Source organism: Microbacterium sp. NPDC056044, assembly GCF_042267145.1.
Taxonomy (GTDB): domain Bacteria; phylum Actinomycetota; class Actinomycetes; order Actinomycetales; family Microbacteriaceae; genus Microbacterium.
This window is the reverse complement of the sequence record NZ_JBHJWZ010000005.1, coordinates 458492-514238: the sequence shown is the minus strand read 5'-3', so window position 1 is coordinate 514238 and position 55747 is coordinate 458492. Positions and strand designations below refer to the sequence as shown.

General features: G+C 70.6%; 55 protein-coding genes and 2 riboswitches (2 of these 57 cut by a window edge). Of the genes, 21 read left to right on the top strand and 34 right to left on the bottom strand.

Annotated features, from left to right (window positions below):
* Positions 1–1334: the 5' portion of an ABC transporter ATP-binding protein gene (locus ACFC1I_RS17165; protein WP_376012035.1), read on the bottom strand. The gene continues 445 nt to the left of window position 1, outside the view; 1334 of the gene's 1779 nt are visible here — the first part of the coding sequence; its start codon is at positions 1332–1334; its stop codon lies beyond the left edge, outside the window.
* A gap of 38 nt (positions 1335–1372) precedes the next feature.
* On the opposite strand from ACFC1I_RS17165, the gene ACFC1I_RS17160 reads away from it, so the two are divergent.
* The gene (locus ACFC1I_RS17160) at positions 1373–1978 is read left to right on the top strand and encodes a PH domain-containing protein (protein WP_376012033.1); all 606 of its coding nucleotides are present in this window, start codon (positions 1373–1375) and stop codon (positions 1976–1978) included.
* 14 nt (positions 1979–1992) lie between these two features.
* On the opposite strand, the gene ACFC1I_RS17155 is transcribed toward ACFC1I_RS17160, so the two are convergent.
* The 3 genes from ACFC1I_RS17155 to ACFC1I_RS17145 form a co-directional block, all read right to left on the bottom strand.
* Positions 1993–3147 (bottom strand): ABC transporter permease, encoded by a 1155-nt coding sequence (locus ACFC1I_RS17155; protein WP_376012031.1) that lies wholly within the window; start codon positions 3145–3147, stop codon positions 1993–1995.
* On the bottom strand, positions 3147–4682 hold the full coding sequence (locus ACFC1I_RS17150) for an ABC transporter permease (RefSeq protein ID WP_376012029.1): 1536 nt from the start codon (positions 4680–4682) through the stop codon (positions 3147–3149). The genes ACFC1I_RS17155 and ACFC1I_RS17150 overlap by 1 nt, the downstream gene beginning before the upstream one ends.
* A gap of 164 nt (positions 4683–4846) precedes the next feature.
* Positions 4847–6622 (bottom strand): ABC transporter family substrate-binding protein, encoded by a 1776-nt coding sequence (locus ACFC1I_RS17145; protein ID WP_376012027.1) that lies wholly within the window; start codon positions 6620–6622, stop codon positions 4847–4849.
* A gap of 162 nt (positions 6623–6784) precedes the next feature.
* On the opposite strand from ACFC1I_RS17145, the gene ACFC1I_RS17140 reads away from it, so the two are divergent.
* Complete coding sequence (locus tag ACFC1I_RS17140) at positions 6785–7648, top strand: CPBP family intramembrane glutamic endopeptidase (protein ID WP_376012025.1); 864 nt, start codon at positions 6785–6787, stop codon at positions 7646–7648.
* A gap of 622 nt (positions 7649–8270) precedes the next feature.
* Positions 8271–9056 (top strand): hypothetical protein, encoded by a 786-nt coding sequence (locus ACFC1I_RS17135; protein WP_376012023.1) that lies wholly within the window; start codon positions 8271–8273, stop codon positions 9054–9056.
* A 217-nt stretch (positions 9057–9273) separates the two neighbouring features.
* Here ACFC1I_RS17135 and gcvP read toward each other — a convergent pair whose 3' ends face one another.
* From gcvP to ACFC1I_RS17090, 9 genes are all read right to left on the bottom strand, one after another.
* Positions 9274–12165 (bottom strand): aminomethyl-transferring glycine dehydrogenase, encoded by a 2892-nt coding sequence (gcvP, locus tag ACFC1I_RS17130; RefSeq protein ID WP_376012021.1) that lies wholly within the window; start codon positions 12163–12165, stop codon positions 9274–9276.
* Positions 12162–12545, bottom strand: a complete 384-nt coding sequence (gene gcvH, locus ACFC1I_RS17125; RefSeq protein ID WP_376012018.1) for a glycine cleavage system protein GcvH — start codon at positions 12543–12545, stop codon at positions 12162–12164. The genes gcvP and gcvH overlap by 4 nt, the downstream gene beginning before the upstream one ends.
* Positions 12542–13735, bottom strand: coding sequence for a glycine cleavage system aminomethyltransferase GcvT (locus ACFC1I_RS17120; protein WP_376012015.1), 1194 nt, complete (start codon positions 13733–13735; stop codon positions 12542–12544). Before ACFC1I_RS17120 ends, gcvH begins: the two co-directional genes overlap by 4 nt.
* 46 nt (positions 13736–13781) lie before the next feature.
* Positions 13782–13875, bottom strand: a riboswitch (glycine riboswitch).
* A riboswitch (glycine riboswitch) is annotated at positions 13876–13972 on the bottom strand.
* A gap of 43 nt (positions 13973–14015) precedes the next feature.
* On the bottom strand, positions 14016–15188 hold the full coding sequence (locus ACFC1I_RS17115) for a MarP family serine protease (RefSeq protein ID WP_376012012.1): 1173 nt from the start codon (positions 15186–15188) through the stop codon (positions 14016–14018).
* Positions 15189–15301: 113 nt separating this feature from the next.
* Positions 15302–16168, bottom strand: a complete 867-nt coding sequence (locus ACFC1I_RS17110; protein WP_376012009.1) for an ABC transporter ATP-binding protein — start codon at positions 16166–16168, stop codon at positions 15302–15304.
* Positions 16165–17058, bottom strand: coding sequence for an ABC transporter ATP-binding protein (locus ACFC1I_RS17105; protein WP_376012006.1), 894 nt, complete (start codon positions 17056–17058; stop codon positions 16165–16167). The genes ACFC1I_RS17110 and ACFC1I_RS17105 overlap by 4 nt, the downstream gene beginning before the upstream one ends.
* Positions 17055–18083, bottom strand: coding sequence for an ABC transporter permease (locus ACFC1I_RS17100; RefSeq protein WP_376012123.1), 1029 nt, complete (start codon positions 18081–18083; stop codon positions 17055–17057). The genes ACFC1I_RS17105 and ACFC1I_RS17100 overlap by 4 nt, the downstream gene beginning before the upstream one ends.
* 52 nt (positions 18084–18135) lie before the next feature.
* Positions 18136–19131: an ABC transporter permease gene (locus ACFC1I_RS17095; RefSeq protein ID WP_376012003.1), complete on the bottom strand. Its 996-nt coding sequence runs from the start codon at positions 19129–19131 to the stop codon at positions 18136–18138.
* A 43-nt stretch (positions 19132–19174) separates the two neighbouring features.
* Positions 19175–20848: an ABC transporter substrate-binding protein gene (locus ACFC1I_RS17090; protein WP_376012000.1), complete on the bottom strand. Its 1674-nt coding sequence runs from the start codon at positions 20846–20848 to the stop codon at positions 19175–19177.
* A gap of 262 nt (positions 20849–21110) precedes the next feature.
* On the opposite strand from ACFC1I_RS17090, the gene ACFC1I_RS17085 reads away from it, so the two are divergent.
* The 6 genes from ACFC1I_RS17085 to ACFC1I_RS17060 all read left to right on the top strand — a co-directional run bounded on the left by ACFC1I_RS17085 (position 21111) and on the right by ACFC1I_RS17060 (position 28056).
* Positions 21111–21830, top strand: a complete 720-nt coding sequence (locus ACFC1I_RS17085; RefSeq protein ID WP_376011998.1) for an NUDIX domain-containing protein — start codon at positions 21111–21113, stop codon at positions 21828–21830.
* Between the two features lie 24 nt (positions 21831–21854).
* On the top strand, positions 21855–23207 hold the full coding sequence (gene nadA, locus ACFC1I_RS17080) for a quinolinate synthase NadA (protein WP_376011995.1): 1353 nt from the start codon (positions 21855–21857) through the stop codon (positions 23205–23207).
* Positions 23204–24901 (top strand): L-aspartate oxidase, encoded by a 1698-nt coding sequence (gene nadB, locus ACFC1I_RS17075; RefSeq protein WP_376011993.1) that lies wholly within the window; start codon positions 23204–23206, stop codon positions 24899–24901. Before nadA ends, nadB begins: the two co-directional genes overlap by 4 nt.
* Positions 24901–25758, top strand: coding sequence for a carboxylating nicotinate-nucleotide diphosphorylase (gene nadC / locus ACFC1I_RS17070; protein ID WP_376011990.1), 858 nt, complete (start codon positions 24901–24903; stop codon positions 25756–25758). The genes nadB and nadC overlap by 1 nt, the downstream gene beginning before the upstream one ends.
* Before the next feature lie 22 nt (positions 25759–25780).
* Positions 25781–26923, top strand: coding sequence for a cysteine desulfurase family protein (locus ACFC1I_RS17065; RefSeq protein WP_376012120.1), 1143 nt, complete (start codon positions 25781–25783; stop codon positions 26921–26923).
* Between the two features lie 179 nt (positions 26924–27102).
* Entirely contained in the window at positions 27103–28056 is a 954-nt protein-coding gene (locus ACFC1I_RS17060) for a glycosyltransferase family 2 protein (protein ID WP_376011988.1), read from the top strand.
* A gap of 26 nt (positions 28057–28082) precedes the next feature.
* Here ACFC1I_RS17060 and ACFC1I_RS17055 read toward each other — a convergent pair whose 3' ends face one another.
* Complete coding sequence (locus ACFC1I_RS17055) at positions 28083–30089, bottom strand: ABC transporter ATP-binding protein (RefSeq protein WP_376012117.1); 2007 nt, start codon at positions 30087–30089, stop codon at positions 28083–28085.
* 47 nt (positions 30090–30136) lie between these two features.
* On the opposite strand from ACFC1I_RS17055, the gene ACFC1I_RS17050 reads away from it, so the two are divergent.
* The 3 genes from ACFC1I_RS17050 to ACFC1I_RS17040 all read left to right on the top strand — a co-directional run bounded on the left by ACFC1I_RS17050 (position 30137) and on the right by ACFC1I_RS17040 (position 32706).
* Positions 30137–30346: a hypothetical protein gene (locus tag ACFC1I_RS17050; RefSeq protein WP_376011985.1), complete on the top strand. Its 210-nt coding sequence runs from the start codon at positions 30137–30139 to the stop codon at positions 30344–30346.
* Positions 30347–30480: 134 nt separating this feature from the next.
* Positions 30481–32013 carry a DHA2 family efflux MFS transporter permease subunit gene (locus ACFC1I_RS17045; protein WP_376011983.1) on the top strand — a complete coding sequence of 511 codons (1533 nt, stop codon included), beginning with the start codon at positions 30481–30483 and terminating at the stop codon, positions 32011–32013.
* A gap of 90 nt (positions 32014–32103) precedes the next feature.
* Positions 32104–32706: a carboxymuconolactone decarboxylase family protein gene (locus ACFC1I_RS17040; protein ID WP_376011980.1), complete on the top strand. Its 603-nt coding sequence runs from the start codon at positions 32104–32106 to the stop codon at positions 32704–32706.
* On the opposite strand, the gene ACFC1I_RS17035 is transcribed toward ACFC1I_RS17040, so the two are convergent.
* From ACFC1I_RS17035 to ACFC1I_RS17010, 6 genes are all read right to left on the bottom strand, one after another.
* Complete coding sequence (locus tag ACFC1I_RS17035; RefSeq protein WP_376011977.1) at positions 32693–33196, bottom strand: hypothetical protein; 504 nt, start codon at positions 33194–33196, stop codon at positions 32693–32695. The two genes, ACFC1I_RS17040 and ACFC1I_RS17035, sit on opposite strands and share 14 nt — an antisense overlap.
* A 34-nt stretch (positions 33197–33230) precedes the next feature.
* Complete coding sequence (locus ACFC1I_RS17030; protein WP_376011975.1) at positions 33231–33353, bottom strand: hypothetical protein; 123 nt, start codon at positions 33351–33353, stop codon at positions 33231–33233.
* Positions 33354–33414: 61 nt separating this feature from the next.
* Positions 33415–34254, bottom strand: a complete 840-nt coding sequence (locus ACFC1I_RS17025) for a DNA-formamidopyrimidine glycosylase family protein (protein ID WP_376011972.1) — start codon at positions 34252–34254, stop codon at positions 33415–33417.
* 55 nt (positions 34255–34309) lie between these two features.
* Positions 34310–34600, bottom strand: a complete 291-nt coding sequence (locus tag ACFC1I_RS17020; protein WP_376011969.1) for a hypothetical protein — start codon at positions 34598–34600, stop codon at positions 34310–34312.
* Between the two features lie 80 nt (positions 34601–34680).
* The gene (locus ACFC1I_RS17015; protein WP_376011967.1) at positions 34681–35646 is read right to left on the bottom strand and encodes a TIGR03885 family FMN-dependent LLM class oxidoreductase; all 966 of its coding nucleotides are present in this window, start codon (positions 35644–35646) and stop codon (positions 34681–34683) included.
* Between the two features lie 105 nt (positions 35647–35751).
* On the bottom strand, positions 35752–36120 hold the full coding sequence (locus ACFC1I_RS17010; protein WP_376011964.1) for a hypothetical protein: 369 nt from the start codon (positions 36118–36120) through the stop codon (positions 35752–35754).
* 194 nt (positions 36121–36314) lie between these two features.
* On the opposite strand from ACFC1I_RS17010, the gene ACFC1I_RS17005 reads away from it, so the two are divergent.
* Positions 36315–36794: a MarR family winged helix-turn-helix transcriptional regulator gene (locus tag ACFC1I_RS17005; protein ID WP_376011961.1), complete on the top strand. Its 480-nt coding sequence runs from the start codon at positions 36315–36317 to the stop codon at positions 36792–36794.
* Positions 36795–36800: 6 nt separating this feature from the next.
* Here the strand turns inward: ACFC1I_RS17005 and ACFC1I_RS17000 are convergent, their stop codons facing one another.
* Entirely contained in the window at positions 36801–37052 is a 252-nt protein-coding gene (locus tag ACFC1I_RS17000) for a hypothetical protein (RefSeq protein WP_376011958.1), read from the bottom strand.
* 144 nt (positions 37053–37196) lie between these two features.
* Between ACFC1I_RS17000 and ACFC1I_RS16995 the strand changes: the two genes are divergently transcribed.
* On the top strand, positions 37197–37946 hold the full coding sequence (locus ACFC1I_RS16995) for an EI24 domain-containing protein (protein ID WP_376011955.1): 750 nt from the start codon (positions 37197–37199) through the stop codon (positions 37944–37946).
* A gap of 28 nt (positions 37947–37974) precedes the next feature.
* Here ACFC1I_RS16995 and ACFC1I_RS16990 read toward each other — a convergent pair whose 3' ends face one another.
* A complete protein-coding gene (locus tag ACFC1I_RS16990; RefSeq protein ID WP_376011952.1) occupies positions 37975–39159 on the bottom strand; it encodes an aminotransferase class I/II-fold pyridoxal phosphate-dependent enzyme in 1185 nt (394 codons plus the stop codon).
* 153 nt (positions 39160–39312) lie between these two features.
* Here ACFC1I_RS16990 and ACFC1I_RS16985 point away from each other — a divergent pair, with 153 nt between their 5' ends.
* Positions 39313–40086, top strand: a complete 774-nt coding sequence (locus ACFC1I_RS16985; protein ID WP_376011950.1) for a patatin-like phospholipase family protein — start codon at positions 39313–39315, stop codon at positions 40084–40086.
* 18 nt (positions 40087–40104) lie between these two features.
* Here the strand turns inward: ACFC1I_RS16985 and ACFC1I_RS16980 are convergent, their stop codons facing one another.
* Positions 40105–40905, bottom strand: coding sequence for a DUF1206 domain-containing protein (locus ACFC1I_RS16980; protein ID WP_376011947.1), 801 nt, complete (start codon positions 40903–40905; stop codon positions 40105–40107).
* 64 nt (positions 40906–40969) lie between these two features.
* Positions 40970–41674, bottom strand: a complete 705-nt coding sequence (locus tag ACFC1I_RS16975) for a phosphatase PAP2 family protein (protein WP_376011944.1) — start codon at positions 41672–41674, stop codon at positions 40970–40972.
* A gap of 116 nt (positions 41675–41790) precedes the next feature.
* Here ACFC1I_RS16975 and ACFC1I_RS16970 point away from each other — a divergent pair, with 116 nt between their 5' ends.
* Entirely contained in the window at positions 41791–43167 is a 1377-nt protein-coding gene (locus ACFC1I_RS16970) for an NAD(P)-binding protein (protein ID WP_376011941.1), read from the top strand.
* A 22-nt stretch (positions 43168–43189) separates the two neighbouring features.
* On the opposite strand, the gene ACFC1I_RS16965 is transcribed toward ACFC1I_RS16970, so the two are convergent.
* Complete coding sequence (locus tag ACFC1I_RS16965) at positions 43190–43756, bottom strand: alpha/beta fold hydrolase (protein ID WP_376011938.1); 567 nt, start codon at positions 43754–43756, stop codon at positions 43190–43192.
* Between the two features lie 25 nt (positions 43757–43781).
* Complete coding sequence (gene ychF / locus ACFC1I_RS16960; protein ID WP_376011935.1) at positions 43782–44855, bottom strand: redox-regulated ATPase YchF; 1074 nt, start codon at positions 44853–44855, stop codon at positions 43782–43784.
* 59 nt (positions 44856–44914) lie between these two features.
* Here ychF and ACFC1I_RS16955 point away from each other — a divergent pair, with 59 nt between their 5' ends.
* Positions 44915–45571: an SAM-dependent methyltransferase gene (locus ACFC1I_RS16955; protein WP_376011932.1), complete on the top strand. Its 657-nt coding sequence runs from the start codon at positions 44915–44917 to the stop codon at positions 45569–45571.
* Positions 45572–45584: 13 nt separating this feature from the next.
* On the opposite strand, the gene ACFC1I_RS16950 is transcribed toward ACFC1I_RS16955, so the two are convergent.
* On the bottom strand, positions 45585–46343 hold the full coding sequence (locus ACFC1I_RS16950) for a class I SAM-dependent methyltransferase (protein WP_376011929.1): 759 nt from the start codon (positions 46341–46343) through the stop codon (positions 45585–45587).
* A gap of 76 nt (positions 46344–46419) precedes the next feature.
* On the opposite strand from ACFC1I_RS16950, the gene ACFC1I_RS16945 reads away from it, so the two are divergent.
* Together ACFC1I_RS16945 and ACFC1I_RS16940 are read left to right on the top strand one after the other, a co-directional pair.
* Complete coding sequence (locus ACFC1I_RS16945) at positions 46420–47022, top strand: 3'-5' exonuclease (protein WP_376011926.1); 603 nt, start codon at positions 46420–46422, stop codon at positions 47020–47022.
* Positions 47023–47113: 91 nt separating this feature from the next.
* Complete coding sequence (locus tag ACFC1I_RS16940) at positions 47114–48457, top strand: DNA recombination protein RmuC (protein WP_376011923.1); 1344 nt, start codon at positions 47114–47116, stop codon at positions 48455–48457.
* Between the two features lie 3 nt (positions 48458–48460).
* On the opposite strand, the gene ACFC1I_RS16935 is transcribed toward ACFC1I_RS16940, so the two are convergent.
* Together ACFC1I_RS16935 and glpX are read right to left on the bottom strand one after the other, a co-directional pair.
* Positions 48461–48673 carry a UDP-N-acetylmuramyl pentapeptide phosphotransferase gene (locus tag ACFC1I_RS16935; RefSeq protein WP_082496936.1) on the bottom strand — a complete coding sequence of 71 codons (213 nt, stop codon included), beginning with the start codon at positions 48671–48673 and terminating at the stop codon, positions 48461–48463.
* 144 nt (positions 48674–48817) lie between these two features.
* Positions 48818–49807, bottom strand: coding sequence for a class II fructose-bisphosphatase (glpX, locus tag ACFC1I_RS16930; RefSeq protein ID WP_376011921.1), 990 nt, complete (start codon positions 49805–49807; stop codon positions 48818–48820).
* A gap of 191 nt (positions 49808–49998) precedes the next feature.
* On the opposite strand from glpX, the gene fbaA reads away from it, so the two are divergent.
* Positions 49999–51030, top strand: a complete 1032-nt coding sequence (gene fbaA, locus ACFC1I_RS16925) for a class II fructose-bisphosphate aldolase (RefSeq protein ID WP_376011918.1) — start codon at positions 49999–50001, stop codon at positions 51028–51030.
* A 161-nt stretch (positions 51031–51191) separates the two neighbouring features.
* Positions 51192–52658, top strand: a complete 1467-nt coding sequence (locus tag ACFC1I_RS16920; protein WP_376011915.1) for a DUF222 domain-containing protein — start codon at positions 51192–51194, stop codon at positions 52656–52658.
* A gap of 171 nt (positions 52659–52829) precedes the next feature.
* Here the strand turns inward: ACFC1I_RS16920 and ACFC1I_RS16915 are convergent, their stop codons facing one another.
* From ACFC1I_RS16915 to ACFC1I_RS16895, 5 genes are all read right to left on the bottom strand, one after another.
* Positions 52830–53381: an MOSC domain-containing protein gene (locus ACFC1I_RS16915; protein ID WP_376011912.1), complete on the bottom strand. Its 552-nt coding sequence runs from the start codon at positions 53379–53381 to the stop codon at positions 52830–52832.
* Between the two features lie 44 nt (positions 53382–53425).
* On the bottom strand, positions 53426–54139 hold the full coding sequence (locus ACFC1I_RS16910; protein WP_376011909.1) for a hypothetical protein: 714 nt from the start codon (positions 54137–54139) through the stop codon (positions 53426–53428).
* Positions 54136–54675, bottom strand: a complete 540-nt coding sequence (locus ACFC1I_RS16905) for a sigma-70 family RNA polymerase sigma factor (protein WP_376011906.1) — start codon at positions 54673–54675, stop codon at positions 54136–54138. Before ACFC1I_RS16905 ends, ACFC1I_RS16910 begins: the two co-directional genes overlap by 4 nt.
* A 137-nt stretch (positions 54676–54812) precedes the next feature.
* Positions 54813–55388, bottom strand: a complete 576-nt coding sequence (locus ACFC1I_RS16900) for a DUF6264 family protein (protein ID WP_376011903.1) — start codon at positions 55386–55388, stop codon at positions 54813–54815.
* On the bottom strand, positions 55385–55747 hold the 3' portion of the coding sequence (locus ACFC1I_RS16895; RefSeq protein WP_376012115.1) for a 4-hydroxy-3-methylbut-2-enyl diphosphate reductase. Its footprint extends 678 nt past the window's final position; only the last 363 of its 1041 coding nucleotides appear in the window; its start codon lies off the right edge, out of view; it ends in the stop codon at positions 55385–55387. The genes ACFC1I_RS16900 and ACFC1I_RS16895 overlap by 4 nt, the downstream gene beginning before the upstream one ends.

Below are 55747 nucleotides of genomic sequence, written 5' to 3'. Positions count from 1 at the left end.
TCCTGCACCTTCACGTCCAGGTCGCGGCCCTTGGCGATGCCCGCGAGGAGCATCGGCTCGCCGATCGACTGGCCGATCGGAAGGCGCGGGTTGAGCGACGACGACGGGTCCTGGAAGACGATGCCGACGTCCTTGTGCACCTTGTGCAGGAGGCGGCGGTCGGCCTTCGAGATGTCGTAGCCGACGACCTCGGCCTTGCCGTCCGCGATCGGCAGCAGGCCGATGGCGGCGCGGCCGACCGTCGTCTTGCCCGACCCCGACTCGCCCACCAGTCCCGTGACCTCGCCCGGGTAGATGGTGAAGTTCGCGTGCTCGACGGCGCGGAAGGCGGGGACGCGCCCCTTCTTGGGGTAGTCGATCGCGACGTCCGTGAAGTCGAGCACCGGGGCGCCCAGACCCTTGCGGCGCTCCTCGTCCTCGCGGGCGGCGACGTCCGCGAGGCGGATCACCGATGTGTCGCCGGCGAGGGCCGCCGTCGTGTCGATCGTCTCGCCCTGTGCGTCGCCGATGCGCGGCACCGCCGCGAGCAGCTGCTGCGTGTACGGGTGCGTCGGCCGGTTGAAGACGTCGTCGACGCTGCCGCGCTCGACGATCTCGCCCTTGCGCATCACCACGATGTCGTCGGCGATGTCCGCCACCACGCCCATGTCGTGCGTGATGATCAGGATCGCCGAGTCGAGGCGGTGACGGAGGTCGCGCATGAGGTCGAGGATCTCGGCCTGCACCGTCACGTCGAGGGCCGTCGTCGGCTCGTCGGCGATGAGCAGCTGCGGGTCGCACGAGATCGACTGCGCGATCATGGCGCGCTGACGCTGGCCGCCCGACAGCTGGTGCGGGTACGAGTTGAACGCCTTCAGCGGGTCGGGCAGCTCCACGAGGTCGAGCAACTCGAGCGCACGCACGCGTGCCGTGCTCGGCGTCATGCCCTGGTGGATGCGCAGCGTCTCGATGATCTGGAAGCCGACCGTGAACACGGGGTTCAGCGCCGTCATCGGCTCCTGGAAGATCACCGCGATCTCGCGGCCGCGGACGCGCCGCAGGTCGTCCTTGCGGAGCCCGAGGATCTCGCGACCGCCGAGCTTGACGCTGCCGGTGACACGCGCGTTCGACGGCAGCAGCCCGAGCATGGCCATCGAGCTGGCGCTCTTGCCGGAGCCCGACTCGCCCACGATCGCGAGGGCCTTGCCCGACTCGACCGAGTAGTTCAGCTTCTTCGCCGCGGGCACCCAGAAGTTGTCGACGGCGAAGTCCACGGACAGGCCGCTCACTTCGAGCAGCGGGGTGCCGGTTCCGGTCGCGGGGCCGGTCGCCGGGGTTTCGGGAGACGCGTTCATTTCATGGTCCTTGTGGGATCGGAAGAGAGAATGAGGAGGTGACCGACCTGCCGATCCGCATCGACTCCCGCTTCAACCGCATTGCTGCCGTCATCGTCTGGAGTCTTGCGGCGCTCGCAGTGATCAGCGCCGTATGGAGTGCGGACCTGCGCCTGGCGTGGGTCTACGCCGGCGCGCCGCTGGCGGCCCTGCTCGGATGGGGAGCCCTGTGGCGTCCGTGCGTCGTCGTGTCGGAGCGCGGTGTGCGCGTCCAGAACGTCAGCCACGACGTCGACGTGCCGTGGGAGGCCCTGGTGCACGTCGAGACGGCGCGCGCCCTGACGCTCCACACGCCGTCCGGCGCCTTCACCGCGTGGTCCGCGCCGGCGCCCGGCATCTTCACCACCATGATGGGCAACGCGAAGGCCCGCCGCGAGTCGCGCGCCGCCGGCAGCGACGCGCGCCCCAGCGACCGCATGGGCACGGACTCCGGCAACGCCGCGCTCGTCATCCGCGAGACGTGGCGCAGCCGGCTGGACGAAGGCCAGGTGGAGCTCGGCGTGGCCGACGATACCCCCGTGAAGCGCCACTGGCACGTGGCGTTCCTGGCGGCCTCGGGCCTGCTCGCGGTGGCGACGATCGCGCTGATCATCGCCACCGGCTGAGAGCCTGGCGCGCATCATCCGCGACGATCCGTGTCGGGCGCGATCTCCTCGTCGAGGACGTCCTCGGGGCGGTCGCTCGTGACACCCTCGACGATCGCGGCACCACCGGCGGTGACGAGAGCACCCTCCGGGACGTCGGCGGTGGTGCCGCCGACGAGGTACGCGTCCTCGGGGAGATCCTTGACCTTGCGGAACACGATGCGCTTCTGACGCGGGTCGAACGCGTCGCGCAGGCCGTCACCGACGAAGTTGACGAGCAGCGAGAGGATCACGATGAACGCCGCCGGCCACCAGAACAGCCACGGACGGGTCTGGAACGCCGACTCGTTCTGCGAGATCAAGAGGCCCAGTGAGACGTCCGGCGACTTCACGCCGTAGCCGAGGAACGACAGCGACGTCTCGAGGATGACGGCCGCGGCGATGAGCAGCGTCGTCGCGACGATGACCACGCCGATGGCGTTCGGGAGGATGTGCTTGAAGATGATGCGCGCGTCCGATGCGCCGGCGACACGTGCCGCCTCGACGAACTCGCGCTCGCGCAGCGTCAGGAACTCCGCGCGCACGAGACGCGCGATGCCGGTCCAGACGAAGAACCCGAGGAACAGCGCCAGCAGCAGCGGGCCGAGGTTGCCGACCGCCGAACCGACGACGGCGCCGATGACGATCACCGGGATCACGATGACGATGTCGGTCAGACGCATCAGCACCGAGTCGACCCAGCCGCGGTAGTAACCGGCCAGAGCACCGACCACGACGCCCAGGAAGGCGCCGATGATGCCGATGATGAACATGATGTAGGACGAGTTCACGAGACCGCGCATGGTCATCGCGAAATAGTCCTTGCCCACCGTGTTCTGGCCGAACGGGTGCTCGCCGAGCGAGAACGGCCAGAGCGTCAGCGTCGGCTTGCCGCCGTTGGTGATCGGCAGGAGCTCCTCATAGTTCCACTTCCACCAGCCGGGGATCGGGCCGATGCCCGTCGCCGAGATCGCGAAGCCGACGATGAGGATGAACAGGATCGCGCTGACCACCGCGGGGCGGTGCGACATGAAGCGCCGGAAGGTGAGTCGTCCCTGGCTGACGCCGCGCTCGTCGGCGGTCTGGACGTGAACCCCGCCGTCGGACGGCGCGGTGGGCGGCTCGAGGGCCGGATCGATGGGGATCGACATTACTTGACCCTCACTCTCGGGTCGATCGCCGAGTACGCGAGGTCGGCGAGGAAGTTGAACGTGATGGCGAACACAGCGATGACCACGAAGTACGCCATGACGGGGTTCGGGTCGGCGTGCGACAGACCCTGGTTGAAGAGTGCGCCCATACCGCTGAACGCGAAGATGCGCTCCGTGATGATCGCACCACCGATCAGGGCTCCGACGTCGGCCGCGATGATCGTGGTGATCGGGATCAGCGAGTTGCGGAACGCGTGGCGCACGACGACCGTCCGCTCGGGAAGGCCCTTCGCGCGCGCGGTGCGGATGTAGTCCTGGTTGAGCGTCTCGAGCATGCCGCCGCGCGCGTAGCGCGTGTAGGCGGCGAACGAGATCAGCATGAGGCTGATCGTCGGCAGCAGCAGGTGTGTGAAGGTGTCGATGCTCTGGATCCAGAAGTCACCCTGCAGGTTCGGCGTCTGCGAGCCGATGGTCGGGATCGGCCGGCCGTTCACCTTCGGGTTGTTGACGTACGAGTTCCAGTTCTGCATGTACTGGTCGACGATGATCACGCCCATGCCGAGCAGGCCGCTGAGGACGCCGATGCGGATCGCCTGACCCTTGTCGTACTCGCCCAGGAACCAGCCGGCGACCGCCCCGACGAGCGCGGCGGCGACGAAGAGCGCGAGCACACCCCAGCCGTTGAACGACTTGAGGAACGGCTGCAGCACGAAGTACGCCGCGATGAGCACGATCGCGGTGACCCCGGCGGTACGCCACGCATACCGTGCCCGGGCGCCCGCGATGATCAGCACCATGCCCGCGGCGAACGCCGCGATCAGCAGCGGCGTGAGGATCGGGCCCAGCGACGGGTTGAGGAACCACGCCGTCACGCTCATGCCGTAGAGCATCGCTCCGGTGGTCACGACGGACGCGGCGAAGACGACCAGGCGACGTTGCCTGTTCCCGCCGATGATCGCCTGCCAGAAGACGCCGGAGATGAGACTCAGCACGATGATCCACGGCCATGTGAACACCGGGCTGTCGAGCCAGTCGTTGAAGCCGAGGGCCACGAAGACCTTGAGGAGAACACCCATCACGAACGAGGGCAGCGAGTAGAAGAGGAAGCTGGCGAACGTGAACGAGTAGTCGATCGCGCTGTACTGACGCAGCGCCGAGATGATGCCGACGAGGATGCCGAGGACGATGGCGAGGATCGTCGAGGCGGTCACGAGCTGGAGCGTCGCGCCCATGGCGCGAGCGAGGACGACGGTGACTTCCTGGTTCTGGATCGTCACGCCGAGGTCGCACCCGCCGAACGGGATGACGCAGCGCGCGGCGCCGAGAAGCCAGTTGAACCAGCGGACGGGAATGGGCTGGTCGAGGTTCAGCCACGCGATGCGCTGTGCGATCAGCGCGTCGCGGTTCGGGCTGTTGGAGGCGTACAGGTCCTCGAGGGGATCTCTTGCCAGAGCCACGAGTGTGTACATCAGGAAGGATGCGGCGATGAGGATCAGGATCGAGACCCCGACGCGCCGCAGAACAAAGCTAAGCACTGGGCTGGCCCTTCATGCAGAAAAGGTAGCAGGCGGGCGACGGCGGCAGCAGAGGCCTGGCGTCGGGTCGCCGGCTGTTGTGTGGACGGGAAGACACACGCACGGGGCGCCGGGCTGTTAGCACCCGACGCCCCATGGCGTGGTGTTTCAGATCGTCACCGAAATTACTCGGCGACCGTCCACTCCCAGAAGTTCCAGAACACACCGGTCTGGTTGCCCATGAACGTGATGCCCTGGACACGGTCGGTGTGCGCCTCGAGGCCGGGGCCCTGGAAGAGCGGCAGACCGTAGGCGTCCTTGAACAGCTCGGTGTCGGCCTGGATCGTCAGCTCGTCGATCTTGTCGGTGTCGAGCGTCGTGGGGATCGTCTGGGCGATCTCGTCGACCGTGGCGTTCTTGTACTGGTTGAAGTTGCTGCCACCGAAGCTCGCGAAGATCTGCGGGATGGTGCCGTTGCCGACACCGGGCGAGATCCAGCCGAAGATGACGGCGTCGTAGATGTCCGAACCGAGCTGAGCGCTCCAGTCCTCACGGCCCACATCCTCGATCACGAAGCCTGCCTGCGAAGCCGAGGCCTGGATGGCCTCGAACGCCGCGACGCGGTTCGGGTTGTTGATGTTGTACATGAGGCGGACGGTCGGCGTCGCACCGGCGAGGAGCTCCTTGGCGCCCTCGATGTCGACGTCGGCGTACGCGTCCGAGCCGTTCTCCTTGACCGCGTCCGCGTAGGGCTTCTGCGCCGGGATGAACAGGTTCGAGTTGAGGACCTCGGCCTCGGGGTTGACCGGCTTGATCAGCGTGTCGACGAGCTGCTGACGCGGGATCGTCTTGAGGAACGCCTCACGCACGTTCTGCTCGGCGAACACGCCGGCGAACGTCAGGTCGAGGTGGTCGTAGTTCAGCGCGTCGCCCTGGAGGACCTCGACGCCGTCGATCGCCTGGAGAGCGGTGAGGGTGTCGCCGCTCGCCTGCGGAGCGATGATGTCGACCTCCTGGTTCTGGAGGGCGGTCACCTGCGCCTGCGAGTCGCCGATGAAGCGGATCACGAGCTCCGAGAACTGGGGCTTGAGGTCACCGGTGTACTTGTCGTTGAGCTTCAGCGTCATCGACTGCGTGGGCTCCCACGAGTCGATGATCCACGGGCCGCTGGAGAGGAACAGCGACGGGTCGCTGGGCAGCGACGTCATGTCGAAGCCGGTGTTCCAGAAGTCGGCCGCAGCCTTGAGGGTCTCGTTGACCGGGGCCGGGTTGGCGGCGTCGCCGCGCGGCATGGTCAGGATCGTGTCGATGAGCTCGGCCTGGTCGACGCCCGACTTCTCGGCGACGACGTGCACGGGCTGGTCGATGAGGCCCTGGATGTTCCAGTCGACGAAGGGCTGGTCGTACTCGAGGACGAGCGAGAGCTTGTCGTCGGCGACCTCGGAGATCTTCGAGTCCTTGATGCCCTCGGTGCTGGCGGCGGTGTCGAAGTAGCGCGTGCCGCTGACGACGTCACCCGACTCGGGGTCGGTGGTCGCGTCGTCGAAGACGCCGCCGTTGGCCGCCCAGCCGAAGATCAGGTCGTCGGTCGTGATGGGCTCGCCGTCCGACCACACGAGGCCGTCGTTGAGCGTGTACTTCACCTGGAGGGGGTCTTCGCTGACGACCTCCATCGTTCCGAACGACTCGTCGGGAACGACCTCGTACGTGTCGCTGACGGTGAAGAAGCCGGCACGCGTCAGGTAGTTAACCTTGCCGTTGATGTCGAGGTTTCCGTTGGAGCTCGTCGAGTTGGTGCTCGTGAACTCGTTCACCTCGGCAACGGTCACCGCGGTGTCGGTGGTGGTGGGCTCCTCCGTGGCCGGCGGGGTCGTCGAGCAACCGGCGAGGACCATTGCGGTCACGCCGACGCCCGCCGCGACTCCGAGTGCGCGCATGCGCCACGTCGTCTTGTCAGACACTTGTGTCTCCTCTGTGCAGGGTAATGCGCGCGAATCCGGCCTGAACCGGACCTGCGCGCGGATGGGAAAACGATAAGCACCGGTTGTGAGATGGTCAAAACGATCGGCGAAAACGTTACAGAGCCTTAACTCAATCGACGCGGAGTGTGACAATCTGACAAGATGACGCCGCCGAACCGGCCCACAGGCTTGAGGGTTTCCACTACTGTGTCTCCCCTCGCTCCGTACGACCGTCGACGTCTCACGTGGGAGGTCTGGATCGTCCTCGCGATCACGGTCGGGCAGTCTGCGCTGTACTCGGTGCTGTCGCTCGTACGCAAGCTCCTGGCACCCGTCCCGCTCGGCCAGCAGCAGACCCAGGTGAACCCCTCGCGCGACGCGCAGGCGATATGGGATGTCGTCTATCAGCTCCTCGCGGTCTTCTTCGCGCTCGCCCTCGTTGCGCTGGTCGTCTACCTGCTCTGGGAGCCGGGGAGCAACGCGCTGCGCCGCATCGGACTGGACTTCTCGAGGTTCGGCGGAGACCTCGGCCGAGGCATCCTTGTCGCCGCCGTCATCGGTGTTCCGGGTCTCGCCCTCTATGCCGCCGGCCGCGCGCTCGGTGTCACCGTCGCGGTGGTGGCCTCACCGCTCGACGCGGCGTGGTGGACGGTGCCGCTGCTGGTGCTGTCGGCGCTGCGCGCCGGGCTGACCGAAGAGGTCATCTTCATCGGCTACCTGTTCGATCGGCTCCGCCGGTTCGGATGGAACGACTGGGCCATCATCCTGACCTCCGCGGGCCTGCGCGGCGCCTACCACGCGTACCAGGGCCTCGGTGCGATCGTCGGCAACTTCGTGATGGGCGTGGTGTTCGGCTGGTGCTACCGGCGGTGGGGTCGCGTCATGCCGCTCGTGATCGCGCACACGGTGCTCGACATCGTCGCGTTCGTCGGGTATCCCCTGGCCGCCGCGCTGTGGCCCGGCGTCTTCGCCCCCATCCCGACGCCGACGCCGACCCCGACCCCGTCCCCGTCGCCCGCCGCCTGATCCCGGGTGTGGCCCGCGGCGAGATCCCGGTGTGGCCCGCGGCCTGACCCCGGATGTGGCCCGCGGCGCCGGCCGGTCCCCACCTCCCGCGCCAGCCCGGCCTGCCGGCGACCGGCTGCCTCCGCGCGCCGTCGGGCCGCAGCATCCGTCCCCCTCCGCCCCTGCGCCCGCCCGAGCTGACAGCACCGACCCCACTTTCGGCGAGAGTACAGCTGGTCGCCGAGGTGTTGGTTGCTTCCCTACCTCTCGTCCACCAGCATTACTCTCGCCGGAACTGGGGGCGCCGGTGACGCGCGGACCGAGGCGAGGACGGCTTGGCGGCCGCTCCTCCACAGCGGGCGGGGCGACGCGCAGTGTCCACAGAAGGTGGCGTCGGACCACCGGGGCTGCGGGCAGCGGAGCATGGTGGACGGTTGCCGCTGGCCACCTTCGCACGAACCATCAAGCCCAGCCCGTTGGCGCTGCTGCGCCATTCCGATGTGCCCCACCCCGAACGCGGCGTGGCCAAGGGCGAGCTGGTCAAGGTCCGGCATGGCGTCTATGCGGCCGCTGCGTTGTGGAAGTCGCTGGCTCCCTGGGACCGGTATCTCGTCAGGGTAGATGAGCGCGGCGGCGTGGACGCGTGCGCGCCGTCTTCTGCCTGGAGTCCGCGGCAGCGCTGCTCGGAATGCCGATCTTCGGCGATCCGATCGATGTTCATGTGCTCGTGCCGGCGGGACGCGCGTCGAGGCTCATCTCGGGCGTGCGCACGCACCGCTCGAGCGAAGACCGGACGATCGTTGCGACGGGCGGTGTCGCCATGACGGGCCCCGAGGACACCGCGGTCGATCTCGCCCGTCTGCGGCATCCGGCGATCGGCCTCGCGTCCGCGGATGCGGCCATGCGGCACCCAGCCGAGTCGACTGCCGAACGACTGTTGCTGATCAACGAGGCTCGTGTCAGCGGCCGCGGTCGAGACATCGCCCGCTGGCCCCTCGCCCGGGCGAGGCCCGAATCCGAGACCGCCATCGAGTCCGTCAGCCGGGCCGTGATCGAGTGGCTCGGCTTCCCCGCGCCGGAGCTGCAGGTCGCGGGACAGAAGGACCGGGCCGACTTCGTCTGGAAGCTCGCCCGGCTGGGCGGAGAGGCCGACGGCGACCTCAAGTACGACGGGCGATTCGGCGACGCGCGCGAGGTGCTGCGTCGCCAGACCCTCCGCGACAGGCGGCTGCGCACCCACCTCCGCGCGGTCGTTCACTGGGGATGGACCGACGCGACCACCGTCACGCCGTTGCGCGACATCCTGACGGGGTCCGGTCTGCGGCCGATCGCGCCCGAGCAGACCGCGCAGCTCCACTCGCTCCGCCGCCTGCTGGCGTCGCACGCACCGCACGTCGTCGGTGGCCCTTCGCCGACGCGCGGCCGCTGAGCTCGCGAGAGTACACCTGGTGGACGAGATGTTGGTTGGTTCCCTACCTCTCGTCCACCAGCTGTACTCTCGCGGACTTCGAGGGCGGGCGACGCGACCCGCGCGCGGGCGGGCGACGGGCCCCGGTGCGCGCGACGGGCCGCAGGCGTGCGCGGGCGGGCCACGAAGGAGCGACGGGATGCCGCGGGGCGCGGCATCCCGTCGGCTCAGAGGCGCGTCAGGCGAAGGCCTCGATGGGCGGGCAGGCGCACACGAGGTTGCGGTCACCGTAGGCCTGGTCGATGCGGCGGACCGGGGGCCAGTACTTCGTGCGGACCAGGGTGTGGACCGGGTACACGGCGGTCTCGCGCGAGTAGGGGTGGTCCCAGGAGTCCGCGACGACCGACTCCGCCGTGTGCGGGGCGTTCACGAGGGGGTTGTCGGCGGCGGGCCACTCCCCCGCGGCGACACGGTCGGCCTCGGCCTTGATCGCGATCATGGCCTCGATGAAGCGCTCGATCTCGGCGAGATCCTCGGACTCCGTCGGCTCGACCATGAGCGTGCCCGCGACGGGGAACGACATCGTCGGGGCGTGGAAGCCGTAGTCGATGAGGCGCTTGGCGACATCGTCGACCGTGACCCCCGTCGCCTCACGCAGCGGCCGCAGGTCGAGGATGCACTCGTGCGCGACGAGGCCCGCCTCCCCCGCGTAGAGGACCGGGTAGTGGTCGCGCAGGCGCACAGCGATGTAGTTCGCGGCGAGCACCGCCGCGGCCGTCGCATCGCGCAGCCCGGAAGCGCCCATCATGCGGACGTACGCCCACGAGATCGGGAGGATGCCGGCCGATCCGTGCGGTGCGGCCGAGATGGGTCCGCCGTCGAACACCCCGCCCGCGTGGTCGGCCCGCTGCGACAGCGGGTGCGACGGCAGGTACGGTGCGAGGTGCGCCTTGGCGGCCACCGGGCCGACGCCCGGGCCGCCGCCGCCGTGCGGGATGGCGAACGTCTTGTGCAGGTTGAGGTGCGAGACGTCGCCGCCGAGGTCGCCGAAGCGCGCGTAGCCGAGGAGCGCGTTCAGGTTCGCACCGTCGACGTACACCTGGCCGCCGGCGTCGTGCACGGCCTGCGTGATGTCGAGCACGTCGTGCTCGTACACGCCGTGGGTCGACGGGTACGTGATCATCAGCGCTGCGAGCGAGTCCGCATGCTCCGCGATCTTGGCGCGCAGGTCGTCGAGGTCGACGTTGCCGGCCTCGTCGCACGCGACGACGACGACGCGCATGCCCGCGAGCACCGCCGACGCCGCGTTCGTGCCGTGCGCCGACGACGGGATGAGGCACACGGTGCGCGCCGCATCTCCGTTCGCGCGGTGGTAGCCGCGGATCGCCATGAGGCCCGCGAGCTCGCCCTGCGAGCCGGCGTTCGGCTGCAGCGACACCGCGTCGTACCCGGTGACCTCGGCGAGCCACACCTCGAGCTGCTCGATCATCGCGAGGTAGCCGTGGACGTCGTCCTCGGGCGCGAACGGGTGCACCCGCGAGAACTCGGGCCACGAGACGGCGGCCATCTCGGTGGCGGCGTTGAGCTTCATGGTGCACGAGCCCAGCGGGATCATGCCGCGGTCCAGCGCGTAGTCGCGGTCCGACAGCTGCTTGAGGTAGCGCATCATCGCCGTCTCGGACCGGTGCGAGTTGAACACCGGGTGCGTGAGGAACTCCTCGACCCGGTGCAGCCCGGACGGCACGCCCGCGAGAGGCGCAGCATCCGTGAAGGGAAGCACCCGTTCGCCCTGCTCACCCGCACCGAGGAACTCGTTCTCGGGCAGGCCGAAGGCCCACGCGACCGCGGCGAGGTCGTCGGCGGTCGTCGTCTCGTCGACCGAGACCCCCACCGTCGCGTCGTCGGCCCAGAACAGCTGGAACCCCCGCGACCGCGCGCGCTCGATCACGCGACGCGAGGCGCCGGGGGTCGCGACGCGGATCGTGTCGAAGAACGAGTCCGACCGGAGCGACAGCCCGTACGACCGCAGGCGGTCGGCCAGCGCCGAGGCTTTGCGGGCGACGTCGGTCGCGATCGCGCGCAGCCCGTCCGGGCCGTGGTAGACCGCGTACATCGAGGCCATGACCGCGAGCAGCACCTGCGACGTGCAGATGTTCGAGGTGGCCTTCTCGCGACGGATGTGCTGCTCGCGCGTCTGCAGCGCGAGGCGGTAGGCGGGGTGGCCCGCGGCGTCCTGCGAGACGCCGACGAGGCGGCCAGGCAGCTGCCGCTCGAGTCCCTGGCGCACGGCCATGTACCCGGCGTGCGGACCGCCGAAGCCGAGCGGCACGCCGAAGCGCTGCGTCGTGCCCACCGCGACGTCTGCGCCGAACGAGCCCGGCGAGCGCAGCAGCGTGAGCGCGAGCAGGTCAGCGGCGACCACGACGAGCGCCCCGGCCACATGCGCGGCGTCCACGACACCGGACGGATCCCACACGTTGCCCGACGCGCCCGGGTACTGCACGAGCACGCCGAACAGCTCGTCGGGCAGCGTCGCGCCCCGGGCGAGGTCGAGCTCCACGAGCGAGATGCCGACGGCCGCCGCGCGGTGCGCCAGCAGCGCCTTCGTCTGCGGCAGCGCATCCGCGTCGACGACGAACACGTTCGACGAGACCTTCGACGCGCGCCGCGCCACCAGCATGCCCTCGACGACGGCGGTGGACTCGTCGAGCATCGAGGCGTTCGCCGTCGCGAGCCCGGTGAGGTCGGTCACCATCGTCTGGAAGTTGATGAGCGCCTCGAGCCGCCCCTGCGAGATCTCGGGCTGATACGGCGTGTACGCGGTGTACCACGAGGGGTTCTCGAGCACGTTGCGCGAGATCACCGACGGCGTGAGCGTGTCGTAGTAGCCGAGCCCGATCATCGGCCGCGCGGTGCGGTTCTGCGAGGCCAGCACGCGCAGCTCGGCGAGCGCCTCGGCCTCGGTCGCCGCGGGCGGGATGTCGCTCGTGGCACGGGGCCTGGCATGGATGGATGCCGGGACAGCCGCCTCGACGAGCGCATCGACGCTGTCGTAGCCCAGGGCGTCCAGCATCGTGCGCTGGGCCGCAGCATCCGTTCCGATATGACGGTCGGCGAACAGACCCGTCATTCGGCGCCGCCCGTGAGCGAGATGTACGCGTCGCGGTCGAGGAGATCGGCGACGGCCGCCGGGTCGACCGTGAGCTTGACGAGCCAGCCGGCGCCGAACGGGTCGGCGTTGACGAGGCCCGGGTCGTCGACGACGGCGTCGTTGACCTCGACGACCTCGCCGGTGAGCGGCGCGTAGAGCTCGCCGACGGACTTGGTGGACTCGATCTCGCCGACGACGGTCGCGGCCGTCACGGCGCTGCCGACGGCGGGCAGCTCGACGAACACGACGTCACCGAGCTTGTCGGCGGCGTACGAGGTGATGCCGACGGTCGCGACGTCGCCGTCGAGGGCGACCCACTCGTGCTCGGCGGTGTACTTGAGGGCGGTGAGATCTGTCATTTGTTCCTCCGGTAGAAGGGCAGGTCGGTCACGGTCGCGGGGATGCGGGTCCCCCGCACGTCGATGAAGAGCTCGGTTCCCGGTGCGGCGAGCGCGGGAGAGACGAACGCCATGGCGATGGGATGCTGCAGCGTCGGGCTGAGCGCGCCGCTCGTGATCTCTCCCACCGGGGTGTCGGCGTCGGCGCTGTCGAACACGGCGTATCCGGCGCGGCCGGCACGGCGGCCCTGGCCGGCGAGGCCCACCAGCACCGGGGCGTCGGAGGCGATCACCGCGCCGAGCCCCGCCTTGCCGACGAAGTCGTCCTTGTCGACCGCGACGACGCGGCCGAGGCCCGCCTGGGCGGGCACGATGTCGAGCGAGAGCTCGTGGCCGTACAGCGGCATGCCGGCCTCGAGGCGCAGCGTGTCGCGCGCGGCGAGGCCTGCGGGCACGAGGCCGAGCGGCTCGCCCGCCGCGAGAAGGGCGTCCCACAGTGGCGCGGCGACGCGGTTCGGCACGAGGAGCTCGAACCCGTCCTCCCCCGTGTAGCCGGTGCGGGCGACGAACAGCGGCTCGCCGTCGAAGGTGCCCGCCGACCATGCGTAGTAGCCGAGGTCGGCGAACGCGGGGGCCACGTCCGCGACGCCCGCGGTGACCTCGACGATCGCGCGGGCGGCGGGCCCCTGCACGGCGATCAGCGACAGCTGGTCGGTGACATCCTCCACCGTCGCCACGCCCGAGACGCCTTCGATGTGGAGGAAGCTCCCGACGCCCTCGCCCCGCTCGGCGAGGAAGGATGCCGCGACCGGCGCGCGCTGGGCACGCTCGGCGAACGCCGTGGCCACAGCATCCCGGTTCCCGGCATTCGCGATCACCAGGAAGCGGTCGTCGGCGAGGCGGTACACGATGACGTCGTCGACGATGCCGCCGGACTCCGACAGCACGAGCGAGTACTTCGCCTTGCCGACGCGCATCGGCGAGATCGCCCCGGCGAGCGCGTAGTCGAGGAAGTTCGCGGCGTCTGTTCCGGTCACGAGGAACTCGGCCATGTGCGAGATGTCGAAGAGACCGGCGCCGGTGCGCACGGCATGGTGCTCGGCGAGATCGGAGCTGTAGCGCACCGGCATGAGCCAGCCGCCGAAGTCGGTGAAGGAGGCGCCGAGCGCCTCGTGGCGGTCGTGCAGGGCAGTCGTGCGGAGTTCTGTCATGAGTTCTCCCGGTCGCGGACGGGCAGACGCCGGAAAGGCGCCTGTGAACTCCCCCTCTGTCATGGGCCTGAGAGCTTCGCCGGATGCGCAGCATCCGGCTTTCTCCTTCGGCGGACGCGAACGTCACTCTCCAGAGTCGGCCTGCCCGAACGGTACGCGTACCTGAGAGATTGGCGGGGAGGCTTGCTCCTTCGGTGCTCGGCGATCGCGCTGCCGAGGCTCTCCCGCCCGGGTGATGGGCCGTTATTGACTTGCGGAGCAAGCATAGCGGTCGGTGCCGTCAGCCGACGCAGGATCCCGTCGACACGGTGCTGGTGAGCGAGGGCGCCTGATCGGTGACCGGGGTGAGCTCGGCCATCGTCATCGCGTAGCCGACGTTCTCGTCGTCCTCCGCGCGCGCGAAGACGACGCCGGCGACCTCGCCGTCGCCGGTCAGCAGCGGTCCGCCTGAGTTGCCGGGGCGCACCACGGCCTCGAGCGAGTAGAGCTCGCGCGGATTCCACGAGCTGTCGTACACGTCGGGCACGTTGGCCGTGCCCACCGACTGCACGCTCGCCGGAACCATCGTGAACGGGCCGCCGTAGGGGTACCCCTGCACGACCGCCGCGGCGCCGGCCGCGAGCGTCGGCGAGAACGGCAGTGCGGCAGCGCCGAGGTCGTCGACCGCGATCACCGCGAGGTCGTCGATCGGGTCGAAGTACACGATGCGCCCCTCGCGCGCCGCGAGGCCCGGCAGCTCGACGATCGGGGTGTCGACGCCGGCGACCACGTGCGCGTTCGTGACCACCCGGTCCGGGGCCACGACGAAGCCGGTGCCCGACGATCCGCGCCCGCAGGCGTACGCGTTCCCCGAGACGCGGGCGACGGATGCTGCGGCCCGCTGCAGTTCGGGATCATCCAGCGCGACCGGCGGTGCGGGCTCGACGGTACCGGGCCCGAGCAGCAGGCCGAGGCCGGGCAGGCCGTCGTCGAGCACGGCGCCCCGCAGCTGCGCGAGGGCCGCGGCGATCGGATCGGGCGTCGCGGCCTCGATGCCCCGCAGGATCGCCGAGGACGCCACGGCCGACGAGATGACGGGGATGCCGGCGACCGCGATCGCCGGGGCGACGAGCGCGAGGGCGAGGATCGCCGCGACGACCGACGCGATGCCGCCGAGGAAGCGCTCGATGCCGCGGAGCTTCAGCCGGTCGGCGCCCGAGCGCAGCGCGGAGCCGATCGCCGCGCCGACCGCGGCGCCGGCGAACACGAGCCCGAGCGCCGTCACCAGTACGGCGGGGCCGCGCCAGACCGGCGACGGCACCCAGGCGCTCACCAGCGGGGTCAGCCAGAACGCCGCGAACGCGCCGGCCGCGAGCCCCGCGAGCGTGCCGATGCTGGCGAAGAAGCCCCGCTGCACCCCGGCGACGCACGCGGCGATCAGCAGCAGGATGACGATCACGTCGACGACGATCATCCCCACCCCTTCCGCCCGACGGGACCCGTCTCGTCAGGCTACGCATCGAGGCTGGGAGACGACCCCCATGGGCCGCCCGGGCGTGTCGGGACAGCCGGCGTGGCGGAAGCGGGTCAGCGGCGCTCGGCGGCGAGCTCCCGGCGGACCTCGTCCCGCAGCATCCCTTGATTCTCGGGATCCGGCGCTGCGCCCAGAAGCGTCCGCGTGTACTCGTGCTGCGGGTCGAGGATGACCGTGTCGGCGGGCCCCCGCTCGACGATGTCGCCGCGGTACATCACCAGGATCTCGTCGGAGAAGTGACGTGCCGTGGCCAGATCGTGCGTGATGTAGAGCACGCCGAGGTGGTCCTCGCGCTGGAGCTCTGCCAGCAGGTTCAGCACGCCGAGGCGGATCGAGACGTCGAGCATCGAGACCGGCTCGTCGGCGATGATGAACTGCGCGCCGGGAGCGAGCGCCCGGGCGATCGCGACACGCTGGCGCTGACCGCCTGAGAGCTCGTGCGGCCGGCGCTCGGCCATCGTGTCGCTCGGCGTGAGCCGCACGCGGTCGAGCAGCTCGAGCACGCGTCTGCGCACCTCGGCCTTGCCCATCCCGGGATTGTGGATGCGCAGCGGACGCTCGAGATGGTGCTCGATCGAGTGGAACGGGTTCAGCGACGCGAAGGGATCCTGGAAGACCATCTGCACGTCGCCGCGGTACGCCGCGACCTCGCGGCTGCGCCCGGTGGCGGGGATGCCGTCGAGCAGGATCTGCCCGCTCGTGGGCGTCTCGAGCCGCGCGAGCATCCGTGCGATGGTCGACTTGCCCGAGCCTGACTCCCCCACCAGCGCGATCGTGCGGCCCGCTTCGAGCGTGAACGACACGTCCTTCACCGCGTTGAGCGTCGAGAACTTCAGGCCGTTGCGCAGCCGGAACTCCTTGACCAGGTTCCGGGCCTCGAGCGTGCGTGGCCTGTCGACGCTGGGACTCTGGGCGCTCATGCAGCCCCTCCTTCGACGGAGATGGATGCTGCGCCCAGCGTCGCCGAGATCGGCTGGTGCCCGGTGCGCACGAAGTCGCCGCGGTCGCCGCGCAGGCTCGGGAAGCTCGACAGCAGCTTCTGGGTGTACTCGTGCTGCGGTCGCCGATAGATCTCGGTGGCGGTGCCGAGCTCGACGATCTCGCCCTGCAGCATGACCGCGATGCGGTCCGAGATCTCGATCAGCATCGGCAGGTCGTGCGTGATGAAGATCACCGCGAACCCGAGTTTCTCGCGCAGGCGCATGATCTCGCGGATGATGCCGCGCTGCACCACGACGTCGAGCGCGGTGGTCGGCTCGTCCATGATCATGACCTGCGGGTCGAGCGCGAGCGCCATCGCGATCATGACGCGCTGCCGCATGCCGCCCGATAGCTCGTGCGGGAAGCTCGAGAGGCGCTTCGGATCGACGCCGACGAGCTCGAGGAGCTCTTCGCTCCGCCGCTGCTTGTCGCGCTTGGACATCTCGGGGCGGTGCGTCGTGAACACGTCGAACAGCTGCGCACGGACGTTGATGACCGGGTTCAGCGAGTTCATGGCGCCCTGGAACACCATCGAGACCTTGTCCCAGCGGAAGCGACGGAGGTCTTCGTCGGCGAGGCCGACGATGTCGATGTCCTCCCCGGAGCGGTCGTGGAACACGATCTCGCCCGCCGTCATCAGCGCCGGCGGCTTGAGCAGCCGGTTGATGCCGTACGCGAGAGTCGACTTGCCGCACCCCGATTCGCCGGCGAGGCCGAGGATCTCGCCACGGTGGAGGGTCAGCGAGACGTCCCGCACCGCCTTCACGGGCGGGTCGACCTCGTACTCGATCGAGACGTTCCTCGCCGTGAGGACGGCGTCGGCGTTCATTCCTCTGCTCCGTTCGTGATGTGGGCGGAATCGACACCCCGGCCGGCGCGCCTGGCCTGCCGCACCCGCCGCGCGTTCTCGGGCGCGAGCCGCAGCTTCGGGTTGATGATCTCGTCGATCGAGAAGTTGATGAGCGACAGTCCCGCACCGAGCAGCGCGATCATGAGGCCCGGCGGGACGAACCACCACCAGGCGCCCGTGCCGAGCGCCTGGCCGCTCTGCGCCTCGTTGAGCATGGTGCCCCACGTGATGGAGCCGGTGGGCCCCAGTCCGAGGTACGACAGGCCCGCCTCGCCGAGGATCGCGAAGATGATGGCGAAGAGGAACTGCGCCGCGAGCAGCGGCAGGAGGTTCGGCAGGATCTCGACCCGGATGATGCGCGCGGTCTTCTCGCCGGCGACACGGCTGGCGGCGACGTAGTCGCGCGATCGGAGCGAGCGCGCCTGGGCGCGCAGCACCACCGCCGACCCCGCCCAGCCGGTGATGCCGAGTACGACCGCGACCATGAGCCAGCTGCGACCCGGCACGTAGGCCGCGATCACCATGACGAGCGGCAGGCCGGGGATCACGAGCATGATGTTCGTGAAGAGCGACAGGATCTCGTCCCACCAGCCGGCCTTGTAGCCGGCGATGATGCCGAACACGATCGAGAGCACCAGGGCGATGACGCCCGCCACGATGCCGACCATGAGCGAGCCCCGGGCACCCCAGGCGAGCTGGGCGAGCACGTCGTAGCCGAGCTTGGTCGTGCCGAGCAGATGCTCCGCGCTCGGCGGCGACAGCGCCGGGTTGTCGGAGTCGCGCGGATTCTGCGTGAACAGCGGCGCCAGGACGGCGAAGAGCACGATCCCGCCCACGATGATCAGGCCCAGAGCGAGCTTGAGCGACATCCGCGGAAGGAGCTGACGGAACCCGCGCCGCGCGGCGAGCGCCTCGTCCCGGGCTGCCTCGACCTCCGCATCGGCGGGCGGCGTCATGATCGCGCCGGGCGCGATGATGGCGGGGTCGATCGTGCGATCGGACATCGTCTCGGGAACGTCGTACTCGGTCAGCGACGGTTCGGTCACGTCGGCCCTCTCAGACATTGTGGCGCGCCCTCGGGTCGATGAATCCGTAGACGATGTCCATGATGAAGTTCGCCGCGAGCACCGCGATGGTGATGACGAGGAACACGCCCTGCATGAGCGCGTAGTCGCTGTTGCCGATGGCCTGGATCATCAGCTTGCCGATCCCGGGATAGGTGAACACCTGCTCCATCACGATGGAACCGGCGACGACGAACCCGAGCGCGATGCTGAATCCCGCGATCGACGGAATGGCCGCGTTGCGCGTCGCGTAGGTGCGGAGGATGCGCATCGGCCTGAGCCCCTTGGCCTCGGCCGTGACGATGTAGTCCTCCGACACGGTCGACACCATCATGTTGCGCATGCCGAGGAGCCAGCCGCCGACCGAGCTCAGCACGATCGTGAGCGCGGGGAGGAACCCGTGGTAGACGGCGCTGCCGATGAAGGCCCAGCTCCATTCCGGGCCGTCCGGGAACTCCCACACGTCGTAGCCGCCGAAGATCGGGAACCAGCCGAGCGCGACCGAGAAGATCGCGACGAGCACAAGGGCCAGCCAGAAGTAGGGAATGGACTGCAGCACCGTCGTGAACGGCACGAGATGGTCGACCCAGGTGCCGCGTCGCCACCCGACCCAGGCGCCGATGCCGACGCCCAGGACGAACGAGATGACGGTGGCGAGGCCGACCAGGATGACCGTCCACGGCAGCGCCGCGGCGATGAGGTCGGTGACAGGGGCCGGGTACTTCGTGATGGAGACGCCGAGGTCTCCCTGCAGCATCCGTCCCCAGTACGCGATGTACTGATCCCACATCGACGAGTCGTCCCCGCCGAGGAGGGCCTTGATGTTGCGGACCGTGGTCTCGCTGAGCTCGCCGCCGGCACGCTGCATCTTCGCGAGGAGGATGTCGGCGGGGTCGCCGGGCAGAAGCCTCGGCAGGAGGAAATTGAGGGAGATCGTCGCCCAGAGTGTCACCACATAGAACGCGATCCGCCGCGCGTAGAACTTCATCGCAGCCTGCTCCTCCGTGCCGCGGCTTCTGCCCGGTCGTGCATTACTTCACCGGCTCCAGGTGCTGGAGGATGTAGCCGGCCGCCACCGAGCCCCAGGCGGGCGGGAAGGCGTACAGGTCGTCCTCGGTCGGCCAGCCCGTGAAGTCCTTCGAGTTGTAGAACGTCTGGGTGGCGTTGATCACCAGCGGGATGTACGGCAGGTCGCGCACGATCTCGGCCTGCAGGGTGGCGTACGCCTCCTGCTTCGCGGCCTCGTCGTTCGTGGCGGCCGCCGCCGCGACCGCCTCGTTCACGATCGGGTTGTCGTAGCGGCTGAAGTTCCAGCGGCCCGCGGGGACCTCCTCGCCGACCTGCGAGGTCGACTCGCCGGCGAACCAGTCCTTGTAGATCTGGAACGGGTCGGCGACCGATGTGCCGATGACGCCGCCCATGATCAGCTGGTACTGGCCGGTCTGGCGCGCGTCCGAGAACTCCTGCCACTGCACGGTCGAGGCGTTGACCTTGATGCCGGCCTCGGCAGCCTGCTCGCTGATGAGCTTGGCGGCGTCGTTGTAATCGGTCCAGCCGTCGACCGAGATGAGGCTCAGCTCGATCGGCGTGCCGTCCTTGCCGTAGAAGCCGTCGCCGCCCTTGGTGTAGCCGGCTGCCTCGAGGATCTCACCGGCGGCCGAGACGTCGGGCGACTGCGGGCTGACCTCGTTGGCGGGGTCGGCGACCCACTTCTCGTCGCGCGGCAGCAGGGCGAAGGTCGGCGAGATGTCGCCGGTCAGGCCGACGAACGCCTTCTCCTTGATCGTGCCGCGGTCGATCGCGACGTTGAGCGCCTGGCGCACGGCCACGTCGGTCTGGGGCCCGGTGCAGCCGAGCTCCGCGTTCGCACAGGTGTAGAGCACGGTCGGGTCCTGCGGCGTGTTCAGCATGCTGATGACGCCGTTCGAGGTCACCGAGTCGGGGTTCGGCACGAACATGCCGGTCCAGTCCAGCTCACCGGCGGTGAGCAGGTCCTGCGCGGACTGGTTGGCGTCGATGCCGATGTACTGCACCTTCTTGATCGCGGGCACTCCCTCGTCGCGGAAGTTCTCGTTCGCGACGACCGTGTACGAGGCATCCGTCACCTTGTCGACGACGTAGGGTCCGGTGCCGACCGGCTCCTCGTCGGTGAAGGTCGTGTAGTCGTCGACCTCCGACCAGATGTGCTCGGGCAGCATCCACGTCGTGCCGAGGATCTGGAACTCGTTCGTGAACTGCGGCGTCTCGTAGGTGAGGACGAGCGTGGTGTCGTCCGGAGCCTCGGCCGAGATGAGGCCGTCGCGGTGGTTCGGCTCGTAGTTGAACGTGAACGCGGCGTCCTCGGCGGTGAAGTCCTCACCGTCGTTCCACTTCACGCCGTCCTTGAGCGTGACCGTGATGACGGTGCCGTCCTCGTTGTATTCGAAGCTCTCGCCGAGCATCGGCGCCGGAGCGTCGTCGGCGGTCTTGTTGTAGAAGAACAGCGGCTCGTAGATCGGGCCGAGCGCGGCGTGCAGGACGCTCGGCGCGAAGGGGTTGAAGTTGGCCTCGATGGGGGTCTGGCTACCGGCCCAGACCCGCAGCGTGCGGCCCTCGGAGTCGCCACTGTCGTCGCCGCCACCGGCGCAGCCCGACAGGCCGATACCGAGGATCGCGGCCCCGGCGACGGCGATGAGCGCCGCTCGGCGCTTCGCATTTCGAATCATCGTTGGTTCTTTCTCTCTCGTGCGGCATTGCAGGGAGGGTGGTGCGCGGGCACCGGCGCATTCATTAAGTACTGAGTCCTAACAAATGTGTGTTAGTAAACCTAACAAACATTCCGTCGTCGGCGCATCCCGAGAACCCGCTGTGCACGTCACGTCTTCACAACGGTTCGCGCACGCCGCTCGGTCGGGGCCGCGGTGTTACGGCGGGGGTTTGGCTTCTGGTCAGAGTGACACTATGATCGAACCGACAGTTAGAGTCACTATGACCAGAACAGCTCCCACACCCCAGTCCCCCACCGCCCCGGCCGACACCGACGCGATCCGCGTGGCGGTGTCGACGGTGATCTTCACGCTCCGCCGGCTCCCCGGCAGCGACGCCGTCCAGGTCGTACTCCCGCTGGTGCGCCGCACGCGCGACCCGCACGAGGGCCAGTGGGCGCTTCCCGGCGGATGGCTGGCTGCGACGGAGGGACTGGATGCCGCGGCATCCCGGACGCTCGCAGAGACGACCGGGCTGGCACCGAGCTATCTCGAGCAGCTGTACGCCTTCGGTGCTGTCGACCGGTCACCGACGCGCGTCGTCTCGATCGTCTACTGGGCCCTGCTGCGCGCGGACGAGATCACCGACGGCACCGTCGAGAACGTGGAGTGGTTCGACGCTGCGGCACTGCCGCAACTGGCGTTCGACCACAACGAGATCGTCGACTACGCACTGTGGCGCCTGCGCAACAAGGTCGGCTACAGCCGCATCGCCCACGGGCTGCTCGCCGACGAGTTCACGCTGGCCGACCTGCGCGAGGTGTACGAGGCGATCCTCGGCCGGCGTCTCGACCCTGCGAACTTCCGTCGTCAGGTCGAGAACTCCGGCACCCTCATCCCCACCGACCGCTTCCGCACCGGAAGCCACCGCCCCGCGCGGCTCTACCGCTACAACCAGGACGTCGAGCTCGCCGACCGCGGCCCGCTCGATGCTCCGCACTGACCCACCCGAACGAAAGCGCACGCCATGTCCGCCGTGAACATCACCCTCCAGCGCCGACCCGAGCTCGACGCCTCCGTCGACCACGCGATCCAGGCGATCGTCGCGGGCGCGACGGTGGGCGAGACCTGCAACACCGATCTCGCCGCCGGTCCCTGGGACTTCGACACGCGCCCCGGGTACGGTCCCGGGTCGTCGATGGGCGACGTGATCCCGACCGGGTCGCCCCGTCAGGGAGAGCTTCCCCGCGAGTACCGGGAGGCGTCCGAGGCCGAGCTCGACGAGCGCATCCGCGCCGCGAAGGCGACGCTCGGCGACCGCGTCGTCGTGCTCGGGCACTTCTACCAGCGCGAGGAGGTCGTCGTGCACGCGGACTACGTGGGCGACTCGTTCCAGCTGGCGAACGCGGCCCTCGAGCACCCCGACGCCGAGGCGATCGTGTTCTGCGGCGTGCATTTCATGGCCGAGACCGCCGACCTGCTGTCGCGGCCCGAGCAGGCCGTGATCCTCCCCAACCTCGCAGCCGGCTGCTCGATGGCCGACATGGCCGACATCGACCAGGTCGAGGAATGCTGGGAGCAGCTCGCCGACGTCTACGGCGACATGGACGCCGTAGACGAGGACGGCCTCGTGCCCGTCATCCCCGTCACGTACATGAACTCCTCCGCCGCCATCAAGGGCTTCGTCGGACGCCACGGCGGCATCGTGTGCACGTCGTCCAACGCACGCACGGTGCTGGAGTGGGCGTTCCAGCGCGGGCGCCGCGTCCTCTTCTTCCCCGACCAGCACCTCGGCCGCAACACCGCGAAGGCGATGGGGGTGCCGCTCGAGCGGATGCCGATGTGGAATCCGCGCAAGCCCCTGGGCGGGGCATCCGCCGACCAGCTCGCCGACGCCCGCGTCATCCTGTGGCACGGCTTCTGCTCGGTGCACCGCCGCTTCTCGGTCGACCAGATCGACAAGGCGCGCGCCGAGCACCCCGGAGTGCGCGTCATCGTGCACCCGGAGTGCCCGATGGAGGTCGTTGACGCCGCCGACGAGGCCGGCTCGACGGACTACATCCGCAAGGCGATCGAAGCCGCGACCGAGCCCACGACGTTCGCGATCGGCACCGAGGTGAACCTCGTGCAGCGCCTCGCGGCCGACCACCCGCAGCACGCGATCTTCTGCCTCGACCCGGTCGTGTGCCCGTGCTCGACGATGTACCGCATCCACCCGGGCTACCTCGCGTGGGTGCTCGAGGGGCTCGTCGCGGGCGACGTGCGCAACCGCATCACCGTGCCGGCTTCGGTCGCCGACCCGGCACGCGTGGCGCTGGAGCGCATGCTGGCGGCCAAGCCCCCGGCAGCGCCCGCGGCCGCGTGGGAGAACGCGTCATGACGACGACCTCCGGAACGACAGACGTGCACGCGATCGTCGTCGGCTCGGGCATCGCGGGGCTGCTCACGGCCCTGCACGCCGTCGAGCACGGCTGCCGCGTGACGCTCGTCACGAAGGACGTGCTCGAGCACGCGAACACCCGCTTCGCCCAGGGCGGCATCGCGGGCGTGATGTTCGACGACGACGCGGCCGACGACCACGTCCGCGACACGCTCGTCGCCGGGGCGGGGCTCAGCGACCCCGCCGCCGTGCGTGTGCTCGTCGACGAGGGTCCGGCGCGGATCCGCGAGCTGATCTCGCTCGGCGTCGCGTTCGACCGCGACGAGGCCGGCGGCTTCGTCAAGGGTCTCGAGGCCGCGCACTCGTACCCGCGCATCCTCCACGCCGGCGGCGACGCCACCGGCACCGCGATCGAGAAGGCCCTCGTCGCGCGCCTGCGCGCGAGCGACGTCGCGGTGATCGAGCACGCGTTCCTCGTCGACCTGGTGGTGGAGGACGGTCGCGTGAGCGGAGTCGACCTGATCGTCGGAGAAGTGGATGCTACGCCCGGACGCCGCGAGATCATCACGTCCGACGCAGTCGTGCTCGCGACGGGCGGGGCGGGCGAGCTGTACGCCCACTCGACCAACCCCGAGGTGGCCACCGGCGACGGCATCGCCGCCGCGATCCGCGCCGGCGCCGAGGTCACCGACCTCGAGTTCTTCCAGTTCCACCCGACGGTATTGGCCGTAGGCGACTCGTTCCTGGTCTCCGAGGCCGTGCGCGGCGAGGGCGCGACCCTCGTGGACGAGCACGGGCGCCGCTTCGCGTTCGACGCGCACCCCGACGGCGAGCTCGCCCCGCGCGACGTCGTCGCCCGCGCGATCGCGCACCAGATGGAGGCGCAGGACGGCCGCCCGGTGTTCCTCGACGCGACGCACATCCACTCGGAAGACCCCGCCGAGCGCGCGGCCTTCCTCTCACGCCGATTCCCGACGATCGACCGCGCGGTGCGCGAGCGAGGGCTGGACTGGGCGCGCGAGCCGATCCCCGTGACGCCGGCCGCGCACTACCTGATGGGCGGCGTCACCACCGACCTCTTCGGCCGTTCCTCCCTGCCGGGTCTGTATGCCGTCGGTGAGGTCGCGCGCACGGGCGTGCACGGCGCCAACCGCCTGGCCTCGAACTCGCTGCTCGAAGGCGCCGTGTTCGGCGCGCGTGCGGGCGACGTGATCGCCGAGGACGCGGCATCCGGAATCTGGCCCGAGATCCCGCGCACGGCGGCGCCCGAGAGCGCCGCCGGCCCGGGATGGCGGCTCGGTGGTCGTGGGCGACCGCTGAACCGCGAGGATCTGCAGGCGATCATGTGGGCTCACGCGGGCCTGGTGCGCGATTCATCCGGCCTGCGGCTCGCGGCGGCGGTGCTGGAGAGCTGGCGCGACCAGGAGCGTGCGCCGGTCACCGAGTCGGAGTTCGAGGACGAGAATCTGCTGACCGTCGCCACCGCCCTCGTGGATGCCGCGTTGGCGCGTCGAGAGTCGGTGGGCGCCCACTTCCGCTCGGACGAGAACCCGCCGCGCGTCGACGATGTCGTGGCGGGCCAGGCCGCGATGGCGGACGTGCTCGCCGCGAATCCCTATCCCCCCGACTCGATGCCCTCGCGCTGGTGGAGCGACGACATCTTCCGCGAGTACGCGACGAAGGCGAGAAGCTGATGCTGAACAGATCGACCATCGACCGTGTCGTGGCCGCTGCCCTCGAAGAGGACGCGCCGTGGGGCGACCTCACCAGCGAGGCGCTGATCCCCGAGAACGCGGTGGCCCGGGCCGACCTCGTCGCGCGCGAGCGCGGCGTGTTCTCGGGTGGCGAGGTGTTCGAGGCGGCGTTCCGGCTCACCGACCCGACGATCGACGTCGAACTCGTCGTCGAGGACGGCGAGTGGTTCGAGCCCGGCGCGGTGCTCGCCGTCGTGACCGGCCGCGCTCGCGCCGTGCTCACGGCCGAGCGGATCGGCCTCAACTTCGCCCAGCGCATGTCGGGCATCGCGACGCTGACCGGCACCTATGTGGCCGAGGTCGCGCACACCGCCGCCCGCATCGTCGACACCCGCAAGACGACGCCGGGTCTGCGGGCCTTCGAGCGCAAGGCCGTGCGCGACGGCGGCGGCCGCAACCACCGCCACTCCCTGTCGGACGCCGTCATGGCCAAGGACAACCACCTCGCCGTGCTGGCGCAGAAGGGCGTCTCGCCGACGGCCGCGCTGCTCGCCGCGAAGGACCTCCTCCCCCACACCACGCACATCGAGGTCGAGGTCGACCGGCTCGAGCAGATCGAACCCGTGCTCGCGGCCGGGATCGGCACGATCATGCTCGACAACTTCTCGCTCGACGACCTCCGCGCGGGAGTCGCCCAGGTGGCGGGCCGCGCGACGGTCGAGGCCTCCGGCGGGGTCTCGCTCGAGACTGTGCGCGCGATCGCCGAGACCGGCGTGGACGTCATCTCGGTCGGCGCGCTCACGCACTCCGCTCGCGCCCTCGACCTCGGGCTCGACGTGCGGATCGACGTCGCCTGACCCCACGGAGCCCCCGATGAGCATGCTCTACCTCGACAACGCCGCGACCACCCCGGTGCGGCCCGAGGTGCTCGAGGCGATGATGCCGTACCTCACTCGCTGGTACGGCAACGCGTCGAGCCACCACACCGTGGGCGAGGCGGCGGCGGATGCGCTCGCCGACGCCCGCGCGCGCGTCGCCCGCGTGCTGGGCCTCCGCGCCGGCGACATCGTCTTCACGTCGGGCGGCACCGAGGCCAACAACCTCGCGATCAAGGGCATCGCGGTCGCGGCGGCGCTCAGCCGGGAAGACCGCCGCGCGCACGTCGTCACGACGCCGATCGAACACGAATCGGTGCTCGAGTCGGTCGACTACCTCGAGCGTGTGCACGGGTTCGCCGCGGCGCGCGTGGACGTCGACGAGCACGCGCGGGTGTCGGCGGATGCTGTCGCCCAGAGCCTCCGCGACGACACCGTGCTCGTTAGCATCGGCTACGCGAACAACGAGGTGGGGACGATTCAGGATGCTGCGGCCCTGGCCGCCGTCGTCCGCGAACGGCGCATCCCGCTTCACCTCGATGGCGTGCAGGCGGCGGGCTGGCTGTCGCTGTCTGCCGACGAGCTCGGGTACGACGCGATCTCGCTCGCGGGTCACAAACTCGGAGCCCCCAAGGGCACCGGTGTGCTCGGCGTCCGGGGTCGGATCCCGCTCGAGCCCCTGCTGCACGGCGGAGGGCAGGAACGGGGTCGGCGCAGCGGCACCGAAGACGTGGCGGGGGCCATCGGGTTCGCCACCGCGCTGGAGCTCGCCGAGACGGAGCGAGTCGAGGCATCCTCTCGCGTGTCAGCCATCCGGGACCGCTTCATCGCACGGGTGCTCGAGCGGGTCCCGTCCGCGCGCCTCACCGGCGACCCGGTGCACCGGCTGGCCGGCACCGCCAGCTTCACCTTCGCCGGCACGAGCGGTGAGGCAGTGCTGCTCGAGCTCGAGCGCCGCGGCGTCGTGTCGTCGAGCGGCTCGGCGTGCGCTGCGGGAAGCGACGAGCCCTCGCACGTACTCGTCGCGATGGGCGTCCCACCGGAGATCGCGCAGACCGCGGTGCGCTTCACCTTCCCCCGTTGGCTGAACGCACCGCTCGATGCCGTCGCCGACGCGGTCGAGGCATCCGTCGCCGCCGTGCGCTGAACCGGTTCCCGACACAGAATCGGATCCGCACCTGCGGACGCGCCCGCGACACGCCGCGCACCGCGGCGCCGCGCGCGGCGTGTCGGCCCGGCCATCCGCTCCTGCGGATCCGATTCTGTGTCGGCGCGCACCCGCGGCCGGCGGAACCCGGGCTGCCCGGGCGACCATAGGATCGGGAGGTGCCCTCCGCCGTGACCGTCATCGTCCCCGGCTACGACGTGGCCCTCTACGCCGCCGAGGCGATCGACTCCCTGCGCGCGCAGACGCGCGACGACTGGACCGCGATCCTCGTCGACGACGCCTCGACCGACGAGACCGGGGCGCTGTTCGACGCCGCGGCCGCGGCGGACGACCGGTTCCAGGTCGTGCATCACGCCACGCAGCGCGGCCTCGGCGCCGCGCGCAACTCGGCACTCGACCTCGTCCGCACCCCGTTCGTGGGATTCCTCGACGCGGACGACCGGCTCACCACGACCGCGCTCGAGCGGCTCGTCGGCACGGTGTCGCAGAGCGGCAGCGACTTCGCGCTCGGCGCGTACGTGCGCCTGCGCCCCGACAGCGCCGGAGGGTACGAGGCCGGCAGCGTGCAGCCCTGGGTCGCCGCCGCGACCGATCCCGCCCGCGTCGGCACGACGCTCGCGCAGCACCCCGAGGCCTCCGGCAACATCGTCGCGTGGTCGAAGGTGAGCCGCACCGAGCTGTGGCGGCGCACCGGCCTGCGCTTCCCCGAGGGCAAGGCGTACGAGGACCAGATCGTCGCGCAGCAGATGTACACGCGCGCCCGCGCGTTCGACGTCATCCCCGACGTCGTCGTCGAGTGGCGCGAGCGGGCCGACGGCTCCTCCATCACCCAGCACAAGGGCGAGCTTCCCGTGCTGCGCGACTACCTCGAGGCTCTCTCGGGCGGAATCGCCGTGCTGGATGCTGCGGACCAGCCGCGGGCCGCAGCATCCCGTGTCCGTCTCATCCTCGCGATGGACCTGCCGCCGCTCGTCGACCTCGCCCGCGACCACGTCGACGACGCCTACCGCCGGGAGCTCGGCGCGTTCGCGCGCACCCTGGCTTCCCGGGCGGACGGAATCCCGCTGTCGGAGCCCGCCGCCGTCGCGCTCGAGGCCGCACGCCTCTGGTGAGGCCGGCGTGACGCCGGCGCAGGGGCTCAGTCCTCGCGCCACTCCGGATCGCCGACACTGCCGCGGCCGGCGGCGAGCACCTCTTCCGAGGTGAGCACCGGCGCATCGGGCGGGCTGTCGGCGCGCCGATCGGGGTGGTCGGCGGGCGGCGCGGAGTCCTCTGCCTCGAGGATGCGGGTGGTCGCGAGCTGCTGCGCCGCGAGCTCGGCGTACAGCCCGCCCTCGGCCAGGAGCGACGCGTGCGTGCCCGATTCGACGATGCGCCCCGCCTCGACGACGTGGATGACGTCGGCGGCGATCACTGTCGACAGGCGGTGCGCGATCGACAGCGTCGTGCGGCCGCGGGCCGCCGCGTCCAATGCCTCTTGCACGACACGCTCCGACACCGTGTCGAGGGCCGACGTCGCCTCGTCGAGGAGCAGCACGGGAGGGTCCTTGAGCAGCACCCGCGCGATCGCGATGCGCTGCTTCTCGCCGCCCGACAGCCGGTACCCGCGCTCGCCGACGATGGTGTCGTAGCCCTTCTCGAAGCCCTCGATCACATGGTGGATGTTCGCCGCGCGGCAGGCCGCCTCGAGCTCCGCATCGGTCGCGCCGGGCTTCGCGTAGCGCAGGTTCTCGCGGATCGTCGCGTGGAACAGGTACGTCTCCTGCGAGACGATCCCCACGTTGTCGATGATCGACTCCTGCGTGAGGCGGCGCACGTCCTCTCCCGCGAACAGGACGGACCCGCCGGATGCCTCGTACAGCCGCGGCGTCAGATACAGCACTGTCGTCTTGCCGGCGCCGGAGGGCCCGACGAACGCGACGTGCTGACCCGGCTCGGCGGTGAACGAGACACCCCGCAGCGTCGCGCGGGCGTCGGCCGCGGCATCCGGATACCGGAACTCCACGTCTCGGAACTCGATGCGCCCCAGCGGGCCGGGGGCGTCGGCGACGTCGATCGCGTCGGGCGCCTCGCGGATGGCCGGCACCAGATCGAGGTACTCGAAGATGCGGGCGAACAGCGCCGACGACGTCTGCAGGTCGAGCGAGACGCGCATGAGCCCCATGAGCGGCATCAGCAGGCGTGCCTGAACCGTGGTGAACGCGACGATCGTGCCCGCGGTGATGGCGTCGGTGCCGCCGCCGATCAGGTAGCCCGACACCAGGTAGATGATCGCCGGGACGCTCGCCATGATCACCTGGACCACGGCGAAGAACCCCTGGCCGCTCATGGCGCGCCGCACCTGGAGTCGCACCTGGTTCACGTTCTCGTCGGCGTAGCGCGCCGACTCGGTGCGCTGGCGGTTGAAGGACTTCGACAGGAGGATGCCCGAGACGCTCAGGGTCTCCTGGGTGATGGACGTCAGCTCCGACAGGGACTCCTGCGTCTCGCCCGCGATGCGCGCGCGCACCTGGCCGACCCGGCGCTGGACGATCACCAGGAAGGGCATCAGCACGACGGCGATGATGGTCAGGCGCCAGTCGATGAGAATCATCGCGACGAGCGAGGCGATGACCGTCACCGTGTTGCCGAGGATGCTCGTGACGGTGTTCGTGAGCACCCCCGAGACACCGCCCACGTCGTTCTGCAGACGCGATTGGATGACGCCGGTCTTGGTGCGCGTGTAGAAGCCGAGCTCCATCGACTGCAGGTGGTCGAAGAGCTTGACCCGCAGGTCGCCGGTGACCCGGTTGCCGACCGTCGAGGTGAGCCAGGTCTGCACGACGCCGACGGCCGCCGAGAGCAGGAAGAGGGCGATCATCGCCAGCACGAGCTGCCAGAGCAGCGTCAGGTCGGGGCCGCTCCTGTCGGTCGGGAACAGCGCGTCGTCGAAGACCCGCTCCACGAGCAGCGGCGGGATGACCGCGATGCCCGCGCCGACGACCACCAGCACGCCGGTGACGACGATCGACCACTTGTACCGCTGGAAGAGCGCGACGACGCGCCGGCCCAGATTCGGGATCTCCGGCGCCTCGGCGTTCGCCCGCCGCTGTGCCGCGGTGTCGACCGGGCGGAAGCCGGGGTGTCCGCCACCCCCGCCGCGCATGCTCATTCCGCCAGCCTAATGAGCGCCGCCGACGCTAGGCTCGTGCCATGACCTCGACTCCGGACCGACCCGAACACGACGGCAGCGACCTCGCGGAACTCCGCGAGGAGATCGACGCCCTCCAGGCGATCCCCCACGAGGAGGTCGTGAACCCCCTCCCGAAGAACCTCGAAGAGCGCGAGCCCGAGGCCGAGCCGACCGACGCGATCGGCTCCGAGAAGTGGGACGACGAGGAGCCCGGGCGCTCCGGCCGCTGACCGCACGGGTCGCCTGATCGCCGGCAACCCGTTCCCCGCAGCGGGAATGGGATGTCGGAACCTGTGGTTATCTTGGAGGCTTGCCATCCTCGGGTGGCACATCGCTGTCCATCCGAGCCTCGAGGAGACGACCTATGGCCGCCATCGAAACGACCCCCGGAACCGGCAGCATCCCCGCTGTATCGGGCGGTTCCGCCGCGGGTGCCACTCTCAAGCTCCGGCCCGAAGAGAGCCGGGTCATCTGGCTGCTCCTCGGCGCCGCGTTCGTCGCCATCCTCAACGAGACGACGATGGGCGTGGCGATCCCGCACCTCATCACCGACCTCGGCATCACCGCGCTCGCCGCGCAGTGGCTGACGACGGCTTTCATGCTGACGATGGCCGTGATCATCCCGATCACGGGCTTCCTGCTACGCCGCTTCACCACGCGCACGATGTTCGTCGCCGCAATGGGGCTCTTCTCGGTCGGCACGCTCATCGCGTTCCTGTCGCCGGGATTCCCCATGCTCCTCGCCGCCCGCGTCGTGCAGGCATCGGGAACCGCGATCATGATGCCGCTGCTCATGACGACGCTCATGACCGTCGTGCCCGCCGCCATCCGCGGCCGCATGATGGGCCGCGTCAGCATCGTGATGTCGCTCGCCCCGGCGATCGGCCCGACCCTCGCGGGCGCCATCCTCAACAACTTCGAGTGGCGCTGGATCTTCGGCATCGTGCTGCCGATCGCCATCGTGGCGCTCGTCGTCGGCGCGCGCTGGATCCACAACCTCGGCGAGACCACGCGCGCCCCCATCGACGTGCTGTCGGTGATCCTCTCGGCCCTCGGCTTCGGCGGTCTCGTCTTCGGCCTCAGCCAGCTGGGCGGCGGCGGGCACGGCAGCGGGGCGGATGCCGCGGCCGCGAGCGCCGCGTCGACCACGACGCTCATCGTGTCGCTGGCCGTCGGCGTGGTCGCGCTCGGCTTCTTCGGCTGGCGCCAGGTGGTGCTGCAGCGCAAGGACGACGCCCTGCTCGACCTCCGCGTCTTCCGCAGCGCGAACTTCTCGCTCTCGATCGCGCAGATGGCGATCATGTCGATGGCCTTCTTCGGCGCGATCACCGTCGTCCCGCTGTACCTGCAGGACGTCCTCGGCGTCGACCCGCTCACGACGGGGCTCATCGTCCTGCCGGGCGCACTGGCGATGGGTCTCGCGGGCCCGGTCATCGGCCGCATCTACGACCGCTGGGGCACGACGGTGCTGCTCGTCCCGGGCGCCGTGATCACGAGCGGGATGCTGTGGTTCTACACGACCTTCGGCCCCGAGACCCCGGTGTGGCTGATCGCCGTGGCACAGACCGTGCTCTCGATCGGTCTCGCACTGTCGTTCACGCCGCTGTTCACAGCATCGCTCGGCTCGCTCGAGCCGAAGTTCTACTCCTACGGTTCGGCGGTCGTCGGCACCGCGCAGCAGGTCGCGGGCGCCGCGGGCATCGCGCTCATGTTCGGCGTCATGGCTGCGGCCACGTCGGCCGCGACGTCCTCGGGGGCGGACGCCGTCGCCGCAGGCGCCGCCGGCACGCATGCCGCGTTCCTCACGGCCGCCTTCCTGTCGCTGCCGCTCCTGGTGGGCGCGTTCCTCATCCGCAAGCCCGCCGACGCACCGATGGGCGCGCCCGCCGGTCACTGATCGAGGTATCACCCGGATGCCCCGCCCCTCGACAAGGGGTGGGGCATCCGCGATTCTGGATGCGCCCGAATCCGACGGGAAGGCAGCACCATGATCGTGAGCACTCCGGACATCGACAGCGCGACCGGCCACGTCGCCGAGATGTACGGCGGCGACCTCCGCGGAGACGGCGTCGTCTTCGGCCACACCCGCGCGATGGCGATCAATCCCGAGGCCCATCAGGCCTTCGAGGCGCTGGTCCGCGCGATCGTGCCGTCGATCGGCATCCGCAACTACGAGCTCGCAACCCTCGGCGCCGCGCGCGCGATCGGGTCGGATCACTGCCTCCTCGCGCACGGACGCAAGAGCCTCAGAGCCGGCGTCCTCGACGAGGATCAGCTCGCGCGACTCGCACGTGACGGCGCGGACGCCGAGCTCGACGAGACCGACTTGGCGGTGGTCGCATACGCCGAGAAGCTGTCGACGGATGCCGCGGCCATGACCGATGCCGACACGCAGCGCCTGCGCGACCTCGGGTTCACCGATCGGCAGATCGTCGACATCACGCTCGCCGCCGCCGTGCGGAACTACTTCAGCCGCGCGCTGCTGGCCCTTGCTGTGCCCGTCGACGACGTGCCCGGGCTCAGCCCCGCGCTGGTCGCGGCGCTGCTCGCGCCCGCGCAGGCCGCGCGCGGCGACGTCAGTGGTGGATGACGGCCTTCAGCAAGATGAGCACTCCGCCGAATGCGGCGGTGATGAGCGCACTCAGGATGCGCGGCAACCAGTGCGTGCTCCAGCGCGCGACGGCGATCCAGCCCAAGGCTCCCAGCATGACCGTGTTGACGATGAGCGCTGCCCACAGCGCCGTGGCGTCTTCGACGACGCGGGTCGCGCCGAGCAGCAGGATGATGAGCGGCGGCACCGACGCGAGGAGCATGCCGCCCGACTGATGCGCGGACGCGCGGAGGCTGGCACGGAGTCCGGCGTGCCCGTCGGTCGCGGCAAGGCGACCGAGCGTGCCGGCGAAGACGTGGGCGGCGAAGAACACGATCACGGTGACCGCGACGGTCACGAGCGCCTCCCACGAGGTGCCCTTCGCCGAGACGACGATCATGCCCGAGACGAGGATCAGTCCGTAGATCGCCTCCTCGGACATGAGGATGCGGCCGACCCGCGGGGTGATGTGCAGCTGTTCGTCGGTCATCGCCGGCGTCTGGTGGTGAGGACCGCGCGGGGGATCAGTCGATGCTGCAGCTGCCGCCGCCGCAGCACGAGCCCTCGGACTCGACAACCGTGAGGAGGTTCTTCTCGTCGGGCACCGGGGCCAGGGTGATCGGCGCGGGCTGCTGCGAAGTCGTCATGGGGACCATGCTACCCACGGGAACGGGGCAGCGGCCGCCGCAGCCTTCGGCACCCTGACGCTCAGAGCGGCACTCCCCCGTTCTGGCACGTCGGGCAGTACTGGGCGGTCGTGCTCGAGAACGTCAGGTCGCGGATCGTGTCGCCGCACACCGGGCAGGACTCGCCCGTGCGGCCGTGTACGCGCATCGCGGCCACCTTGTGCGCCTTGAGCTGGTCGATCGGCACGCCGAGACGGGCGTCGATCGCCCCGCGCACGATCGTCAGGGTCGCGTCGAACAGCCGATCGGCGGCCGCTGCGTCGAGAGCGGCCGCGTGGCTCACCGGCGACACCTTCGCGAGGTGCAGGATCTCGTCTGAGTACGCGTTGCCGATCCCGGCGAGAGACTCCTGCTCCTGGAGGATGGCCTTGATCTGCTTGCGGCGTCCGCCGAGCGCGGCGTCGAACTGATCGCGGGTGAACGCGTCGTCAGCCGGATCCGGACCGAGCTTCGCGATCGCGGGGACCTCCTGGGCGTCGCGGACCACGAACAGTCCGAGCGACACCCAGCTGCCGGCATCCGTCACCTGAAGACCGCGGTCGCCCGACAGCTCGAAAGTCGCCAGAGCCGGCGGCGCGTCGGACGGCAGCTCGAGCGCCGCGGCCTCGGCGTCGCCATCGACCCAGCGCATCCAGCCGTGCCGACCGAGCGACACGACCAGGCTCGCGTCGTCGAGCACGAGTTCCACGTGCTTGCCGTGCCGCCGCGCGCCGGTGATCGTATGCCCGGCGATGCCTGCCGGGGGCATGGCGCGCGTCTTGACGGTGCGGAACTCGAGTACATCGACTTCACGGACCTCTCGCCCGGCTGCCTCTTCAGCGAGGAACCGCGCGAGAGCCTCGACCTCCGGCGACTCAGGCATGGCCCCATCCTGCCACCGGGCACCGACACGCGGGCGGGCCCCGCCCCCGGATGGATCAGGCGTGCGCAGGCGGGCGGTGCGGGATCGGCGCCGGCTTGAGCGCGCCGAGGCTGCGTGACTGCTCGAGCATCTGGATCGCCGCACGGAACAGGCTCTCGAGCGTCGCGAACCTCGCGGATCCGAGGCCGACCGACACCCACACCGCCTCGTATGCGCCCGAGTCGAGCTGTTCGACGTACGCGATGACGCTCGCCACCTCGCTGCGCGCGACTCCCCGGTCGCACAGACGCCACGCCCGGTCCGCGAGAGGCGTCAGAACCAGCTGGTGGATATCGTCATGTTCCATACCCGGAGCCTGCTCCCCCGCCGCCGCACTCGCGTAGGGGGTTGACAACCGTCGAGAGCAGATGCCCGTCGGGGCGCGCGTCAGGCGCGGCTTCGGACCGCGTCCAGCAGACCGTCGCGTGCACGGGCGAGGAAGGCGTCCTGGTTCTGGCCCACGCCGTGCAGGTAGAGTTCGTCGGCACCGGCCGGCACGAGGTCGGCGAGGCGCGCCGCCATCTCCTCCTCGTCCGACGAGATGAGCACGCCGTTTTCGAGCGCACGCGCGTCGCCGGGATCGGCGAGGCGGTCGAAGTCCTCGGGTTGCATGAGGTCCCACATGAGCTCCTCGGGCGCGGTGGCCTGCCGCCACTGTTCCGCGGCGATGCGCCGCGCCTCGTCGTCGGAATCGGCCAGGCTCACGTGCACCTGCACAGCGCACGGACCGCGCCCGCCGGCATCGCGGTACGCGGCGATGATGGCGCGGATCTCGTCGGGGTCATGCCCCACGGTGATGAGTCCGTCGGCCCAGGCGGCCACTGCCGCGGCCGTCGGCTGCGACGCCGCCGCGGCTCGCAGTCGCGGCGGATCGGCGGGACGCGACCAGAGGCGCGCGTCGTGCACGCGCACGAGCCCGTCGTGGTCGACGCGCTCGCCCGCATGCAGCCGGCGGATCACGTCGACGACCTCGCTGAGGCGTTCCTCGCGCCGCGGCTTGGGCGGCCAGGTGTCACCCGTGACGTGTTCGTTGAGCGCCTCGCCGCTCCCGAGCGCACACCAGAACCGCGAGGGGAACATCTCCGCGAGCGTCGCCATCGCCTGCGCCGAGATCGCGGGGTGGTAGCGCTGGCCGGGCGCGCTCACCACACCCATCGGGAACCGGGTGGTCGCCATCGCCGCGCCGAGCCAGCTCCACGCGTGGCCGGACTCGCCCTGCGCGAGGCCCCAGGGGGCGAAGTGGTCGGAACACATCGCTCCGTCGAAGCCGGAGCGTTCCGCCTCCTGCACAGCGGCCAGCAGGCGCGACGGCGGGAGTTGTTCGTGCGAGGCGTGGTAGCCGAGGAAGACCATCCGCCCAGCCTGCGCGGCGGTCCGCGAACCGCCCATGTCGTTGCGGGCGCACCGTCGACGTGCTACGGATGCCGCTCCCGCGAGCGCGGCCGCCGGACCGCGTGATCACGCGGCCGGCTGCGCCACCCGTTCCGGGGTCCGCTCGATGGCGGGCGACTCCGTCACCGGCGCAGTGAGAAGGTGTATGTCGTCGAGCTCGACGAGAAGACCGGCGTTGGAGCTCGCCTCCGCGGCGAGCCGCGTCAGCAGCGCGTGGTCGATGCGAGGTTCGTCGGCGCTGTCGAAGGTGAAGCGAAGCGGGATGGACGGATCCAGCCAGACCGACGATCGTCCTGACCCGTCGGAGTGCCGCCACGACATCATGAAGCTCTCGTTCCGGCGCAGCTTCGTCGTGACGATCAGCTTGACGTGAGCAAGCAGATGCTCCGGTATGCAGATGGGGGTGCCCTCGGCACCGTAGACGAGCTCAGTCATGGGGACTGCTCCTTCCGGAGGCGTATCACCATACTAGTTCGATAACGAACTTTTCGATAGTGAGAATTTTGTCCGTGGAAGTTCAGAATATTAAAGTTCGTGATCAGAAGGTTTCGCTTCCGAGAGTTTTGTGGTCGAATAAAACCAATCCCCCGCCCAGACAGCCGGGCGGGACGCGACGAGGGAGCGTGCTCGTGACGGAGATCACGGTGGCGTCGGCGACGACAGCCGACGGGCATCGCGCGGATGTGGCAGGCGTGCTCGAGCGGCTGCGGCTCGCCGAGGCGAAGCTCGCCCGTCGGCGCGAGCAGCAGACCGGCATGAACGAAACCGACCGCGCAGCGATGCGCTACCTGCTCGAGCGCGTCGACACGGAGGACGTCACACCTTCCATGATCGTGCGGGCGCTGCACCTCTCCCCGGCGTCTGGCACAGCCCTCATCGATCGCCTCGTCGCACGCGGGCTCGTCGTCGCCGAGGCTCACCCGCACGATCGGCGCAAGAAGGTCATCCGGCCCTTCGACCGGAACATCGATCCGGATCACCTGGACCCGCTCACGATGCAGCTTCGCGGCCTCGCCTCGGAGCTGCCCGCGAGTGACGCCCGCGTCGTCGCAGGCTTCCTCGAGGACGTCCTCGCGTTGGTCTCGAGGACGGCCATCCCCGCGAACTGACGCGGGTCAGAGCGTGGCGGCCGCGAGCCGCTGCCCGATGTGGTCCAGCGCGTCGCGGAGCGATCCGAACTCGCACACCCCGGCGGCCCCGTCGGCCGACAGCACATAGACCCGCTCGTCCTTGCACTCGACGTAGGCGACGACGCGGTGCGGATCCGTGGCGCCGGCCGACGGGTCGCACGCCACCCACGCTCCCGACCCCACCCACAGCAGCTCGGGGCGACGGGTCTGGACGGCGGTAGTCGATGCCTCGATCATGGCGACCTCCTGGCTGGGGTGTCCGCGCCTCGTCGCGCGTCATCGTCAAAGATCCTCGCCGAAGGGCGCGGTGCGGAGGGGCTTGACGGAGGGCGCGGGATCTGCCAGCGGTCCGCTCGCCGCCGAGCGATCTAGGCTGACCGGATGCGGGAGTTCTTCGGCGGGGTCGGCCTGCTCGGCCGCGGCTTCGCCCAGTGGCGGCGCCGGCCGGGCCTCATGGCGCTCGGCCTGGTTCCCGCTGCGATCGTCGGCCTCCTGTTCCTCGGCGGCCTCGTCGCGCTGAGCGCGTCGCTGCCCGCACTCACCGAGGCGATGACGCCGTTCGCGGACGGCTGGCCCGGCGTGTGGGCGACCGTCTTCCGCATCGCGGTGGGCACTGCGCTGCTCGGCGCCGCCCTCGTGCTGGTGGCCGTCACGTTCACGGCGCTCACGCTGCTCGTCGGCGACCCGTTCTACGAGCGCATCTGGCGAGCGGTGGAGACGGACGCCGGCTCTTCGCGGTTCGAGGGCGACTACGGCTTCTGGCGCTCCGTCGGCGACGGCCTCTCGCTCATCGCGCGCGGCATCGGCATCGCGCTGGTCGCCGCGCTGATCGGCCTCATCCCGCTCGCCGGCGCCGTGGCGAGCACCGTCTTCGCCGTGCTCTGCACCGGGTGGCTGATCGCCGACGAGCTCACCTCGCGCGCGCTGACCGCCCGCGGACTGACCGGACACGCGCGCAGGGAGCTGCTCCGCCGCAGGCGCTGGCGTGTGCTGGGGTTCGGCGTGGCGACGCAGCTGTGCTTCCTGGTGCCGCTCGGCGCCGTCGCCACGATGCCGGCGGCGGTTGCGGGCGCCACTCTGCTCGCGCGGGCGCTGCTCGATGCCGCTCCGGCCGCCCGGCCTCAGCCGTGACCGGCGGCGCCGGGGCGCAGCATCCATGTCATTCGTTCGAAGCCCGCTCCGCGGCGACCTCGATGAGATGAGGGATCGCCCGGTCGATCATGGTCATCGTCGCCGTCAGCGAGATGCGGAAGTGGTGCGGCTGCTCGAACAGGGAGCCGGGCATGACGTACACGCCGCGCTCCTCGAGGGCGTCGCAGAAGGCCTGGGCATCGCCGCCAGGCGCCTTGCCCCACAGGTAGAACGTGCCCTCGGGCCGGGTGACCTCGTAGCCGGCCCCGGCGAGCGCGCCGTACATCCGGTCGCGCTTGCGCGTGAGCTCGTCCAGGTCGAGCGAGAGGTGTTCGAGGTCGGGCACCGAGTACTGCATCACCGCGTCGGGGAACCCCCAGCCGATGGCCAGCCCGAGGGAGAAGAGCGCGCCACGAAGCTCGTCCCGCTCCGCGGCCGGGATCAGCGGCGACAGCGCGAGGTAGCCGAGGCGTGCGCCGGGGGCGAGCAGCACCTTGCCGTAGCTGTAGTCGATCACGGTCCACGGGTAGAAGGCCGCGGGGCTCGTGAACGCGATGCCGTCGAAGCGGATGCGTCGGTACGGCTCGTCGGACAGCAGCCAGATGCGGCGCCCGTGCGCGCGCGACGCCTCGTCGAGCACCGCGGCGAGCGCCCGCCACGCCGACGGCGGGTAGACGCGACCGGTCGGGTTCGCGGGAGAGTTCACCACGACGATCCGCGTGCGGGGCGTGATGGCGCGCGCGATCGCATCGACGTCGAGATCGAACGTCACGGGCGCGAGCTCCGCTCCGACGGGGACGAGGTTCGCGGCGTGCAGCATCGGCGCGTAGCAGAACCAGCCGGGCACCGGGATCACGACCTCGTCGCCGGCATCGGCGAAAAGCGCGAGCGCGAGCGAGATCGCACCGAACGCGCCCTGCGTCATGGCGATGTCGTCGGGCGCGAAGTCCATCTGCAGCTCGCCCGACAGCGCGGCCGCCACGACCTCCTGCGCGGACCGCTCGCTGCTCTTGTACGCGAACCAGTCGACGCTGCGCGGCTCGGCGTGCGTGCGGATCGCGGCCGGCAGAGCGGGCAGCGCCATCTCGTGCGGATTGCCGAACGCGAAGACCAGCGCCTCCGGGTCGGTGGCGACGACCTGCATGCGTGAGAAGTAGGGGCCGATGACGTCGACCGCCGCCTTCGCCGCCTTCGCCCGTGCCGACATCGCCATCGCAGTCACCTCTCGCCCCCGTGCCGATCCGTGATCCGCCCAGGATCCCAACTGCACGGTGGCGCGTCAATCACACCTCGCGTCAAGCCCGTGCACAGTTGTTCCCCACCTGCCGGATGCTACCTTCGCCCGGGCGCGACGAGCGGAGGACGAATGAACGACGACGCTGAGCTGGGGCTCGTGCTCGGCGGCGGTGGCGCGTTCGGCGCCGCCCATGTCGGCGTGCTCCAGGTGCTGGCCGAGCGACGCATCCGTCCCGGCATCGCGACCGGCACGAGCTCGGGGGCCCTCGTCGCCGCGGCGTACGCCGCGGGGCTCGAGCCGCACGCCATCGAGCGTGCCGCCCGCACCTTCCGCTGGAGCGCGATCGCGCGCTGGTCGCTGACCCCGCGGTGGGGTCTGCTCGACACCACCGCGATCGTCGACGCCGTGCCGCGCGCGCTCGGCGAGGACCCGCACATCGAGCACCTCCCCCGCCGCTTCGCCGCCTACGCCACCGACCTGCGCACGCGGCGCGGGGTGATCCTCGACGAGGGACCGCTCAGCGCCGCCCTGCGGGCGACGGTCGCGGTGCCGGGCCTTCTTCCCCCGATCCGCCGAGGCGATGCTCTGCTCGCGGACGGCGGCATGATCGACAACGTGCCGGTCGCCGCGGCGCGAGCACTCGGAGCGACGCGCGTCATCGTGGTGCGGCTGCACGCGAAGTGGGAGAACGTGCGCATGATGCGCACCGTCACCCGCACCGCGGAGCTGGCCGCCGATCCGTCGGTCGTGCTGATCCAGCCCGAGATGGAGGGCATGGCGCAGTGGCGCATGACCGACGTGCCGCGCCTCATCGAGGAGGGTCGCCGGGCGGCGACGGCGGCATTGGATGCTGCGGCCCAGCGCGATGCGGCCGGCCGGGGTGCGACGCTCGTCACGGAGTAGCCGCCGCCGGGTGCTCCGTCACATCCGTGCGTACCGAGCACGGGCGAAGCAGAACACGCCGTAGACGATCAGCCCCACGGCGACCACCCACAGGATGACGGACCCGAGCGGCAGCCCCGCCAGGCTGTGCAGGGCGCCGTCCAGTCCGCCCGCCGCCTCGGGATCGTGCGTGAACGCGGCGACCACGAACAGCACGCCCGTCACCGCCACGGCGATGCCCTTCGCGACGTAGCCGACCACACCGAACGTCACGATGCCCTTGCGTGCGACCCCGTGCGGCAGTTCGAGGCGCTTCTCGAAGGCGCGGGTGAAGCCCCGCACGATGAAGGCGATCCCGATCGCGAGCACGATGAGCCCGATCAGGATGAGCACGAACAGGCCCCCGGGGCTGTCCATCAGCCGCGCGCTCAGGGACTGCGAGGACTGCGAGGAGTCCGAGCTTCCACCGAGCGCGTAGACGAGCGCGGTGAACGCGATCGCGAGGTAGGCGACGGCCGTGCCCGCGTACTTGACGCGGTACCCCCACTTCTTCTTGCTGTCGGCGTTCCTCTCCAGAAAGGCCTCGGCGACCTGCCATACGGCGAGCGCCGTGAGTCCCAGCACGATCGCCCAGAGGAGGAGCACCCCCGCGGGGGTGTCGCGGATGGCCCGCATGGCGCCGCCCTGGTCCGCCTCCCCCGCGGCGCCGGTGGCGACGGAGATGGCGATGCCGCCGATGACGATGTGCACGACGCCGAGCACGACGTAGCCGATCCGGGCGATCGTGCGGAACACGGGTGAGTCCGTCGCGGCCCGCGCGGCGCTTTTCGCAGTGGTCATCGGCGAAGCGTATCCCCGGCGGGAGCGTGCGAGCCGGGGCTTGAAATCCGGCGTGGAACCGTGCTCAGCCGCCCCGCGCAGGCGATGCCATGGCGCGCCGGACACGGTAAGCCTGCATCGCGCTCCAGACCAGCGTCGCGACCGCCACGCCCTCGAGCATTCCGGCGACGACATCGCTCAGCCAGTGTGCGTGCAGGTACGTCCTGCTCCACATCATGCCGAGCACCCACAGCGCCCCGAGCAGCCAGACGTACCGGCGCCTGAGCAGCAGGCCGAGGGTCACTGCGATCGTCGTCGCCACGGCGGTGTGGCCGGACGGGAACGACGTCGCGACGCGCTCCGCCAGCGAGTCCTCGGGCCGCACCCGGGCGATCACCGCGGCCATCGGCGCGCCGATCGCGACGACGACCACGATCGCGGTCGCGAGGGTCGCAGCATCCCATCGCCGTCGTCGCCCCCAGAAGATCGCGACCATGACGATGCCCGCCACGATCACGCCGGCCGTGCCGCCGACGATCGCGGGCACCCACGCCACCACGACGCCGGCATCCGTGAGGGTGGCGACCATCAGCCCATGCCACCAGACGTCGGTGGCGAGAGGATCGTGCCCGCCCAGCGCGACGACGCAGCGCAGCACGACGAAGGCCACGGTCGCGAGCACGCCGACGACCAGGACGATCGCGCGGTGCGGCTCGGGGTGCGGCAGGGACAGATGCGCCGTCGGCGAGGGAGATGCTCGGCCGCCGCCCTGCTCTTCACGCTCGCCCACGGCCTCATTCTCGATCACCGCTGCCGTGGGACTGCGGCTCTTGCCCCGGGACGCCCGTCGGGCTAGTGCCCTCGACGCCCATTGACGCGGACGCCCGCCACTGCTCTGATGAGCGCATGGAGGCGATCGTCGACGTCGACTACGTGGTCGTCGGGGCGGGGGCGATGGGGATGGCGTTCACCGACGCCCTCACCGCGGCCGCAGACGACGTGTCGGTCGCGATCGTCGACCGCCGTCACGGCGCCGGGGGCCACTGGCTCGACGCCTACGGGTTCGTCCGGCTGCACCAGGCGTCGGCCTTCTACGGCGTCGCATCCACGCTGCTCGGCGGGGGCCGGCTGCAGGACGACGGGCCGGAGCGAGGGCTCCACGAACGCGCGAGCGCGGCCGAGGTGTCGGAGTACTACGCCCGCGTGATGGCGCGCCTCGTCCGGTCGGGCCGGGTCGCCTTCCACGCGCGGAGCGAGTATCTCGGCGATCGCCGGTTCGTGTCGCTGCTGAGCGGCACCCGCTTCCACGCGCCTCGCGCGCGGGTGGTGGACGCACGGTACCTGTCCCCCGACATCCCGCTCCTCACCCCTCCGCCGTTCGCGATCGAGGACGGCGCCCACGTCGTGGCGGTGAACGACCTCGTCCGCATCGCTGAGGCCCCCGGCCACTACGTCATCGTGGGCGCGGGCAAGACCGCGACCGACACGTGCGTGTGGCTGCTGCAGAACGGCGTGACCCCGGACGCGATCACGTGGGTGCGGCCGCGTGATCCGTGGCTGCTCAACCGTGCCGTCGTGCAGCCCGACCCCGCGATCTTCCTCGGCATGGCCGCCGACACGATGGCGGCCGCCGCGGCGGCGACCGACCCGGACGACGTGTTCTTCCGGATGGAGGAGGCCGGGATCATGCTCCGCTTCGATCCCGCGGTCACCCCGACGATGGCGAAGACGCCGACGCTCGCCGTGTGGGAGCTCGACCTCGTCCGCACGATCGACGACGTGGTTCGCCGCGGCCGCGTGCAGTCCGTCGGGCGCGGACGCCTGACGTTCGCCGACGGCGAGGTGCAGGTTCCCGCCGATTCGCTCGTCGTGCACTGCGCGGCGGAGGGGCTCAAGTACCCGGGCCTGAAACCGATCTGGACTCCGGAGGCGATCACGCCGCAGCCGGTGCGGGTGGGCTTCCCCTGCTACGGGGCGGCGCTCACCGGTTACGTCGAGGCGACGCGCGACGACGACGCCGAGAAGAACCGCGTCTGCCGCCCGTCGCCGTACTCCGACACGCCTGCCGATTGGGCGACGATGCAGACGATCGGCGGCGACGCGTCGCTGGCGATGTCGAGGGAGAGCGACCTGCGGGCGTGGTCGAACACCACCTCGCTCAATCCCGCGCGTGTCCCGCCGGAGCGGGCCGAAGACCCGGCCGTCCTCGCGGCCGCGGCGCGCTTCAAGGAGAACATCGGCGCCGGACGCGCGCGTCTCGCGGAGTTCGCGGGGATCGCGTAGCCGGTGCGCGGGGATCCGGGCGTCAGTCCCAGTCGAGGTACTCCTCGACGATGACCGCGGTCTCCACCGGGTGGGTGAGCGGGAAGAGGTGGCCGGCTGCGTCGAGCGTCTTGACGCTCGCCCGCTCGGGTGCCGTCGTCTGCAGTCGCTCGCCGTTCACCGGCGGGGTCACGTCGTCATCGGCGCCCTGGATGATCAGCACCGGGATCACCGGGGCGAGCGCGATGTCCTCGTCCTCGACGCCCAGCAGCAGCAGTCCGTTGACGCGCTCCGGGTGCGCGGCGACCAGCGTGCGCGCGACCGTGCCGCCGCGACCGTGCCCGCCGACCCACGTGCGTGCGAGGCCGAGCTCGTCGATGACGGCGATGACGTCGTCTGCCTGCTCAGCCGTCGTCGCCGCGTCGACGTTCGTACGGTAGCCGACACGGATGATGTGGAATCCCGCCTCCTCGGCGAGGTAGTGGCCCACCACGCCCAGCGCATCCTGGCCGGGCTCGGCGATCAGCACCAGGCCGATGGGCCCGTCGCCCTCTACGATGTAGGGGATCGCGCGTCCGTCGGGCTCGAAGATCTGCGTGGTTTCGGTCATGGGAAGCCTTTCCGGGAAGCTGTCGTCAGACGTTGAAGCGGAACTCGACGACGTCGCCGTCCTGCATGACGTAGTCCTTGCCCTCGAGGCGGGCCTTGCCCTTCGAACGAGCCTCGACGACGGAGCCCGTCTCGACGAGGTCGTCGAACGAGATGACCTCGGCCTTGATGAAGCCCTTCTCGAAGTCGGTGTGGATCACGCCTGCGGCCTGCGGCGCCTTCCAGCCCTTGCCGATGGTCCAGGCGCGGGCCTCCTTCGGACCGGCCGTGAGGTACGTCTGCAGCCCCAGCGTGTCGAAGCCGATGCGCGCCAGCTGGTCGAGGCCCGACTCGTCCTGCCCGGTCGACGCGAGCAGCTCCGCCGCGTCCTCGGGATCGAGGTCGATGAGCTCCGACTCGATCTTCGCGTCGAGGAACACCGCCTTGGCCGGCGCGACCAGTGCCTCGAGCGAGGCCTTCTTCGCAGCATCCGTCAGCACCGCCTCGTCGACATTGAAGACGAAGATGAAGGGCTTGGCCGTCAGGAGGCCCAGCTCCTTGATCGGCGAGAGATCGATGCCCGAGGCCGACAGCAGCACGCCGCGCTCGAGGGCGTCCTTCGCCTCGACCGCCGCGGCGAGAACCGAGGGATCGAGCTTCTTGCCCTTGACCTCCTTCTCGTACCGCGTGATCGCCTTCTCGAGGGTCTCGAGGTCGGCGAGCTGCAGCTCGGCGTTGATGGTCTCCATGTCGCTCTGCGGGTTGACCGCGCCGTCGACGTGCACCACGTCGTCGTCGGCGAAACCGCGCACGACCTGGGCGATGGCGTCGGCCTCGCGGATGTTCGCGAGGAACTTGTTGCCGAGCCCCTCTCCCTCGCTCGCGCCGCGCACGATGCCCGCGATGTCGACGAACGACACCGCCGCGGGCAGGATCCGCTCCGAGTGGAAGATCTCGGCCAGCTGGTCGAGCCGCGGGTCAGGCAGGTTGACCACGCCGATGTTGGGCTCGATCGTCGCGAACGGGTAGTTCGCCGCGAGAACCTGGTTCTTGGTCAGGGCGTTGAAGAGGGTCGACTTGCCGACGTTCGGGAGTCCGACGATTCCGATGGTGAGAGCCACGGGCATCCAGTCTAGTTGGCGGCGTTGCCCGCCCCGACGCCGGGCGCGATACTGAGCGCGTGGACGAGTGCTGCGCGCCGCGCGTGCCGGACGGCTACGACCGGGAGTTCAACGCGCGGTTCGCCCGGCGGCTCGCGCAGCAGTACCGGCGCGACGGCCTGACGCCGAGCGCCGCGCTGGTGCTCGACTTCGCGACCTCGATCGGCCTGGAGGGCGCCTCGCTGCTCGAGATCGGCGGCGGGATCGGCGACATCCAGCTCGAGGCGCTCAAGCGCGGCGCCGCGCACACGACCAACGTCGAGCTCTCCGCCGCGTACGAACCCGAGGCCGTTCGGCTGCTCGACGAGGCGGGACTGCGCGATCGGGTGACACGGATGCTGGGGGTCGATCTCGCGGGGACGCCCGAGGCGGTCGAGCACGCCGACATCGTGGTGCTGCACCGCGTCGTGTGCTGCTACCCCGACTACGAGCGCCTGCTCGGCGCCGCGGCCGGACGCGCGAGGCACGCCGTCGTGTTCAGCCATCCGCCGCGGACGGTGTTCGCCCGCTTCGCCGCGCGCGCCATCAACACGGTGTACGCGGTCACGGGCAATCCGTACCGCGCCTACGCGCACCGACCGGACGCCATGATCGCGGTGCTCAGCGGGCGCGGGTTCGCCCCGCGCTACCGCGAGGCCACCGGCCCGTGGCGGGTCGTCGGCAGCGTTCGGGAGTGAGCCGGCGCGGGGTTCAGGGACGGATCGCGCGATAGGCGTGCGTCACGTACGGCAGATCGACGACCTCCGCACCGGTCGCCTCGGTGATGCGGCGCTCGTCGAACAGCGTGCCCACCGCCGCGAGGATCGCCGTGCGTTCGACCTCGGAGGCCGTAATCACGTAGCTGCGCGAGGCGACCATGTCGAGCAGCGCCGCACGCGTGAGGGTGCGGGTCCACGTCCACGACCGGCGCTCGAGCCCGTCGAAGGGCGCCGCCACCCGCGGCCCGTCGCCGGCGAGCATCTCCTCGGCGTGGCTGCCGTGCATCGCCGCCGTGAGGCGCGCCACCCACGGGTCGGACTCGTCGCGGATGTTCCACACGAGCCCGAGCGCCCCGCCCCCGCGCAGCGTCCGCCCCGCCTCGGCGGAGGCCGCGACCGGGTCTACCCAGTGCCACGCCTGGCCGAGGAGCACCGCGTCGACGGAGGCGTCGGGAAGCGGCATCCGATCCCCCGTCCCCACGAAGGTGGGAACACCGTGGACGTTCGCGCGGAGCGTGGCCAGCATCTCGGCGTCGGGGTCGATGGCGACGACCTCGGCCCCCGCCTCGACGATGGTGCGCGTGAGCTTGCCGGTTCCCGCGCCGACGTCGGCGACGCGCACGGCGCGGCCGGGCTCGCGCACCGGCGCGAGCATCCAGTCCACGGCCTCGCGCGGATAGTCGGGCCGGCCCGACTCGTACGCGCCCGCGGCGGCGCCGAACGACAGCGACATCTCTTCGCGATCAGCCATGGTCCGACCCTATGACCAGGCGGCGCGCTCGGCGCGCCTTCCGCCCGCGCGGGCGGCGCCGGGTGAACCTGGGGATGTGCCTCTGGACTTCACCGCGATCGACTTCGAAACGGCGAACTCCAGCAACGCCTCGGCCTGCGCGGTCGGCCTGGTGCGGGTGCGCGACGGCGAGATCGTCGACCGGACCGGCTGGCTGATCCGCCCGCCGGCCGGGCACGACGTGTTCTTCGAGCTCAACGTGCGCATCCACGGCATCCGGCCGGAAGACGTCGTCGACGCCGCACCGTGGAGCCGCCAGCTCGCCGACATCGTCGCGTTCGTGGGAGACGACGTCCTCGTCGCGCACAACGCCGGCTTCGACATGGCCGTGCTCAAGCGCGCCTGCGACGCGACCGGCGACGAGTGCCCGCCGTACCGGTACGCGTGCAGCCTGCAGGTGGCGCGCCGGGTCTACAAGCTCGAGTCGTACCGGCTGCCGTTCGTCGCCGCCGAGGCGGGGTTCGCCGACTTCCCCCACCACAACGCCACCGCGGACGCGATGGCGTGCGCGCACGTGATGATCGACGCCGCACGCCGCGTCGGCGCCGACGACATCGACGCCCTCACCGAGGCGGTCGGCGTGCGGGTGTCGCAGATCGCGGTCGCCGACGCCCCCGCGGTCTCGTTCGCGGTCGCGTAAGGGTCGCGCACGCGGTCGCGTCGGGCGAGCGCGGATGGATGCTGCGGCCCGCCGCGGCGGCGATGTCGGAGGCATCCGGCACCCTGGTGACATGGACGCAGTCGTGATCAGTGTGGTGGTGATCTTCTGCCTGCTCGTCGGCGCGGTGGCGGGATGGGCGGCAGGCCTCGCTCGTGCCGCGGCACGCGCCGCGCGCGAACACGCCGACCTCACCGCGCGCCTCGCGGGCTCCGAGGCCGCGCGGCAGGGCGTGCAGGCGCAGCTCGAGCACCAGCAGCTGCTCTACCGCGACCTCGCGGGCCAGGCCCGCCACGACCAGGCGGCGCGCGAGGAGCGCGAGCGGCGCGAGCAGTCGGTGCTGCGCGCGCTCGCGCCGGTGCAAGAGACGCTCGCGGCGATGCACACCAAGGTCGACGACCTCGAGCGCGACCGGCACCTGCAGTTCGGCACGCTCGCCGAGCAGCTGCGGCGCGCGCACGAGTCCGACGAGGCGCTGCGCGCGACCACCGAGTCTCTCGCGAGCGCCCTGCGCTCGGGCAGCACGCGCGGGGTGTGGGGCGAGACCCAGCTGCGGCGCGTCGTCGAGGCCGCCGGGCTCACGCGGCACGTCGACTTCGACCTGCAGGCCTCGATCACGTCGGACGCGGGCGCCGGCCGCCCCGACATGGTGATCCGCCTGCCCGGCGACAAGGCCATCGCGGTCGACGCCAAGGTGCCGCTCGACGCGTTCCTCGAGGCGAGCGCGATCCCGCTGACGGCGCAGGGCGCCGAGGCGGCACGGCGGCGCACCCTGCTCGACAAGCACGTCAAGGCCGTGCGCGCGCACGTCGATGCCCTCGCCCGCAAAACCTACTGGGCCGGGCTCTCGTCGAGCCCCGAGTTCGTGGTCTGCTTCGTGCCGAGCGAGTCACTGCTCGCCGCCGCCCTCGAGGAAGACCCCTCGCTGCTCGACTACGCCTTCGGCAAGCGCGTCGCACTGGCGTCCCCGGTGAACCTCTGGGCGGTGCTCAAGACCGTCGCCTACACGTGGACCCAGCAGGACGTCTCGCAAGAGGCCCGTGCGCTCTTCGACCTCGGCAACCAGCTCTACGAGCGGCTCGGATCGCTGGCGTCGCATGCCGACGACCTGCGCCGCGCGATCGAGCGCACGGTCGACAGTTACAACCGGTTCGCCGGCTCGCTCGAGACGCGAGTGCTGGTGAGTGCGCGCAAGTTCCCCGGCATCGATGCGACCAAGCTCGACGCCGTGAACGAGCCCGGCGCCATCGAGAAGAGCCCGCGCCGCCTCACCGCGCCGGAACTGCTCGACGGGACGCTCCCCGGGCTGGACGACGCGCGCGCGTCCGCCGTCGGCGAGGACGCCGAGACGCCGTCGCTCACCACGACCGCAGAGCTCGGAGAGGTACGCGCGCGCATCGCCTCACCGAACGAGTGAGGGTCAGGCGCCGCCGGGGACGAAGCTCAGCAGCACGATGACCGCGGCGGAGACGCCGACGAACGCGCCGATCATCCACCACGCGCTGATTTCGTGGCCTTCGTCACGACGGACCCGCAGCAGCACGTCAGGACGACGGGCCGGATCGATCGCGTTGGCGACCACTGCTTGCGCGCCCGTCTGGGGCGACGACGGATCGGCTGAGTGCGCAGACATCGTCAACTCCTCGAGTAGGAAACACGAACGTGTCCCCATCGACACCACACAAGATTCTGCCAGAGTTCCCTCGAAGACCGGTCACGAAACGGTCACGGCAGCATCACGTGTCGCGCCTGCGAGGCGCCGCGGGCCGTTGTCGCGTCAGAGCCACTTCGAGACGAGATGCTCCGACGAGATCCGGCGCAGCGTGCCCGATGCCCCGCGCAGCACGACGCTCTCGGTGTACACGTAGCCGCCCTCTCGGCGCACGCCCGCGACGAGCGCACCGTCGGTGACGCCGGTGGCGACGAAGATCGTGTTGTTGCCCTTGACCAGGTCGTCGGCCTCGTACACGAAGCCGTCGAGCTTGAGTCCCGCGTCGATGCCGCGCTGCTTCTCGGTGTCGTCGCGCGGCCACAGGCGGCCCTGGATGTGGCCGCCGAGAGCCTTGATCGCGCAGGCCGTGACGATGCCCTCCGGGCTGCCGCCGACGCCCACGCACATGTCGGTGCGGGCGTTGTGGCGCGCCGCGTTGATGCCGCCGGCGACGTCGCCGTCGCTCATCAGGCGGGTGCCGGCGCCGGCCTCGCGGATCTCTTCGATGAGGCGCTCGTGGCGCGGGCGGTGCAGCACCGAGACGACGAGCTCGTCGACGGGCTTGTCGAGCGCCTTGGCGAGCCGGCGGATGTTCTCGCCGATGGGCAGGCGGATGTCGACGACGCCGACGCCTGCGGGGCCGGTGACGAGCTTGTCCATGTAGAAGACGCTGGAGGCGTCGAGCATCGTGCCGTGGTCCGAGACCGCGATGACCGACAGCGCGTTGTTGCGGCCGGCTGCGGTGAGCGAGGTGCCGTCGATCGGGTCGACCGCGACGTCGGCCTGGGGGCCGCGGCCGTTGCCGACGCGCTCGCCGTTGAAGAGCATGGGCGCTTCGTCCTTCTCGCCCTCGCCGATCACGATGGTGCCGTCGAAGTTGACGGTGGTGAAGAACGCCCGCATCGCGTCGACGGCGGCGCCGTCCGCCGCCTCCTTCGCGCCGCGGCCGATGAACGGCACCGCGCGGATCGCCGCCGCTTCGGTGGCCCGCACGAGTTCGAGTGCGAGGTTGCGGTCGGGGTGGAGGGGATTCATGTCCGCGGTCAGGCTCACCATGCGGTCAGCCTATGCCAGCATCCCGCCCGATTCACGGGAATTTCACGCGATGGCAAGCGAAGGAATCGCCATTCTTTCCAGTGGTGCAGGGACGGGGTTTTCCCGGGATCGGCCGGGTGGCAGCATCCATTCGCTCTTCCTGCCCTTGGGTAGAGTTTGCGGTGAAGCCCACTCGATCAAAGGGAGCACTCATGCCCGTCGCCACCCCGGAGCAGTACGCCGACATGCTGGACCGCGCGAAGGCCGGTGGCTTCGCGTATCCCGCCATCAACGTCGCCAGCTCGCAGTCGATCAACGCGGTCCTCCAGGGGCTCGCCGAGGCCGGCTCGGACGGCATCATCCAGGTGACGACGGGCGGCGCCGACTACTTCGCCGGCCACACCGTGAAGAACCGCGCCGCCGGCGCGCTCGCGTTCGCGAAGTTCGCCACCGAGGTCGCCAAGAGCTACCCGATCACGGTCGCCCTTCACACCGACCACTGCCCGAAGCCGGCGCTCGCGGACTTCGTGCTCCCCCTCATCGAGGCGTCGGAGGAAGAGGTGAAGGCCGGCCGCAACCCGATCTTCCAGTCGCACATGTGGGACGGCTCGGCGGTCCCGCTCGACGAGAACATCGAGATCGCGAAGGACCTGCTCCCCCGTCTCAAGAACATCAACGCCATCCTCGAGGTCGAGATCGGCGTCGTCGGCGGCGAGGAGGACGGCGTCCAGCACGAGGGCTCCAACGAGGCGCTCTACACCACGGTCGCCGACGTGACGAAGGCCGTCGAGGCACTCGGCCTCGGCGAGAACGGCCGTTACATCTCGGCCCTGACCTTCGGAAACGTGCACGGCGTGTACAAGCCCGGCAACGTCAAGCTCCGCCCCGAGCTCCTGGGCGAGATCCAGGAGGGCATCGCCGCGAAGTTCGGCACCGGCGCGAAGCCCCTCGACCTCGTCTTCCACGGCGGCAGCGGCTCGACGGACGAAGAGATCGCGCTCGCGGTCGCCAACGGCGTCGTGAAGATGAACGTCGACACCGACACCCAGTACGCGTTCACGCGTTCGGTCGCCGGCTTCATGTTCTCGAACTACGACGGCGTCCTGAAGGTCGACGGCGAGGTGGGCAACAAGAAGGCCTACGACCCGCGCGCGTGGGGCAAGATCGCCGAGTCCGCGATGGCCGCCCGCGTGGTCGAGGCCACGAACCAACTCGGCTCGGCCGGCAAGAGCCTGGGCGCGTAAGCAGCGGAATCGACGGATGCCTCGGCACCGGCCTCGCGGCCGGTCCGGGGCATTCGTGCTTTCCGTGGCGGAGAGGCCGAGCCACGTCATCCCGTATGCGGGCTGTGCGCCCGGGCGATGTCGGAGGGTCGTCGTACTGTCATGGGTAGTAGATCGAGCTTGTGCCCACTTTCGTTCGGTCTTCCGTCGCACCCGTCTGGGTGCTGTTCAGCGGGAGCATCATGGGCCAGCGAGTCGGCAGTGACGACGCGGCCTGGAGTGCGCTGGATCGGGTGGTCGCCGAGATGCAGTCGACCCGGTCCGAGATCGCCCGGTTGCAGGCGGAGGAGTCGCGGCTGCTGACGGATGCTGCGGACATCGTCCGCGCCCGCGAGCAGGCGCGGCGGGCGGCGGGCCGTAAGAGCCCGCACGATCTGCCGCTGCGGGAGGTGTCGGCCGAGCTCGGCGCCGCGATGCGGCTCAGCGATCGGACGGTGCAGGCGCGGATGTCGGCGGCCAGCACGCTGCGCGACGGATTCGCCGCGACCTTCACGGCGTTGGCCGAGGGGCGGATCGACCTGGCGCACGCGGCGGCGATCGTCGACGCCGGGGCGGTGATCGCCGATCCCGAGATGCGGGAGCAGTACGAGCGGATCGTGCTGGACGCGGCCGGGTTCGAGACCCCGCACCGGCTGCGGGCGATCGCCCGGGTGGTCGCGGCCCGCATCGACCCCGACCTGGCCGAGGAGCTGCGCCGCCGCGCGGTCGGGCTGCGTCACCTCCGGGTCATCGATATCGATGACGGCATGGCGCGGCTGCTCGCCGACCTGCCCGCCGTGCTCGCCCACGCGATCTACGACCGGCTGACCCAGATGGCCGAGGCCGAACGCGCCGCCGAACGCGACGACGCGGCCGAAGCCGCCGCGGAAGCCGCGCGACCGGATGCGCCGACCGACGACGACGCGACCGAGCCGGGAGCGCAGGATGCCCCGCAGCTCACCACCGGCCCGCAGGCCGACGCCCGGTCATTGGACGAGCTGCGCGCCGACATCTTCGCCGACCTGGTCCTCACCGCCTCCCCGTCCGGCCACGGCGACGGTGACGCGCTCGCCGCCATCCGCGCCGAGGTGCAGATCACCATCCCCGTGCTGACCGCCGCCGGCACCAGCAACGAACCCGCCCTGCTCGCCGGGTACGGCCCGATCGACGCCACCACCGCCCGCGAACTCGCCGCCGCCGCCGCCGGCTGGGACCGGGTCATGTACCACCCGCACAGCGGGATCCCGCTCGCCGTCGACCGCTACCGATCCTCCGCAGGCCTCACACGATTCCTCCGCGCCCGAGACGAACGCTGCCGGTTCCCCGGCTGCCGACGCCGACCCTCGAAATCCGACATCGACCACACCGTCGACCGCGCCCTCGGCGGCGACACCACCGACGACAACCTCGCCCACCTCTGCCGACGACACCACACCCTCAAACACGCCACCGCATGGCGCGTCCGCCAACTCGGCGACGGCATCCTCGAATGGACCAGCCCCACCCAGCGCCGCTACCTCGACAAACCACCAGCCACCGTGCAATTCGTCCCCTCGCCGATCTTCGACAAGTACCTCGCCGCGCCCTACGACGGCCGAGCACCCTTCTGACAGGCGTCCGCAGCGGTTCCGTGTCGAACGCGTGCATTGCCACGACGCATGAAAGCCGCCGGAATGGCGAGCATCACGCCCTGTAGGTGGATGTGGTGATCCCAGCGCGGACGCGCCCTACTCCCCATCGCTCCACCGAACTGGCGCGAAACTCGCTCGGAGGAGGGCAGCCTATGCGGGGTCGATGTAACGGTCGAGGAGCCCCGGGGCGCCCTCGGGGCGGTGCACGACGACGATCTCGTCGCCCGCCTGCACGCGCCCGCCCTGGATGACCCGCAGGTACGGGCCGAGGCGTCGCTCGTTCGAGAAGCGCTTGACCCAGCCGCGCGCGTCGTCGCCGCCGACCCAGCGCGCGAACGTCTGGCAGGGTGTGCGCGGCATCGTGACCTCGACCTCGACGCGGTCGCCGATGCGCCACCGCTCGCCGATGAGCGCGGCGTTGACGTCGATCCCTTCGACCCGCAGGTTCTCGCCGAACCAGCCGGGCGGCAGCTCACGACCGAGCTCGGACTCCCAGAACGCGGCGTCCTCCTCGGCGTAGGCGTAGAGCGCCTTGTCGAGTCCGCCGTGGTGCTTGCGGTCGGCCTGCACGTCCGCGTAGACCCCGTACGGGCCGACACGGACCGCTCCCTCGACCGCGCCTTTGTCGATCGCGGTGACGCCGACCGAGCCGGCGTCGGGACGCAGCTGTCGGACGGCGCAGACGGCGACCAGGCGAGGCATCCGCTCATCCTAGCCACAGGGCTCTGCTGACAGGCCCGCTGCGGTCACTCCCCCGGCGACGCGGCGGGCTCGCCGCGCAGCAGCACGCGACCGTCCGAGACGGCGCGCACCTCGATCGAGGCGATGTCGTCGCGGTCCAGCGCCGTGCCGGCGTCGAGGTGGGCGGTCGTGCCCGGACCGGCGCGCCAGGACGACAGCTCGCTGGTCGTGCCGTCGGTCGAGGTGACGACGAGCACGTACGGCCACTCTTGGTCGGCCGTGTAGGGGTCGCGGCTGGGCGGGTAGTGGCAGACCATCGCGATACGGGTCCCCCATGCCACGTCGGTCAGCTCGACTTTCGCGGTCAGCGGCACATCGGTGACGGCCTGGAGGGCCACGACCTCTTCGGGCGGAGTCGCCGGCGCGACCGCCGCCGTCACGGCGAACGCGACCACGACGGCGATCGCCGCCGCCGCGGCGAGGCCGCCGCCCCACGCGATGAGGCGACGGCGGCGCGCGTCGCGCGTGCCGCGGACGACCATGCGCTCCCGGGCGGCGGGGTCGGGGCCGTCCTGGTCCGAGGGCTCGAGCAGCGCCTCGGCGCGCTCGGGCAGCACGCGTGCGAGCAGTCCCATCGTGGGCGCGAGATCCGCGATGGCGTCGCGGCACACCGCGCAGGTGTCGAGGTGAGTCTCGTAGCGGCGGCGTTCGTCCACGCTGAGCGCGCGCACGACGTATGCGGCGTCCCAGTCGGCGAAGCGGGCGTGGTCCGTGGTCATCGCGTCACCCCCTTCTCCTGCAGGGTGAGGCGAAGGGCGCGCAGTCCGTAGTGGAGGCGCGACTTGACGGTGCCCTCCGGGATCTCGAGCTCGTCGGCCATCTCGGCGACGGAGAGACCCCGGTAGTACGCGCGCACGACCACGGCGCGGTGGTCGGTCGTGAGCGTCGCGAGCGCCTCCTCGACGAGGATCGCCTCGAACAGCGCGTCGGTGGCATCCGGTGCGGTGCGCTCGGGCACCTCGGCGACGTCGATCTCGCGCCGGCGCCGCGCACTGCGTGCCTCGTCGATCACGAGGTGGCGCGCCACCGTGAACATCCACGAACGCGTGGTCGAGGGATCCTGCTCGAGGATCTTGGGCGTTCGCCACGCCCGCAGCAGCGTCTCCTGCACGATATCGTCGGCACCGGCGCGATCGCCGGTGAGATGCACGACATAGCGCCAGACCGGCGCCGCATGTGCGTCGTACAGAGCGGCCAGGCGCGTGGCATCGCGTCCGGCGGGACTGTCACGACGGTCCACGCTGTCGTGCGGCATCCATCACCTCCCGCAGGAGACACGAGACACGCCACCCGCGGGTTCACGTGAGTCCGCAGCGCATCCGCGTCGTCACCTGCGAGTATGGCCCCGCCGTGACGCGACCGCACGGCGCGCGATCCGCGCGCCGCAGGAACTCAGAGTCGTGTGCTGTCGAGCAGCGCCTGCCAGACGGCCGGATCGTTCATCAGCGGAGCGACCATCAGTCCACCGGCGGTCAGCGAGAAGACGATGCCGCCCACCAGCGGGATCCACCACGTCAGCCGGCCGCGCCGCATGTTCCAGACCGACAAGGCGGCGGTGAGGCACCAGCCGATCACGAGGACGACCGCGGCCGCGATCGCCCACGGCTTGCCGGCGGCGGGATCCGAGAGCTGCGCGTCGACGCCCATCACCCCGAGCATCGTGTCGGCGTAGGTGCCGTAGTCGAGGAACGCGGGTATCGAGGCGATCACGTTGACGAGGCCGTACGCGAGCAGAGCGAACGTGATGATGCGGTCGATGGGACGCTGACGCTTCTCCGCGACGACAGGAGGAGAAGGGATGCCGCCTGCCGGCGCATCGGTCATGATCGGCGCGATGGCCTCCACCTGCCACGACGCGGGTTCCCGGATGCGCGACCGCTGCTCCTCGGGCGTCGCGTACTCGCCGTACTGGGGACGCGGGGGTCGCGCCCGGGGGTCGGGCTCGGCGTTCGCGGGGGCGTCGCTCACGCGCGGCTCCGCCCGCCCAGGGCGCGATCGTCGCGCTTGCCTGCGAGGTCCTGCCGGAGCTCCTTCGGGAGCGAGAACATCAGGTCCTCCTCCGCGGTGCGCACCTCTTCCACCTCGCCGTAGCCGGCGGAGGCGAGGTCCTCGAGCACCTGCTGCACGAGCACCTCGGGCACCGACGCGCCGCTGGTCACGCCGACGGTCTCGACACCGTCCAGCCACGACTGCTCGATCTCGTCGGCGTAGTCGACGCGGTAGGCCGCCTTCGCGCCGTACTCGAGCGCGACCTCGACGAGCCGGACGCTGTTCGACGAGTTCGCCGATCCGACGACGATCACGAGGTCGGCGTTCTTCGCGACCTT

Excerpts from the sequence above, each read along its gene's own strand:
- ACFC1I_RS17155 (WP_376012031.1), bottom strand. The coding sequence starts at position 3,147 with ATGTCGATCCCCATCGATCCGGCCCTCGAGCCGCCCACCGCGCCGTCC.
- ACFC1I_RS17140 (WP_376012025.1), top strand. The coding sequence starts at position 6,785 with ATGACGCCGCCGAACCGGCCCACAGGCTTGAGGGTTTCCACTACTGTG.
- gcvP (WP_376012021.1), bottom strand. The coding sequence starts at position 12,165 with ATGACGGGTCTGTTCGCCGACCGTCATATCGGAACGGATGCTGCGGCC.
- gcvH (WP_376012018.1), bottom strand. The coding sequence starts at position 12,545 with ATGACAGATCTCACCGCCCTCAAGTACACCGCCGAGCACGAGTGGGTC.
- ACFC1I_RS17120 (WP_376012015.1), bottom strand. The coding sequence starts at position 13,735 with ATGACAGAACTCCGCACGACTGCCCTGCACGACCGCCACGAGGCGCTC.
- ACFC1I_RS17115 (WP_376012012.1), bottom strand. The coding sequence starts at position 15,188 with ATGATCGTCGTCGACGTGATCGTCATCCTGCTGCTGATCGCCGCGTGC.
- ACFC1I_RS17110 (WP_376012009.1), bottom strand. The coding sequence starts at position 16,168 with ATGAGCGCCCAGAGTCCCAGCGTCGACAGGCCACGCACGCTCGAGGCC.
- ACFC1I_RS17105 (WP_376012006.1), bottom strand. The coding sequence starts at position 17,058 with ATGAACGCCGACGCCGTCCTCACGGCGAGGAACGTCTCGATCGAGTAC.
- ACFC1I_RS17100 (WP_376012123.1), bottom strand. The coding sequence starts at position 18,083 with ATGTCCGATCGCACGATCGACCCCGCCATCATCGCGCCCGGCGCGATC.
- ACFC1I_RS17095 (WP_376012003.1), bottom strand. The coding sequence starts at position 19,131 with ATGAAGTTCTACGCGCGGCGGATCGCGTTCTATGTGGTGACACTCTGG.
- ACFC1I_RS17090 (WP_376012000.1), bottom strand. The coding sequence starts at position 20,848 with ATGATTCGAAATGCGAAGCGCCGAGCGGCGCTCATCGCCGTCGCCGGG.
- ACFC1I_RS17085 (WP_376011998.1), top strand. The coding sequence starts at position 21,111 with ATGACCAGAACAGCTCCCACACCCCAGTCCCCCACCGCCCCGGCCGAC.
- nadA (WP_376011995.1), top strand. The coding sequence starts at position 21,855 with ATGTCCGCCGTGAACATCACCCTCCAGCGCCGACCCGAGCTCGACGCC.
- nadB (WP_376011993.1), top strand. The coding sequence starts at position 23,204 with ATGACGACGACCTCCGGAACGACAGACGTGCACGCGATCGTCGTCGGC.
- nadC (WP_376011990.1), top strand. The coding sequence starts at position 24,901 with ATGCTGAACAGATCGACCATCGACCGTGTCGTGGCCGCTGCCCTCGAA.
- ACFC1I_RS17065 (WP_376012120.1), top strand. The coding sequence starts at position 25,781 with ATGCTCTACCTCGACAACGCCGCGACCACCCCGGTGCGGCCCGAGGTG.
- ACFC1I_RS17055 (WP_376012117.1), bottom strand. The coding sequence starts at position 30,089 with ATGCGCGGCGGGGGTGGCGGACACCCCGGCTTCCGCCCGGTCGACACC.
- ACFC1I_RS17050 (WP_376011985.1), top strand. The coding sequence starts at position 30,137 with ATGACCTCGACTCCGGACCGACCCGAACACGACGGCAGCGACCTCGCG.
- ACFC1I_RS17045 (WP_376011983.1), top strand. The coding sequence starts at position 30,481 with ATGGCCGCCATCGAAACGACCCCCGGAACCGGCAGCATCCCCGCTGTA.
- ACFC1I_RS17040 (WP_376011980.1), top strand. The coding sequence starts at position 32,104 with ATGATCGTGAGCACTCCGGACATCGACAGCGCGACCGGCCACGTCGCC.
- ACFC1I_RS17035 (WP_376011977.1), bottom strand. The coding sequence starts at position 33,196 with ATGACCGACGAACAGCTGCACATCACCCCGCGGGTCGGCCGCATCCTC.
- ACFC1I_RS17030 (WP_376011975.1), bottom strand. The coding sequence starts at position 33,353 with ATGACGACTTCGCAGCAGCCCGCGCCGATCACCCTGGCCCCGGTGCCC.
- ACFC1I_RS17025 (WP_376011972.1), bottom strand. The coding sequence starts at position 34,254 with ATGCCTGAGTCGCCGGAGGTCGAGGCTCTCGCGCGGTTCCTCGCTGAA.
- ACFC1I_RS17020 (WP_376011969.1), bottom strand. The coding sequence starts at position 34,600 with ATGGAACATGACGATATCCACCAGCTGGTTCTGACGCCTCTCGCGGAC.
- ACFC1I_RS17015 (WP_376011967.1), bottom strand. The coding sequence starts at position 35,646 with ATGGTCTTCCTCGGCTACCACGCCTCGCACGAACAACTCCCGCCGTCG.
- ACFC1I_RS17010 (WP_376011964.1), bottom strand. The coding sequence starts at position 36,120 with ATGACTGAGCTCGTCTACGGTGCCGAGGGCACCCCCATCTGCATACCG.
- ACFC1I_RS17000 (WP_376011958.1), bottom strand. The coding sequence starts at position 37,052 with ATGATCGAGGCATCGACTACCGCCGTCCAGACCCGTCGCCCCGAGCTG.
- ACFC1I_RS16995 (WP_376011955.1), top strand. The coding sequence starts at position 37,197 with ATGCGGGAGTTCTTCGGCGGGGTCGGCCTGCTCGGCCGCGGCTTCGCC.
- ACFC1I_RS16990 (WP_376011952.1), bottom strand. The coding sequence starts at position 39,159 with ATGGCGATGTCGGCACGGGCGAAGGCGGCGAAGGCGGCGGTCGACGTC.
- ACFC1I_RS16985 (WP_376011950.1), top strand. The coding sequence starts at position 39,313 with ATGAACGACGACGCTGAGCTGGGGCTCGTGCTCGGCGGCGGTGGCGCG.
- ACFC1I_RS16980 (WP_376011947.1), bottom strand. The coding sequence starts at position 40,905 with ATGACCACTGCGAAAAGCGCCGCGCGGGCCGCGACGGACTCACCCGTG.
- ACFC1I_RS16970 (WP_376011941.1), top strand. The coding sequence starts at position 41,791 with ATGGAGGCGATCGTCGACGTCGACTACGTGGTCGTCGGGGCGGGGGCG.
- ACFC1I_RS16965 (WP_376011938.1), bottom strand. The coding sequence starts at position 43,756 with ATGACCGAAACCACGCAGATCTTCGAGCCCGACGGACGCGCGATCCCC.
- ACFC1I_RS16950 (WP_376011929.1), bottom strand. The coding sequence starts at position 46,343 with ATGGCTGATCGCGAAGAGATGTCGCTGTCGTTCGGCGCCGCCGCGGGC.
- ACFC1I_RS16940 (WP_376011923.1), top strand. The coding sequence starts at position 47,114 with ATGGACGCAGTCGTGATCAGTGTGGTGGTGATCTTCTGCCTGCTCGTC.
- ACFC1I_RS16935 (WP_082496936.1), bottom strand. The coding sequence starts at position 48,673 with ATGTCTGCGCACTCAGCCGATCCGTCGTCGCCCCAGACGGGCGCGCAA.
- glpX (WP_376011921.1), bottom strand. The coding sequence starts at position 49,807 with ATGGTGAGCCTGACCGCGGACATGAATCCCCTCCACCCCGACCGCAAC.
- fbaA (WP_376011918.1), top strand. The coding sequence starts at position 49,999 with ATGCCCGTCGCCACCCCGGAGCAGTACGCCGACATGCTGGACCGCGCG.
- ACFC1I_RS16915 (WP_376011912.1), bottom strand. The coding sequence starts at position 53,381 with ATGCCTCGCCTGGTCGCCGTCTGCGCCGTCCGACAGCTGCGTCCCGAC.
- ACFC1I_RS16910 (WP_376011909.1), bottom strand. The coding sequence starts at position 54,139 with ATGACCACGGACCACGCCCGCTTCGCCGACTGGGACGCCGCATACGTC.
- ACFC1I_RS16905 (WP_376011906.1), bottom strand. The coding sequence starts at position 54,675 with ATGCCGCACGACAGCGTGGACCGTCGTGACAGTCCCGCCGGACGCGAT.